At 70.2% G+C, this 57,671-nt stretch carries 52 protein-coding genes, 3 tRNA genes, 1 other RNA gene and 1 pseudogene (2 of these 57 running past the window's edge); 28 read left to right on the forward strand and 29 right to left on the reverse strand.

Annotated features, from left to right (window positions below; genetic code table 11):
• The 19 genes and pseudogenes from ABH929_RS06470 to ABH929_RS06560 form a co-directional block, all read left to right on the forward strand.
• A protein-coding gene (locus ABH929_RS06470) for a hypothetical protein (RefSeq protein ID WP_404560556.1) crosses the window boundary here: on the forward strand, positions 1-822 show its 3' portion. It extends 153 nt beyond the left edge of the window; only the last 822 of its 975 coding nucleotides appear in the window; the start codon falls outside the window, past its left edge; its stop codon occupies positions 820-822.
• 13 nt (positions 823-835) lie between these two features.
• A complete protein-coding gene (locus ABH929_RS06475) occupies positions 836-1,405 on the forward strand; it encodes a hypothetical protein (protein ID WP_404560557.1) in 570 nt (189 codons plus the stop codon).
• Complete coding sequence (locus ABH929_RS06480) at positions 1,405-1,743, forward strand: hypothetical protein (RefSeq protein WP_404560558.1); 339 nt, start codon at positions 1,405-1,407, stop codon at positions 1,741-1,743. Before ABH929_RS06475 ends, ABH929_RS06480 begins: the two co-directional genes overlap by 1 nt.
• On the forward strand, positions 1,736-1,993 hold the full coding sequence (locus ABH929_RS06485) for a hypothetical protein (RefSeq protein WP_284761591.1): 258 nt from the start codon (positions 1,736-1,738) through the stop codon (positions 1,991-1,993). The genes ABH929_RS06480 and ABH929_RS06485 overlap by 8 nt, the downstream gene beginning before the upstream one ends.
• A gap of 8 nt (positions 1,994-2,001) precedes the next feature.
• A complete protein-coding gene (locus ABH929_RS06490; RefSeq protein WP_404560559.1) occupies positions 2,002-2,412 on the forward strand; it encodes a hypothetical protein in 411 nt (136 codons plus the stop codon).
• 109 nt (positions 2,413-2,521) lie between these two features.
• The gene (locus ABH929_RS06495; RefSeq protein ID WP_404560560.1) at positions 2,522-3,082 is read left to right on the forward strand and encodes a hypothetical protein; all 561 of its coding nucleotides are present in this window, start codon (positions 2,522-2,524) and stop codon (positions 3,080-3,082) included.
• A gap of 3 nt (positions 3,083-3,085) precedes the next feature.
• Entirely contained in the window at positions 3,086-3,310 is a 225-nt protein-coding gene (locus ABH929_RS06500) for a hypothetical protein (protein ID WP_404560562.1), read from the forward strand.
• Positions 3,311-3,390: 80 nt separating this feature from the next.
• Positions 3,391-3,723, forward strand: a complete 333-nt coding sequence (locus tag ABH929_RS06505) for a hypothetical protein (protein WP_134195254.1) — start codon at positions 3,391-3,393, stop codon at positions 3,721-3,723.
• 119 nt (positions 3,724-3,842) lie between these two features.
• Positions 3,843-4,127, forward strand: coding sequence for a hypothetical protein (locus ABH929_RS06510; RefSeq protein WP_404560563.1), 285 nt, complete (start codon positions 3,843-3,845; stop codon positions 4,125-4,127).
• Positions 4,117-6,894, forward strand: a pseudogene (locus tag ABH929_RS06515) (tape measure protein); the annotation flags it as partial. The gene ABH929_RS06510 and the pseudogene ABH929_RS06515, both read left to right, overlap by 11 nt.
• Positions 6,895-7,778: 884 nt before the next feature.
• Positions 7,779-8,642: a hypothetical protein gene (locus tag ABH929_RS06520; RefSeq protein WP_404560564.1), complete on the forward strand. Its 864-nt coding sequence runs from the start codon at positions 7,779-7,781 to the stop codon at positions 8,640-8,642.
• 13 nt (positions 8,643-8,655) lie between these two features.
• Positions 8,656-9,627, forward strand: coding sequence for a hypothetical protein (locus ABH929_RS06525; RefSeq protein ID WP_404560565.1), 972 nt, complete (start codon positions 8,656-8,658; stop codon positions 9,625-9,627).
• Positions 9,628-9,645: 18 nt separating this feature from the next.
• A complete protein-coding gene (locus tag ABH929_RS06530; RefSeq protein WP_404560566.1) occupies positions 9,646-11,202 on the forward strand; it encodes a hypothetical protein in 1,557 nt (518 codons plus the stop codon).
• The gene (locus ABH929_RS06535; RefSeq protein ID WP_404560567.1) at positions 11,199-13,547 is read left to right on the forward strand and encodes a hypothetical protein; all 2,349 of its coding nucleotides are present in this window, start codon (positions 11,199-11,201) and stop codon (positions 13,545-13,547) included. The genes ABH929_RS06530 and ABH929_RS06535 overlap by 4 nt, the downstream gene beginning before the upstream one ends.
• Positions 13,548-13,554: 7 nt before the next feature.
• Positions 13,555-13,800: a hypothetical protein gene (locus ABH929_RS06540; protein ID WP_404560569.1), complete on the forward strand. Its 246-nt coding sequence runs from the start codon at positions 13,555-13,557 to the stop codon at positions 13,798-13,800.
• Positions 13,801-13,865: 65 nt separating this feature from the next.
• On the forward strand, positions 13,866-14,633 hold the full coding sequence (locus tag ABH929_RS06545) for a hypothetical protein (RefSeq protein ID WP_404560570.1): 768 nt from the start codon (positions 13,866-13,868) through the stop codon (positions 14,631-14,633).
• A 10-nt stretch (positions 14,634-14,643) separates the two neighbouring features.
• Entirely contained in the window at positions 14,644-15,081 is a 438-nt protein-coding gene (locus ABH929_RS06550; RefSeq protein ID WP_404560571.1) for a hypothetical protein, read from the forward strand.
• A 14-nt stretch (positions 15,082-15,095) separates the two neighbouring features.
• Positions 15,096-15,566, forward strand: a complete 471-nt coding sequence (locus ABH929_RS06555; RefSeq protein ID WP_404560572.1) for a hypothetical protein — start codon at positions 15,096-15,098, stop codon at positions 15,564-15,566.
• Positions 15,557-16,042, forward strand: coding sequence for a hypothetical protein (locus ABH929_RS06560; protein WP_404560573.1), 486 nt, complete (start codon positions 15,557-15,559; stop codon positions 16,040-16,042). The genes ABH929_RS06555 and ABH929_RS06560 overlap by 10 nt, the downstream gene beginning before the upstream one ends.
• Positions 16,043-16,122: 80 nt before the next feature.
• Here the strand turns inward: ABH929_RS06560 and ABH929_RS06565 are convergent, their stop codons facing one another.
• From ABH929_RS06565 to ABH929_RS06620, 12 genes are all read right to left on the reverse strand, one after another.
• Positions 16,123-16,635, reverse strand: coding sequence for a PASTA domain-containing protein (locus ABH929_RS06565; RefSeq protein ID WP_404560574.1), 513 nt, complete (start codon positions 16,633-16,635; stop codon positions 16,123-16,125).
• Positions 16,636-17,214: 579 nt separating this feature from the next.
• Positions 17,215-17,598: a helix-turn-helix domain-containing protein gene (locus ABH929_RS06570; RefSeq protein ID WP_404560575.1), complete on the reverse strand. Its 384-nt coding sequence runs from the start codon at positions 17,596-17,598 to the stop codon at positions 17,215-17,217.
• A gap of 1,167 nt (positions 17,599-18,765) precedes the next feature.
• A tRNA-Thr gene (locus ABH929_RS06575) sits at positions 18,766-18,838 on the reverse strand.
• A 46-nt stretch (positions 18,839-18,884) separates the two neighbouring features.
• On the reverse strand, positions 18,885-19,520 hold the full coding sequence (locus ABH929_RS06580; RefSeq protein ID WP_263089863.1) for a TetR/AcrR family transcriptional regulator: 636 nt from the start codon (positions 19,518-19,520) through the stop codon (positions 18,885-18,887).
• Positions 19,521-19,584: 64 nt separating this feature from the next.
• Positions 19,585-20,727 (reverse strand): DNA polymerase III subunit delta', encoded by a 1,143-nt coding sequence (locus ABH929_RS06585; protein ID WP_404560576.1) that lies wholly within the window; start codon positions 20,725-20,727, stop codon positions 19,585-19,587.
• Positions 20,728-20,788: 61 nt separating this feature from the next.
• Positions 20,789-21,424: a dTMP kinase gene (gene tmk, locus ABH929_RS06590; protein ID WP_404560577.1), complete on the reverse strand. Its 636-nt coding sequence runs from the start codon at positions 21,422-21,424 to the stop codon at positions 20,789-20,791.
• A complete protein-coding gene (topA, locus tag ABH929_RS06595; protein WP_263089859.1) occupies positions 21,421-24,228 on the reverse strand; it encodes a type I DNA topoisomerase in 2,808 nt (935 codons plus the stop codon). The genes tmk and topA overlap by 4 nt, the downstream gene beginning before the upstream one ends.
• Positions 24,204-24,662: a hypothetical protein gene (locus ABH929_RS06600; RefSeq protein ID WP_404560578.1), complete on the reverse strand. Its 459-nt coding sequence runs from the start codon at positions 24,660-24,662 to the stop codon at positions 24,204-24,206. Before ABH929_RS06600 ends, topA begins: the two co-directional genes overlap by 25 nt.
• A gap of 16 nt (positions 24,663-24,678) precedes the next feature.
• Positions 24,679-25,092, reverse strand: coding sequence for a TadE family type IV pilus minor pilin (locus ABH929_RS06605; RefSeq protein WP_404560579.1), 414 nt, complete (start codon positions 25,090-25,092; stop codon positions 24,679-24,681).
• Positions 25,013-25,225 (reverse strand): DUF4244 domain-containing protein, encoded by a 213-nt coding sequence (locus ABH929_RS06610; RefSeq protein ID WP_404560580.1) that lies wholly within the window; start codon positions 25,223-25,225, stop codon positions 25,013-25,015. Before ABH929_RS06610 ends, ABH929_RS06605 begins: the two co-directional genes overlap by 80 nt.
• Positions 25,226-25,309: 84 nt before the next feature.
• Entirely contained in the window at positions 25,310-26,188 is an 879-nt protein-coding gene (locus ABH929_RS06615) for a type II secretion system F family protein (protein WP_404560581.1), read from the reverse strand.
• Positions 26,185-27,204 carry a CpaF family protein gene (locus tag ABH929_RS06620; protein WP_404560582.1) on the reverse strand — a complete coding sequence of 340 codons (1,020 nt, stop codon included), beginning with the start codon at positions 27,202-27,204 and terminating at the stop codon, positions 26,185-26,187. The genes ABH929_RS06615 and ABH929_RS06620 overlap by 4 nt, the downstream gene beginning before the upstream one ends.
• 713 nt (positions 27,205-27,917) lie before the next feature.
• On the opposite strand from ABH929_RS06620, the gene acs reads away from it, so the two are divergent.
• Positions 27,918-29,879, forward strand: coding sequence for an acetate--CoA ligase (gene acs / locus ABH929_RS06625; protein WP_404560583.1), 1,962 nt, complete (start codon positions 27,918-27,920; stop codon positions 29,877-29,879).
• Between the two features lie 69 nt (positions 29,880-29,948).
• Here the strand turns inward: acs and ABH929_RS06630 are convergent, their stop codons facing one another.
• Both ABH929_RS06630 and ABH929_RS06635 read right to left on the reverse strand, forming a co-directional pair.
• A complete protein-coding gene (locus ABH929_RS06630) occupies positions 29,949-30,410 on the reverse strand; it encodes a RidA family protein (RefSeq protein ID WP_404560584.1) in 462 nt (153 codons plus the stop codon).
• Positions 30,407-30,565 carry a DUF4177 domain-containing protein gene (locus ABH929_RS06635; RefSeq protein ID WP_017888699.1) on the reverse strand — a complete coding sequence of 53 codons (159 nt, stop codon included), beginning with the start codon at positions 30,563-30,565 and terminating at the stop codon, positions 30,407-30,409. The genes ABH929_RS06630 and ABH929_RS06635 overlap by 4 nt, the downstream gene beginning before the upstream one ends.
• 50 nt (positions 30,566-30,615) lie before the next feature.
• Between ABH929_RS06635 and ABH929_RS06640 the strand changes: the two genes are divergently transcribed.
• The 5 genes from ABH929_RS06640 (at position 30,616) to ABH929_RS06660 (ending at position 36,111) form a co-directional block, all read left to right on the forward strand.
• Positions 30,616-33,180, forward strand: a complete 2,565-nt coding sequence (locus ABH929_RS06640) for a transglycosylase domain-containing protein (RefSeq protein WP_404560585.1) — start codon at positions 30,616-30,618, stop codon at positions 33,178-33,180.
• Positions 33,177-34,133 (forward strand): metallophosphoesterase, encoded by a 957-nt coding sequence (locus ABH929_RS06645; RefSeq protein WP_404560586.1) that lies wholly within the window; start codon positions 33,177-33,179, stop codon positions 34,131-34,133. Before ABH929_RS06640 ends, ABH929_RS06645 begins: the two co-directional genes overlap by 4 nt.
• 90 nt (positions 34,134-34,223) lie before the next feature.
• Positions 34,224-34,297, forward strand: a tRNA-Pro gene (locus ABH929_RS06650).
• Between the two features lie 150 nt (positions 34,298-34,447).
• Positions 34,448-35,497, forward strand: a complete 1,050-nt coding sequence (locus ABH929_RS06655; RefSeq protein WP_404560587.1) for a sensor histidine kinase — start codon at positions 34,448-34,450, stop codon at positions 35,495-35,497.
• Positions 35,494-36,111 (forward strand): response regulator, encoded by a 618-nt coding sequence (locus ABH929_RS06660; protein WP_404560588.1) that lies wholly within the window; start codon positions 35,494-35,496, stop codon positions 36,109-36,111. The genes ABH929_RS06655 and ABH929_RS06660 overlap by 4 nt, the downstream gene beginning before the upstream one ends.
• Before the next feature lie 75 nt (positions 36,112-36,186).
• On the opposite strand, the gene ABH929_RS06665 is transcribed toward ABH929_RS06660, so the two are convergent.
• From ABH929_RS06665 to ffs, 12 genes are all read right to left on the reverse strand, one after another.
• Complete coding sequence (locus ABH929_RS06665) at positions 36,187-37,248, reverse strand: LLM class flavin-dependent oxidoreductase (RefSeq protein WP_404560589.1); 1,062 nt, start codon at positions 37,246-37,248, stop codon at positions 36,187-36,189.
• A gap of 379 nt (positions 37,249-37,627) precedes the next feature.
• Entirely contained in the window at positions 37,628-38,254 is a 627-nt protein-coding gene (locus ABH929_RS06670; RefSeq protein ID WP_404560590.1) for a thymidine kinase, read from the reverse strand.
• Positions 38,254-38,955, reverse strand: coding sequence for a response regulator transcription factor (locus ABH929_RS06675; RefSeq protein WP_235035937.1), 702 nt, complete (start codon positions 38,953-38,955; stop codon positions 38,254-38,256). The genes ABH929_RS06670 and ABH929_RS06675 overlap by 1 nt, the downstream gene beginning before the upstream one ends.
• On the reverse strand, positions 38,942-40,171 hold the full coding sequence (locus ABH929_RS06680; RefSeq protein WP_404560591.1) for a hypothetical protein: 1,230 nt from the start codon (positions 40,169-40,171) through the stop codon (positions 38,942-38,944). Before ABH929_RS06680 ends, ABH929_RS06675 begins: the two co-directional genes overlap by 14 nt.
• On the reverse strand, positions 40,168-41,421 hold the full coding sequence (locus ABH929_RS06685; RefSeq protein WP_404560592.1) for a sensor histidine kinase: 1,254 nt from the start codon (positions 41,419-41,421) through the stop codon (positions 40,168-40,170). Before ABH929_RS06685 ends, ABH929_RS06680 begins: the two co-directional genes overlap by 4 nt.
• A gap of 153 nt (positions 41,422-41,574) precedes the next feature.
• Positions 41,575-42,681 carry an Rv2578c family radical SAM protein gene (locus tag ABH929_RS06690; protein WP_333925628.1) on the reverse strand — a complete coding sequence of 369 codons (1,107 nt, stop codon included), beginning with the start codon at positions 42,679-42,681 and terminating at the stop codon, positions 41,575-41,577.
• Between the two features lie 46 nt (positions 42,682-42,727).
• Positions 42,728-44,215, reverse strand: coding sequence for a malate:quinone oxidoreductase (locus ABH929_RS06695; RefSeq protein WP_404560593.1), 1,488 nt, complete (start codon positions 44,213-44,215; stop codon positions 42,728-42,730).
• Between the two features lie 77 nt (positions 44,216-44,292).
• Positions 44,293-45,345: an aspartate-semialdehyde dehydrogenase gene (locus ABH929_RS06700; RefSeq protein ID WP_404560594.1), complete on the reverse strand. Its 1,053-nt coding sequence runs from the start codon at positions 45,343-45,345 to the stop codon at positions 44,293-44,295.
• A 35-nt stretch (positions 45,346-45,380) separates the two neighbouring features.
• The gene (locus ABH929_RS06705) at positions 45,381-46,646 is read right to left on the reverse strand and encodes an aspartate kinase (RefSeq protein ID WP_111084230.1); all 1,266 of its coding nucleotides are present in this window, start codon (positions 46,644-46,646) and stop codon (positions 45,381-45,383) included.
• Positions 46,647-46,762: 116 nt separating this feature from the next.
• On the reverse strand, positions 46,763-47,362 hold the full coding sequence (gene recR, locus ABH929_RS06710) for a recombination mediator RecR (RefSeq protein WP_111084231.1): 600 nt from the start codon (positions 47,360-47,362) through the stop codon (positions 46,763-46,765).
• Positions 47,362-50,211, reverse strand: coding sequence for a DNA polymerase III subunit gamma and tau (locus ABH929_RS06715; RefSeq protein ID WP_404560596.1), 2,850 nt, complete (start codon positions 50,209-50,211; stop codon positions 47,362-47,364). The genes recR and ABH929_RS06715 overlap by 1 nt, the downstream gene beginning before the upstream one ends.
• A gap of 348 nt (positions 50,212-50,559) precedes the next feature.
• Positions 50,560-50,656, reverse strand: an RNA gene (gene ffs / locus ABH929_RS06720) — signal recognition particle sRNA small type.
• Between the two features lie 37 nt (positions 50,657-50,693).
• Between ffs and ABH929_RS06725 the strand changes: the two genes are divergently transcribed.
• The gene (locus ABH929_RS06725; protein ID WP_123292136.1) at positions 50,694-51,368 is read left to right on the forward strand and encodes an SDR family oxidoreductase; all 675 of its coding nucleotides are present in this window, start codon (positions 50,694-50,696) and stop codon (positions 51,366-51,368) included.
• Between the two features lie 328 nt (positions 51,369-51,696).
• Here the strand turns inward: ABH929_RS06725 and ABH929_RS06730 are convergent, their stop codons facing one another.
• Positions 51,697-52,893, reverse strand: a complete 1,197-nt coding sequence (locus ABH929_RS06730) for an acetate/propionate family kinase (RefSeq protein ID WP_123292135.1) — start codon at positions 52,891-52,893, stop codon at positions 51,697-51,699.
• Between the two features lie 66 nt (positions 52,894-52,959).
• The gene (gene pta / locus ABH929_RS06735; protein ID WP_404560597.1) at positions 52,960-55,068 is read right to left on the reverse strand and encodes a phosphate acetyltransferase; all 2,109 of its coding nucleotides are present in this window, start codon (positions 55,066-55,068) and stop codon (positions 52,960-52,962) included.
• Positions 55,069-55,190: 122 nt separating this feature from the next.
• On the opposite strand from pta, the gene ABH929_RS06740 reads away from it, so the two are divergent.
• Positions 55,191-55,278 (forward strand) — tRNA-Ser (locus ABH929_RS06740).
• A gap of 281 nt (positions 55,279-55,559) precedes the next feature.
• Positions 55,560-56,204, forward strand: coding sequence for a hypothetical protein (locus tag ABH929_RS06745; RefSeq protein ID WP_404560598.1), 645 nt, complete (start codon positions 55,560-55,562; stop codon positions 56,202-56,204).
• Between the two features lie 19 nt (positions 56,205-56,223).
• Here the strand turns inward: ABH929_RS06745 and ABH929_RS06750 are convergent, their stop codons facing one another.
• Positions 56,224-57,671 carry the 3' portion of a helicase HerA-like domain-containing protein gene (locus tag ABH929_RS06750; RefSeq protein ID WP_404560599.1) on the reverse strand. It continues 646 nt past the right edge of the window, so the window shows 1,448 of its 2,094 coding nt (coding positions 647-2,094); its start codon lies off the right edge, out of view; its stop codon occupies positions 56,224-56,226.

Genomic DNA, 57,671 nt, shown 5'->3' on the forward strand with positions numbered 1-57,671 from the left:
GCGGTCCTCGTCGCGCGCGAGAAGACCTGGCGCGGCGACGACGCGATCGTCATCGACCGCCTCGTCAACACCAAGATGCAGGTCGCGCTCAACAAGCACGTCTACTCCGGCGTGCACCTCTCCCCGGAGGAGGAGACGCTCGACGAGGTCGACTACACCCGCGACATCCAGCTGCCGCAGGTCACCGCGGTCGCCGAGTACATCGAGGGCATCGTCGTCGGCGCGCTCACCAGCGCGGCGTACGTCAACACCGTCAAGTTCGACCTGAACAGCGCGGACCCCGTCGAGAAGGACCCCCGCAAGGTGGCGATCCGGGCGCGGAAGCTGTTCCAGACCGCGCACGTGCCGGTCACCGGCCGGTACTGGCTCGTCGGCGCGGACGTCTCCGAGGCGATCGCGGGCAACGACAAGCTGCTCGAGGTCGACACCTCCGGGCTCCCCGAGGCGCTCCGTGAGGGTGTCGTCGGCCGTCTGGCCGGCTTCACCATCATCGAGCTCGACGCTCTCGACCCGACCGCCTCGTTCTTCGTGCACGAGTCCGCGGTCGCGATCGCGAACGTCGCCCCGGTGGTGCCGAACGGTGTCGCCAAGGGCGGTGCCGTCGCGGCCGGCAACGGCCTCGCCGTCACGCAGCTGTGGGACTACGACAGCGACCACCTCAAGGACCGCTCGATCGTCCACTCGTTCGCCGGTGCCGCACCGGTGCTCGATCCGAAGACCAAGGCGGACGGGTCCCTCGACCTGAACGCAGACGACACGCCCAAGCTGCAGTTCGTCCGCGCCGCCAAGGTCACCTTCACGGCCCTCAAGCCGGCGTCCTGAGAGGAGTGAGGTCATGGCCGAAGCGCTGGCAACGAAGGACGACGTCGTCGCGGCGCTCGGCCGTGACCTCACCGCCTCCGAGGCGAAGCAGGTCACTGTGCACCTGCTGAAGGTCTCCGAGCTCTTCCGCACGGAAGCGCGCCAGCAGTTCACCCCGGGCCGGTCCACCAACCGGCTCCGGGTGACTGCCGGCGCGCTCACCCTCCCGCAGCGCCCCGTGCGCGCGGTCCACACGGTCGACGGCAAGCCCGCCGACCGGTTCACCCTGATCGGCCAGCGCCTCGAGGTGCCGGTGCCCACCGGCACGGCCGTCGTGGTCGACTACGAGCACGGCTCCGCCGAGGTCCCCGACCTGGTCAAGCTAACCGTTGCCGGCATCGTTGCGCAGCTGTTCGAGGCGGACCCGCGGGCTCGCGCCGGCGTCTCGCAGCGCGGAGAGACCCGCGGCCCGTTCAGCTCGCAGGAGACCTACGCAGCGTGGGCGCAGGGTGCCGCGCCGCGGCTCTCGCCCGACGACGTGAAGACGGCGCAGTCCTACCGTGTGAAGACGTACGGCGCGATCGTTCAGGGGTACGGCTGCTGATGGGTGGCGAGAGCGTCACCTGGCACCACCGCACCGACACTGGCCAGCGCGACCGGTACAACAAACCGATCCTCACCGACGCCGACACCCCGCTCGACGAGGTTCTCATCGCGCCGAACCTCGGCGACGAGGTCACCGGCACCGCCGAGAACACCTCGAGCACCCGGATCACCCTCTACCTCCCGGCCGTCGCCGGCATCAGCTCCGACGACGAAATCACCGTCCGCGGCACCCGCTACAAGGTCCTCGCCGACGAAGCCGACTGGTCGACCGGCATGAGCGACTGGAAGCCCGGCTCCGTCGTGCAGCTCGAGCGGAAGGACTACGTCAGTGCCTAAGTCACGCGTTGTCCTCAACCGCCGCGGCTTCGGAGCCGTCCTCGCGTCCAAGGGCATCGAGGACCAGCTGCGACCCTACGCCGACGACATCGCCGCGCAGATCCCCGGCGGCGCGACCGTCACCGCGATCCGCACCGGCGTCGGCACCTCCAACTCCCGCGTCCGCCTCCGCGTCGAGGCCGTGGTGTGGGAGCGCGCGCGGCTCATCTCGGCGATGCGCCAGGTCCTCAGCAACGCCCAGTCCCGCTAGGAGGACCCGTGCACGGCATCGTCTACGACGACTTCCTCGCCCACCTCATCCGGCGCACCGACGCCCTCCTCGCGGCCCGCAGCGAGCCGCACGCTGCCGGCGTCGAGGTCTCCGACCAGAAGTCGCCGGACAGTCGTCGAGCGGTCGTCCTGACGACGAGTCCCGGCGGCGGCACCAGCAACACCGTGCGGACCTCGTACGTCACGGTCGACGTCATCACCGACGACCAGGGCACCACGACCGACCTGATCAACCTCGTCCTCGCGCTGGCGACCTCGCGCGGTGCCGGTGGCATGGTCGACGGCTCGCCGATCACGTTCGCCGAGGTCAACGGCGGCCCGAACGCGGATCCCGCGGCGGACGGCTACTTCAATCAGACCGCGCAGCTCGAGCTGCGACATCGCGGTCGCAGCCTCTGACTCACCATCTCGAAGCCCTGCCACTGGCGGGGCTTCTCTCGTTCCTCCCACCGAGCAGGGACCCCAGGGGCACACGCCCACCACACCACAACTGGAAGGAAGGGCCCTCGTGTCCCTCAAGGCAGAGAACGTCCGCGTAGCGGTCACGGGCGCGGTGTCCAGCGCCCCGAAGACCGCGACGCGGCCCACCAGCGCCACCAGCGCGTTGACCGGCTACACCGACCACGGTTACATCGGCGACGGCGGTGTGACCGAGACCCGTGACCGGTCGACGAACCAGATCCGTGCCTGGCAGAACGGCGCGCTCGTCCGCGAACCCGTCACCGAGTCCTCGATCAAGTACCAGTTCATCCTCCTCGAGACGAAGAAGGAGAACATCGAGCTCTACTACGGCGCGAAGGTCGCCGCCGACGGCTCGATCAAGATCAACCCGTCGAAGACCGGCGGTCGCCGCATGTTCGCGGTCGACGTGATCGACGAGGACGACTACATCCGCGTGGACGTTCCGGACGGGGAGATCACCGAGGTCGGCGACCAGGTCTACGTCAACGGCGAGGCGATCGGCTACGAGGTCACCGTCACCGGCTACTCGATCACCGACGAGACGACGGGCGAGACCTACTCCGCCGTCAAGTGGTACGGGTCCCTCGACACCACCGAGGAGGGCTGAGCCGTGGCCGACAAGCAGAAGCTGCTCGTCCGCAACATGCAGACGGACGAGGTCCGCGAGGTCGCGCCGGAGCGGCGCGAGATCCAAGACAAGGGCATCTGGGTCCTGGTCACCGGCGAGGACGTCAAGCCGACGCCCCCGCCCGCCACCAGCGAGTCGAGCGACGAGCCCGACGCCGGTGCGCCGGCCCCCAAGACCACCTCGAAGGCGTCCGCGCCCAAGGAGTGACCGACCGGTGTGCCGGGGCGCTCGGGCCCCGGCACACCTCCTACCCCTTCCGAGCACTCCCACCGAGCTAGGAGAACCACATGGGCGACACCGCCACCAAGGCCCTGCAGATCAAGGCCAAGTCCCGTCCGCCGCTCGTCGTCGAGTACGACGGCACCGAGTACACGCTGCCCGGCCGCATCCCGGCCGAGATCATGACGATCCGGGCGCAGTACAAGAAGCCACGGAACCCGGAGAAGAAGGTCCAAGAGGAGTGGCAGCGCGAACTCGGCGTCGCCACGATGGACAAGTTCCTCGAGCTCGTCCTGCCCGAGGACTTCCGCGCCGTCGTCGACCTCGAGGACATCGAGACGGTCTTCGAGCACTGGGCGGGGCACGTCGGCCTGGGGGAATCGAAGGACTCCGACAGCTAGCGGAGTCCTACCCCGACGAGCTCGTCTGGGAGCTCTACCAGCTGGGCCTCGACGTCGACGACATCGGCGACGACGAAAAGTCCACCGAAGAGCAGATCGCGAAGGCGGTCGACCACGTCATGGTCGACCGCCTTCTGCGTGTCGCGACTCGCGACACCGCCTCGGTGCTCTTCGCCGCGCAGCACGGGTGGGACTTCCCCGTCAGCCGCGAGTGGATCCAGAACGCGGACTCGATGGACCAGTTCGCTGCCGCCCAGTGGACCAAGGGCAGCCCCCGCCCCAGGCCGTACCCGCGCCCCTGGCCGGATGCCAACACCAACCGCCTCGGCAAGACCAACCTCACCCCTGCAGAAGCGCGGGAGGTGCTGCGAAGAAACAGGGAGGGCCTGACCTATGTCGACTGAGTCCGCCATCGCGTACGTCTCCGTCGTCCCGCAGGCCAAGGGTGCCGGCCGGGCGATCGAGCGGGAGATCAACCCGCAGGCCCTCGGCACGTCCATCGGCAGCAAGATGACACCCGGCTTCCTCAAGTCGGTCGGGTCGATGGCCGTGAAGTCCACCGCGATCGTCGGTGCGGGCGTCACGGCCATCGGCGCGAGCATCGCTGCCGTCGCCGCGAAGAAGGGCATCGCCCGGCTCCTCGACATCGACGACGCCAAGGGCAAGCTCGCCGGCCTCAAGACCTCCACCGCCGGCATCGCCAAGATCATGGACAGCGCCCTCGCGTCCGTGAAGGGCACCGCGTTCGGGCTCGGCGACGCCGCTGGTGTCGCCTCGAACGCCGTCGCCGCCGGCATCAAGCCCGGCCAGGCGCTCACGAAGTACCTCAAGCTCACCGCTGACGCAGCCACCATCGCGGGCACCTCGCTCGGCGAGATGGGCTCGATCATCAACAAGACCACCACCAGCGGCAAGGTCTACACCGACAACCTCAACCAGCTCGCCGACCGCGGCATCCCGATCTTCCAGTGGCTGCAGGACGAGTACAAGGTCTCCGCCGACGACCTCTCCGACATGGTCCGCAAGGGCGAAGTCGACTCGGCCACCTTCCGCAAGGTCATCGAGCAGAACATCGGCGGCGCAGCGCTCGCCTCCGGGAAGACCGTCCGCGGCGCGTGGGCGAACGTCGGCGCGTCCCTCGGCCGTCTCGGCGCGATGTTCCTTTCCGGAGCTGTCGCTGGCGCTCCTGCGCTCTTCACCTCCATCACGGGGGCAGTCGACCGTGGCACGGCAGCGCTGCAGCCCTACGCGGACGTCCTCAACGAGAAGGTCTTGGCCGGGATGGCTGCCCTCGCCGGGTGGATTGACCGCGTCGACTTCGGCAAGGTCATCGCCGGGGCTGAGGCGTTCGTCGGCAAGGTCCGCGACGTCTTCACCTCGCTGAGCAGCGGCGACACCGACACCGTCCTCGGCAGCGTCGGCTCGTCGCTGTCCAAGCTCACCCCGGCCTTCACCGCGTTCCGCGAGCAGCTGCCAGAGCTCGGTGACTCCGCCGGCAAGCTCGCCGCGGCCGGGATCACCGTCCTCGCCGGCGTCCTCGGGTTCCTCGCCGACCACGTCGACACGATCGTCCAGTACATGCCGCTGATCGTTGCCGGCTTCATCGCCTGGCAGCTCGCCTCCCGGGCGACGGCAGCGGCGTCTGTCGTGCTCCGCACCGCCGAGCTCATGGCACTGCCGGTGCAGATCAAGCGGAACATCCTTCGCCTCGAGGCCGCGCGTCTCGAGTACGCGACCGCCCGCGCGACGACCGTCGCGTCCGGCGCGACCGGCGTCAACACCGGCGTCACGAACCAGAACGCGTCCGCCCTCGGTCGACAGACCCTTGCCCAGCGCATCTCGACCACTGCCACGAAGATCGGCACCGTCGCCACCCTCATCGGTGCCGGCGCACTCCGCATCTTCGGCGCTGCGGTCAAGATCGCGATGGGCCCGATCGGCATCGCGATCGCCGTCATTGGCGCGCTCGTCGCCGGTCTCGTCTGGTTCTTCACGCAGACGAAGCTCGGCCAGGCCATCGTGCAGACCGCCTTCGCCGCGATCAAGGTCGCGGTCGCAGCGGTCGGCGACGCCTTCATGTGGCTCTGGGAGAACGCGATCAAGCCCGCCTGGGACGGCATCGCCGCCGGGGCGACCTGGCTGTGGCAGACCATCCTGCAGCCCGCTTTCGCTGGCATCGGCCTCGCGGTGCAGACCGTCGGCGGGTTCTTCGTCACTCTGTGGACGAACTACATCCAGCCGCCGCTCACCGCGATCGGAAACGCCGTCGGCTACCTCTGGTCGTCGTGGATCTCCCCGATCTTCGAGCTGATCGGCGCAATCTTCGTCTGGGTCGGCGGCCTCATCGCCTCGACCGTGTCCGTCATCACCGGCGTTCTCGTCAACGTCCTGGGCGCAGCGTTCACTGCGCTGTGGACCGGAATCATTCAACCGGTCTTCACCTGGATCGGCGGAGCGTTCTCAACCTGGTGGACCACGACCTCAACGATCTTCGGCTTCGTCGTCAGCCTCATCCGGAACACACTCGGAGCGGCCTTCACCTGGCTGTGGACCAGCGTCATCTCGCCGGTGTTCAGCTGGATCGGGTCGGCAGTCTCCGCCTGGTGGACCGGCGTCGTGCAGCCCGTGTTCGGTGCCGTCGTCGGCTTCCTGCGCACCACCCTCGGCCCGGTGTTCACCTGGCTCCGCGACTCGATCTTCCGCCCCGTCTTCTCTGGGATCGGCACGATCGTCCGCGGGGTCTGGAACTCCTGGATCAAGCCCGTCTTCGACAAGATCATCGACATCGCCAAGGTCACCATCCCGGCGGCGTTCACGGTCATGAAGGACGGCATCGCCAAGGCGTGGGGCTTCGTGAAGTCCGCGGTCAAGGCTCCGATCAAGTTCGTCGTCGAGACGGTGATCCAGAAGGGGATCATCGACAACTTCAACAAGGCCGCCGACTTCTTCAAGACGAAGAAGCTGCCGAACGTCTCCCTCCCGAAGGGGTTCGCCGGCGGTGGCTACACCGGTGACGGCGGCAAGTTCGACCCCGCCGGCATCGTTCACCGCGGCGAGTTCGTCTTCACGAAGGAGCAGACCGAGCGCCTGGGCGTCGGGAAGCTCATGGCGATCGCGAACAACGGGTACGCCAATGGCGGTCTCGTCGGTGCGGCTTCGTCGAGCTGGGACTGGATCAAGGGCAAGGCCGGCAAGGCGTGGGACTGGACGAAGAACGCCGCGGAGACGGCGCAGTCGGTCGTCTCTGACCCGATGGGGACCCTCGGCAAGCTCGCGAAGGGCCTCATCGGGAAGATCCCCGGGGCCGGCGGCATGCTCGACGTCGCCAAGGGTGTCGGGCAGAAAATCCTGTCCGGCGCAATCGACAAGCTCAAGGGTATCGGCGACCTGAAGCCCTTCGGTGGGAACGGGAAGAACGGCAACTTCGCGTCGTCGTCTCTCGCCAAGGCGCTCGGGTTCGCGCCCGGGTCCGGAGTCGGGGCGACTGGTGGTCTGCTCCAAAAGGCTGCTGCAGCTGCATGGAACCGCGCTTACCGGGCATCCGGCGGCGCGCTCCGGCTCACGGAGGGCTACCGCGACCTCAAGGCGCAGCAGTACCGGTGGTCGCTGTTCAAGAACGGCGGCAACCTCGCAGCCGTGCCTGGCACGTCGGTGCACGGCCTCGGCCGCGCTGCCGACGTCGCAGGTGGGCAGTCGTGGCTCCGTGCGAACGGCGCGAAGTACGGCTGGGCGAACACGGGCCTCGGGTTCTCACAGCGGGAGCCGTGGCACTTCGAGTTCAAGGGCATGTCGCAGAACGTCCCACAGCTCGCTGCCGGCGCGCTCGTCGGCCGCCGCCAGGGCGGCACGCTCGTCAACGTAGGCGAAGGCCGCTACGACGAGGCCGTGGTGCCGCTCACCCCGCGGATCACGGAGAACCTGTCCGGTGCGAACCGGCAGGTGAGCGAGGGCCCGAAGATCGGGCATCTCACGCTCGTCTCGGCCAAGAGCGACGTGAAGGACGACCTCGACCAGATCGACCACAAGCTCGAATCGATGCGCCGAGGAGGCCGCCTGTGAACGGTGACTGGACGCTCGACTGCGGGCCGGACGGGACCATCTCGTTCGGCTCGCAGCAGTCGAAGTACCCGCTCGCGATCGCGCCGGAGATCGGGGACGCGGACCGGGACAACCAGGACAGCAAGCTCACCGGTGTCGACGGCGCATCGTTCGGTGCCGACACCGTCTCCGGGCAGACCGACGCGTTCGGCCTCACAGCAGTCGGTGACACCGACGAGGAAGCACGGGCGCTGTACGACGAGTTCCGTCGACTGTGGCGAGCGGACACCATCCGCTCGACGCCGGGCGCGGTCGCGACGCTCACCGCCCCATCCGGGCGGTCAACGTTCGGCCGCCCCCGCCGGATCACACCGGCGTTCTACCCGCCCGGCTCCGCGGCGATCGGCATCACTGCCGACTTCGCCACCGCCGATGACCTCTGGTACGGCGACGTGGACCACCTCGAGGTGCAGATCGCGTCCTCGCAGAGCGGCGGATTCGTCTTCCCGATGCGGTTCCCGATGGTCGCGCGCGGTTACACCGGAGCTTCGAACGGATTCGTCGTCGCCGGCAGCCGGCCGACGTGGCCCGTCATCACGATCCGCGGGCAGATCCTCAACCCCGTCGTCGCCGTACCTGGCGCGTTCACCTTCGCCGCGCCGACGTCGCTCGCCTACGACGAGTGGCTGACGATCGACACCCGCCCGGGGCGTCGCTTCGTCACCAAGAACGGCGTGCAGAGCGCCAAGCTCACCCGCGCCTCGACGCTCCTGCCATCCGCTTCCCTGCGGCCCGGCGCTCACACGATGACCCTCACCGGCTCCACCACCGGCTCGCCCCGCGCGCGCATCGAGTGGCGGCCGGCCTTCACCACGCCCTAGGAGGGTGCCCCCGATGGCTCTTGACCCCGTTCCCTTCGTCATCGGCGGCGACGCCGAGCACGGCCCCGATGTGTTCCGGCAGGCGCTGTATCTCGCGACCGGCGGTAAGCAGGGCGTCGGCGCGCCCGGTGACCTCAAGGTCACCCCGCTCGACGTCCCCGGGCCCGGAGTGAAGATCGCGGCCGGCGGTGGCACGATCCTCAACCGGACCGCGTCACAGCAGTCCTACGGTGTACGCAACCCGACCGCTGACACCGAGTCGATCCTGGTCCCCGCTTCCGGGTCCGCCGGCAAGCGATCCCACCTGGTCATCTGCCGCGTCGACAATCCCTACGTCGACGGCAACGCGCAGGCACCGGACGACCCGGTGCACGGCCCGTACAACCGGTTCGACATCCTCCCCGACGTGCCGGCCGGGACCCGGCTGATCCGGGACCTGCCGCAGTACAAGGGGCTCTCCGCGATCGAGCTCGCCCGGATCGACATGCCGGCATCGACCGGTACCGCAACCGCAGCGACCATCACCGACCTCCGCCAGCTCACCAAGCCGAACGAGAGCAACGAGACGCTCTCCGACCTCGGGGTCAACATCGGCCGACTCTCCGCGACGACAGGGACAGTCTTCCCGCCCTTCCGTCCCTCGATCGTGGTTCCGGACTGGGCGACGCACGTCCGCGTCGAACTGTCGATCACGGGGATGTCAGCGCTCGGCAACTCCACCGGCAAGTACAACGTGCAGCTGCAAGACAGCGCCGGCAACAACGTCGTCGAGGGCAACTCCGTGGCGTTCAACGCCGACGCGGTCGTCAGCTCGACACGCATCAGTCAGCAGGCGGTCGCCGAGGGCGAGATCACCGGATCCCGCGGCAAGACGCTGCGACCGACGACGTACATGCGCAAGACCGACAACAACCAGGCGGACCTCAAGTACGACGACGCCTCGCAGATGCTCTACCGGGTCGCGTTCTACGAGCGCCTCGCGTAGCAGGAAGGGAGCACCGCGATGGCGGAACGACTCATCATCCAGCGTGCCATCACCGGCGACGTGCTCACCTACGACCTTCAGGGAGCCGAGCGCGGGGCGATCACCCGTCAGCTCTCCGCAGCCGGGACGCTCCCGCTGACGATCGGTCCGTCCGTCGCGACGCAGCCCGCGTCCGACGGCCGGCCGATGTTCGGCGAGTGGGAGACCCTCGTCACCCTCGACGACGACGGACAGATCCGCTTCCGCGGCATCGTCACCGCGATGACCTGGGACGGTGAGGAGGCCACCTGGTCCATCACCGTCTCGAGCATCCCGACGTACCTCTTCGGAACGCCCTACAAGGGTGCCGCCTGGTACGGGGCAGAAGTCGATCCGGCGGCGATCGTTCGGCTCCTCGTGGCGCACGTGCAGTCGTTCCCCGACTCCGACATCGGTCTCACGGTCGCAGGCTCGACCTCGGTCAAGGTGGGCTCCTACTCCACCGAGCGTCGCATCGCTGCCGAGGCGGCCTACGACGCCGCCGAGAAGACGTACCAGGCTGAGAACAAGGAGCTGCAGCGGCTCCGCGCGATCGTCGCGGCATCCCGGAAGACGTCGTCGTCTCGGACCACTTCCCGGGCAGCCGCGTCGAAGGAGGTAACCACGGCCAAGAAGGCCGTCACCGCGGCGAAGACCGCTCTCACGGCGGCGAAGAAGACGAAGAACCAGGCGAAGATCGACGCCGCCCGGGCCGCCCTCAACCAGGCGAACGCGACCCTGACCACGAAGACGAACGCGCTCAACGCGGCGACCGGTAGCTCGAACAACGCGAAGGCCACCGTGAAGTCGCAGAACGCCGACGTCACCGCTCAGGCGAAGGTCGTCGCGGCAGCGAAGGCCTCCAAAGACAAGGCGTCCGACGTGAAGAGCAAGGCGCAGCAGGCCGAGAGCGACGACGGCGGGGCGTACGCGCTCGAGCCGTGGGAAGCCCCCGACTGCGGGCAGCTCATCAACGATCTCGCGAAGGACGCACCGTTCGACTGGGCCGAGGAGCACTACTGGTCCGCCGACATCCCGAAGACCCGCATCCGGATCGCGTACCCGCGGATCGGTCGGCGTCTCAGTGGCGACTCGGACCCGTCGTTCGTGCAGGGTGTCAACATCTCCGTCGCGCTCAAGCCCGCCACGAGCGGCAGCGACATGGCGACCGAGGTCTTCGGCATCGGAGCCGGCGACGGTGCGGCCGCGCTCCGCCGGTCGATCAGCGTCCGCAACGGGAAGCTCCGACGCGTCGCGACGCTGCAGGCGAAGGACGTCAAGACGAAGCAGGCGCTCGACGCCAAGCTGCGCGCCGAGCTCACCGCCCGACAGAACACCCTCGTGGTCGACAGCATCACGGTCCTCAACCACCCGAACAGCAAGCGCGGCACGTACGGCGTCGGCGACGACATCTTCGTCCAAGGCGATGTCCCGCACTTCGGACGGTTCGAGCTGTGGCACCGCATCGTGTCGATGAGCGAATCGCCCGACGACACCACCGTCCTCTCCCTCGAGCGCACGGACTCGTTCCTCTACGGACAGGGAATCGAAGCATGAAGACGAGCGCGAAGATCGCGGCGACACTCATCGAGCAGGAGCGACAGATCGCCCGGCTCGGCTCGTCCTCGCAGCTCGGCAACTCCTCCGTCGGCGGTGCGAACGCAGTCCCGCTCGCCGAGACGGTCTCGCAGGCCGCGTACACGAACGACGCACTCCCGGTCGTTCAGGACGACGCCGCCGACGTCAGCGAGGGCGTCACCGACCTGCAGGACACCCTCACAGCATCGGACGACGACCTCGATGCTCGGCTCGAGGACGCGTACGCCTCGCTCGACGACAAGGCCGCCGAGATCGCCGACTCCATGCAGGACGTCTCCGATGCGTTCGATGTCCGCGTCGACGGGATCTCCAACGATGTCGAGACCGCCATCGTCGCTGCTGGGTCCGCCAAGACCGAAGCGGAGGCCGCCACCGACGCGGCGCGCGACGCCGCCGGGCTCGCCACGTCCAAGGGCGAGACGATCTACCAGGTGTCGACTCCCACCGGGTCGCGGGCATCCACGGCGAACCTGTGGATCGACATCACCCCGGACGCGAACGGTGTCCCGAAGAACACCCCGAACCGGTACGTCGAGTACAGCAAGATCATCGACCCTGCCGGTGTCGCGCAGATCGCCACCCGCGACACCATCAGCCAGGAACGCATCATCGACGGGATGACGTTCACCGGCCTCACCGCCGGGCTCCGCCTCGCCGTGAACGTCGGCCTGTACGTGTCGATGAACCTCAACGGGCTGCAGAAGCAGACCATCGCCCGCATCCGCGACGGCGGTGTCGACGGGCGGATCATCGCGTCGTACACGTTCACCGACAAGGGTGACAGCACCGACGGCAACGCCGAGCACTGGGACTTCGGCGGGTACGTCACACCCACCACCTCGCAGCTCGTCGTCACGATCCAGATCGACACCAGCGCCACGGTCAACAACCCGGACGTGTACGCCGCCCGCCGGCTCATCGCCGCCAGCGGCTCCGGATGGGTACCCGTCACCGATCAGAAGGCGATCGACGCCGCCGCGGCCGCGTCGACGGCAACTGCGGCCGCACAGGCCGCGAAGGACGTCGCCACCCAGGCCAACACGGCCGCCGGCGTCGCACAGCAGACCGCCGCCGACGCGAACACCGCCGCCCTCGCAGCCGCAAACCTCGCAGGCGGCAAGGGCAAGGTCATCTACCAGGCGTCCAAGCCGACCGGCGCGAACGCTGCGGTCGGGAACCTCTGGATCCGCTCGAGCGACAACACCCCATGGGCGTACGACACGTCGTCGTCGGACTGGGTGCAGGTCACCGACAAGGCCGCCACCGATGCGGCCGCTGCGGCGGCTGCGGCGAACCAGGCGGCGGTCGCAGCGTCGAACGCCGCGAAGGCGGCGCAGGCGACCGCGGACAGCAAGCCGCTGATCCTGTACTCGTCGACGGCGGGGCCGTCCGGGACCGCACCCAACGGCACGATCTGGTTCCTCTGGGACAGTGCGAAGAACGTCGCCGGGCAGTGGCTGCAGTCGGGGACGCTCGCGGCCCCGGTCTGGACGCCGCAGCAGATCCGGTCCGAGGTCATCGCGAACCTCGACGTCGCGAAGCTCACCGCCGGGTCCGCTGCCATCGCGGATCTGGTGGCGCAGAAGATCGCGGCGGCCACGGGCAACTTCCAGACCGTCAACGTGTCGAACCTGTTCGTCACGTCCGGCGCGACGATGTCGCAGGCGGTCATCGACTACCTCTTCGCCAACGTCGTGCAGGCGAAGAAGATCACCGCCGGCATGATCGACGTCGACTCCCTCAACGGCATCACCCTCACCGGCGCGATCGTGCAGACCGCGGCCTCCGGCAAGCGCGTGGTCCTGTCGAACAACCGGCTGAACTTCTACGGCGTCAGCGGCACGACCGCCGTGAACGCTGGCGTGATCGAGGGTCTGCCGAACGGGGCGTCCGGCGGCCTGATCAGCATCGGTCCGGGCACCGGCACGTCGCACCTGCTGATCGGCACCCAGAGTCTGCCGGTCGCAGGGTCCGCGGTGGTCTACTCGCCGGCCGTGTGGTTCGACGTCGTCAACGCCGGGGCACTGCTCGACCCGAACACCGGGCAGTCCTCTCTCCCGCTGACCGGTTCAGCAACCTACTCCGGAACGCTCGCCGCGAACAGCTCGGACACGCTAACGGTCTCGTTCCCCTCGGGACGGTTCACGAAGGCACCCCTGGTCAACGCGAACGGTTCCAACTCGCGCCTCACGATCGGCATCAACTCGGTCACGAAGGACGCCGTCACGTTCGCCCTGGGCAACTGGACGTCGGGTGCGGCCGGCGCTCCCGTCGTCTACTACACCGCCACCCCGAGACCGTAGGAGAACCATGACCGATCCGACGCCCGCCGTGGCCTCGTTGCAGAGCCAGTACCTCACCACTCGCGCAGAGGCCGCCGAGTGCCGGTCGACCGCCGATCGGTTCGTTGCGCGCGCAGCGGCAGCCGACCAGACGGCCGACAGTCTCGCCGCGGCGATCACATCACTCGGCGGCGAGATCCCCACCTACCCGGCCGTGCCGGCGCAGGAACCAGCGGAGGACCCGCCCGGTGACGCATCCGCCGAGACGGACTGACCCCGTCACCACACCATCACGAGCCGCCCTCCACGGGCGGCTTCGTCATTTCAGGAGGAGGGCGCATGGTCGCCAAGTTCAGCGTCGGCCCGTCATCGTACGGGGACCTCCGACGCGTCCGCCAGTTCGTCGCGTCCGCACGGATGGCGCTGCAAGTGCTGTCCGTCATCGTCGACTTCAACAACTGGCAGAAGGCGCGCGGTGCCACCGGGAAGCTGTCCGTCAACGAGGGCATGCGCTCCCGGACCCGGCAGACGTACCTGTGGATCAACCGGTTCATCCTCGGCGTCGTCGTCGCGATGCCGTTCACGTCCCGCCACGACGAGGTCCTCCGCGGGAACGCCGTCGACTTCGGCATCACCATGCCCGACGGATCCAACCGGGCACTCACCACCGCCGAGTTCGCGAAGCTCCACCAGCTCGTCGAAGCACGTGGCGGCACGTGGACCGGCGGCAACTTCGGTGAGCCCTGGCACCACGAAATGGCCACCCGCACGGAGCTCCTGGCCCCGTACCCGGACGCCGCCGCGCTTTACCACGGCATCACCCCGAAGCCCATCAAGAAGCCGACGGCTCCGGCCGTCATCACGTCCCCGGGAGGGATGCTCATGCTGTTCAAGGCGAAGTACTACTACCTGGTCGGCGAGTTCACCGTCCAGAAGTTCACCGACAAGGCCGACGCCGTGCCGTACTCGCAGGCCACGAAGCGGGCCACGAAGGTCACGTCGGCGCGGATGAACCTGATCATCCGGCAGACCGCCGATCGACGGAAGGCAGCGTTCGGCGCGATCGACGCCGACCTCCAGAAGCTCATCGACGACCGCAACCTCTGAGGAGACCACCGTGAACACACTGCTCACCCGCTACTCGTCCGCGCTCCTGCCGCTGCTCGTCGCCATCCTCGGCGTCCTCGAAGCGGCCCGAGCGGCCGGCACCTCGACACTGGTCGACTGGCAGACCCTCACCCAGATCGGGCTGCTCCTCGCCGGCACCGGCGTCATCTACTGGCTGCCCCTCGTACACAGCCGCTGGCAGGGTGCCGCGAAGACCGGCGCGGCGATCCTGTTCGCCGTCCTCTCGGCAGTCGTCGCTGTCGCCCCGGACGGGCACTTCACGAAGGCGAACGCGATCCTCGTGCTCACCGCCGTCGTGAAGGCAGTCGCCACCCAGCTCGGCGTCACCATCCGCGTCGACGCCGCGAAGACCGACGCCGCGCAGCAGCTACAGCCCGCCGTGTACGAGGCGTCGACCGTCGACTACCGCACCGAGCAGGGCGACTGAGCGGAGGTGGAGTGGTGCGACCGCTCCAACTGATCAAGCGCCTCACGGCGCACTCCATCTGGGGTGACGGAGCGGTGTCGCCGAAGGACGCCCGTATCGAGCACATGCTCCGCGCGAACCTACCCCGGTTCGACATCGCGGTGCTGCTGTTCGGTGTCCTCGGCTACTTCGGCGGCATCCCCGCCATCCGCGACACGTTCTCCGAGCCCTACGCGCAAGCGTGGTCCGCAGCGCTCGTCGTCACCACGCTGATGTGCCTGGTCGGCCTGGCCTACCCGGCACAGCTGTGGCGGCTCGAGTTCTACGGCAAGGCGTTCCTCGTCGGCCTCATCCTGCTGTACGCGGCCGCGGTCGCCACCGCAGGCGTCGTCGGCGGGGACCTCGGACGCGGTGCCGTCGCCGCAGCGATCTACTCCATGACCGAGCTACCCCGGTGGCGGCTCCGTGACATCGCACGCGACCGGGAGGTGAACGGGTGGCCGTAGAGCAGGCGGGCCTCGACCCGACGATCATCGTCGCCGGCCTCGGCGTCATCGGCGTCGTGTCGACCGCGCTGATCACGTCGTGGACCGCCCGCCGCGGTGCGAAGGCTGAGGCGAAGCGGCAGCGCGAGACGGCCGGCTTCTCCCAGGCGTTCGACCTCGCGAAGTACATCCGTGAGGAAGCCGCGAAGGAAGTCGCCACCGCCACGAAGTCACTCCGCGAGGAGTCCGACCGGCAGCGCGCCGACATCGACGCGATGAAGAAGGTCGTCGGGTCGCTGTACGGACGGATCAACCGGATCCGCGACGCCGTCCGCGAGCACATCCACGACTGGCGAGCGGCATGGGGCAAGCAGGACGCGCCGCCGCCGCTGTCGCAGCACATCCGCGAGCTCCTGGACGACGAGCAGGACGTCGACTACGACACCCTCACCGCCGCCCAGATCAAGCAGATCATCGCCCCAGACCCGCAGGAGTGACCTCCGGCGAGCGCCACGTGTACGAACGAGAGCCCCGCAGACCGTGATGGTTTGCGGGGCTCTTTCGTCGTTCCCGGGGGTCAGTAGACGTCGAACTCGGTGACTTCTGGGGTGTCGTTCGAGCCTGCGACGGTGCAGTCGACGGTGGCGGAGGCCTCAGCGTCGTAAGCGTTCGTGACGTCGGCCTCGAACTTGAAGAAGTAGTGGTCCCCCCGAGCCTCGGACGCGATGACACCGAGGAAGATGTGCCCCTTCCACCCGTACGGGTACTTCGCGTCACCGTAGCGGTCGCAGGCTGTCGCTGCATGCGCGCCATCCAGGCCGGCGCTGGTCGTGTCCGAGTCCGCCTTCGCCGTCTTGGTCGCGACCGGCGACGTGGTCTTCGACGCGTACTTCTTCTTGAGCTTCACGGTTAGCTTGATCTTGTCGCCTGGCTCAATCACCGTGCCCGCCTTCGGGCTTTGCTTCGTGATCTTCCAGTGCGACGGCATGACGACAGGCCCGTGTGATTTGGGCTTGAGCTTCACCACGAACCCCTCGTCGCGCAGCAGATTGCGCACTGTCTTCGCCGTCATCCCGACCGTGTTTGGCATCTTCACTCCGTCCGCAGCGTGAGCCGCGGTTGCAGGACCGAAGACGAGTGACGCGCCAAGGAGGAGAGCCAACAGCACTCGCATCAGTGCCGGGGCACGACTCGGAAGCTGTGTGTTCGTCGATGTCCCCATGGCCGCATCATGCCTCGCTGACCGCGGGCACCGCACACCCCCGTTCGGGCCGCGACTCAGAACAGCCGGAACGAGAACCCTCTGCGCAGTATCCGGTCGGCATCCGCGGCCCTCCCCCCATTGGTGGGAGCGCGCAGTGGACAGCGGCATGGCCTCGGCGGACAGCGCCCACGGCGCGGACGATACTGGTGCTGGAGGCGACAGAAGGAGGAGTCATGGCCGCTTCGAACTACGAGGGCATGTCCGGCGTGGATCCGACGCGCGTTCAGACTTTGCGGGGGCTTCGTCGCCGGGCGAAGCGCGGAGAGTATGTGCACCAGGACTCGTCGATGTTCCGTGACTTCTTCACCGACCTGACGCCGCCGACCGATCGTGCTGCCGTTGCGCCGATGGCATCATCATCGGTCGATCGCGTGGCTAGCGCTGAGCGAGCAGCGGCCGTGGACCCTACGTCGTAACTCGCTGGCTGCGTGCGCGAGTCTCGGATGGCAGCTCGCCGTACTCAGCGCTGTAGTAAGCGGAGAAGCGGCCCAAGTGTGCAATCGAGACTGATCTGGCGGTAGTAGCGACGCTGTCCCAGCAGTACGGATTTGCCAGGCGGTCGTGGGCGTACTGGAGACGGAGCCGGCGCAAAAGCACGAAGGGGGTAGTGCCGAGTTGAAGGCTGAACGCTTGTTGCATACTCCGCGGGGACCAGTCGCCCGAGCGTGCGACGTCGTGCACGGTGAGTGGCTGACGGTAGTGCCCTTCGAGGAACTCGAGGGTACGTCCGATACGCGCTTGGTACAGGTCTCGATCGATGCCGAGGCGCTCAAGGTCTCCACTAGGCATACCGCAGCATAGGACTCCGCCGTCGATCCGCGCCCACACAACCCGGTCCGGTTCGACTGCGGGGACATGCCTCCGTGACGAAGGCACGTCCCCGTAGGACGAGCGTTGTCCTCCCCGGATCAGGTAGGGAGGCACTCTCACCGGCGTGGCCGGGTAACTCTATTCTGCCAGAGTTCAGTGCCCCTCGAACAGGGGGTGTTTGAATGCGCTGGGCCGTCACCGTTCTTTGGCAGAGGGTGACGGCTCAACTGGACGCGTTCGACGAAAACGCATCCGACCCGTCGGGGTACCGGACAGGAAACCCCGACGGCACGAGCCTACGTGCGGGGGTGGCGACTGTTACGGAGGGACGAGATGCAGAAGTAGAGTCCGTTTCGGCCCGGTACGGAGCTTCTCGACGAGTTGTGAGAGTGGTGCCGCCACCCTGATCGTTCACTGTCGGCACCACTCCCCCGGACCCGCGAGGACCGCGGACCCTCACCCAGGAGCATGCTCAAACCGGGCTTGCCCCGACGATAGACCCCGTCTCGTCGAGGTGGAAGAGCAGGCACCAGCCGTATCCCGCATCTGCAGTCACGGCCAACAGTCCGCGCGCCACGTCAGCTGACTCCGGATTAGAACAACACGTGTCGTACGGTGCACAGTAGGACGTGGCGGGTCTGTTCGGGTCAGGTCCGCCAGGGGTGCCGGCGGCCAGGGAAAGCGTCGGCACCCCACCTTCGGGGCGAAACCTGACAGCAGGTCAAGTCAGGGCGGTACATTCGTCAGGTGCGCTCCGCGGCGACCCTGGCTGCGTGACACTCGCCCCCGTTGAGTGGCGAATTCGACTGCATGCCTGCTCGCTACGGCTCCGTCGGATCGTGCGCACTCGGGGTGCCCCAGACGGAGACCCGAACCTGTCAAGGGCACCCCGAACCCACAACTTCCACTCCGGGAGCAATCTGAGTCGGCGTGGACTTCGAATGCCTGCTGTAACGGGGATCAGGGCGGCCCGGCCTGTTGCTCTTCGGGTGAGCACGGGTCGGGCCGCTTCCCGCATGCTTGCGTTCGGTGCCACCGTTCTCAACCCACACCCATCGTGATGTGTGCACTCCTGTGTGCACTGAGCTCGCTAAAAAGCCCCGTCCGGCAAGTCGCAAGACCATGCTGAACGGGGCTTTCCTACTGAGCCGCCTGTCGGAATCGAACCGACGACCTATTCATTACGAGTGAATCGCTCTACCGACTGAGCTAAGGCGGCGCGCTCGCTCCGAACCCGGAGCGGCACGATCAATGACTATACAGGCTCAGACGAGTGAACGCGAAACGAGCACGCCGAGCTCGGCGAAGGACCTGCGGAGCTCGTCGACCAGGTGCGAGCCGGTCTCGGACCCGGACCACTCCCACCACGCGTGCCGGAGCGCACCGAGCGCCACGATCGACGCCAGGCGCGCCCGACGACGGAGTGCATCGGGGTCCGCGGCGAGCTCGGGGTCCTCGCGTTCGAGCCGCCGGGCGACCGCGGCCTGGATCTCGGCCTGGAACTCCTTCATCGACTCCATGCGACGACTGAAGAGCTCGGGGTTCGCCCGGAGCACCTGCTGCCGTTCCTCGATGAGTCCACGTTCCTCGATGAGCTCCTGCGTCGAGTGCACGAGCAGTGCGCCGAGGTCCGACAGCAGGTCACCGTCGGGTCCCCCGTCGACGAACTCCTGCAGCGCAGCGTCGTCGGGCAGCTCGGGGTCGTCCCCGAGGATCGCCTGTTCCTTGCTCGGGAAGTAGTTGAAGAACGTGCGGGGGGAGACGTCGGCTCGACGCGAGATCTCGTCCACGGTGACCGCGCCGAGGCCGTCCTCGATCGCGATGCGGAGCGCGGCCGCCTGGATGGCGCGGCGGGTGGCGCGGCGTTTCCGTTCGCGCAGGCCGGGTTCAGCGTCGGGCATGCCGTGATTGTCCCATGCCCCACTCGTCGCGGGGACTGTGCGTCGCGGGGAGTGTGCGTCGCGGTCAGTGCCGGACGCGGGCGATCGTGACGAGCAGTGCCTCGAGCGCGAGCAACGCCGCCACGTTCGCGGCGATCCGCTGCCGGGCGAGGGCGATCGCGTCGAGCACTTCGAGCGCCGCGGCCGGCGTGACCGACTGCAGGGCCTGGTCGAGGTGGTCGCGCATCGCCAGGTTGACGGGTTCCGCCGGGGCGCCGAGACCGAGCAGGAGCAGGTCGCGGTACAGCGAGGACACGTCGACCAGGATGCGGTCGAGACCGTCGCGCAGGCTGCGGGTCGCACGGCGCTTCTGGTCGTCTTCGAGCAGACGGAGTTGCGAGCGGAGGGCCGTCGGGATCGTGCCGCCGGGTTCGACGCCGAGCGATCGCAGTGCGGCGTCGCGTTCCTCGGAGTCGCGCTGCTGCGTGATGGCCTTCGCGTCTTCGTCGGCGACGGCGAGCAGGTCGGCGGCGGCCATCACGGCATCACCGACACTGCGGACGCCGAGCACGGTCGTCAGGGTGCGACGCCGACGATCGCGGGCGTCCTCGCTCGTGGCCAGGCGCTGCGCCATCCCGATGTGGCTCTGCGCCTGCCGTGCTGCGTCCATCGCGAGGGCGCGGTCGATGCCAGTGCGCGCGACGAGCAGGTCGGCGACGGACTCGATGCCGGGGACCCGGAGGCGTACGGAGCGGACGCGCGACCGGATGGTGGGCAGCAGGTCGGCTTCACTCGGGGCGCAGAGGATCCAGACCGTGCGCTCCGGGGGCTCCTCGAGCGCCTTGAGCAGCAGGTTCGAAGTGCGTTCCGTCATGCGGTCGGCGTCCTCGATGATGACGATGCGGTACCGCCCGACCGACGGCGAGTAGTACGACGAGGTCACGAGCTGCCGGATCTCGTCGATCGTGATGATCACGCGCTGCGTCGTGAGCACCGACACGTCGGGGTGGGTCTTCGCGGTGATCTGCTGCAGGGTGTGGTCGTCGTCGGGACCGTTGCCCACGAGGGCCGCGGCGAACGCCGTCGCCACGTTCGACCGACCGGACCCGGGTGGCCCCGTGATCAACCACGAGTGCGTCATGCCGCCGGTGCCGTCGGTCGACTCCGCGGCGTTCCGGAGGGAGGCGACTGCTTCTTCCTGACCGGTCAGGCCGTCCCACACGCTCACGGAGCCATCCTGTCAGTGACCACCGTCATACCGTCGACGACCACCTTGCGGGCGCCCACGGTCATGCCGCGTCGATCGCGATGAGCGGGGCGACCGCGGCACGGATGGCACGCTGCACGTCCTCGGTGGATCCGCCGGCGTCGACCACCAGGAAGCGGTCGGGCTCAGCCGCCGCCATGTCCAGGAAGGCCCGCCGCACCGACTCGTGGAACGCCTCGGCCTCGGACTCCAGGCGGTCGAACGTGTCGCCACGGGCCGCGGCGACCCGCGCGCGTCCGACCGTCACGTCGAGGTCGAGCAGGATCGTCAGGTCCGGCGCCAGGCCGTCCGCCGCCCACTCCGACACCGAGCGGATGTGTTCGGCGCCGAGGCCGCGCGCGACGCCCTGGTAGGCGACCGACGAGTCGATGTACCGGTCCTGCAGCACGACCTCGTCGCGGGCCATCGCGGGACGCACGACCGTCTCGACGTGGTGCGCGCGGTCTGCCGCGTACAACAGCGCCTCGGCCCGGGGCGACACGTGCCCGCGCTCGTGCAGCACGATCTCGCGGATCCGGAGGCCCAGGTCGGTGCCTCCGGGCTCACGGGTGCGCAGGACGGTGCGGCCGTGCTCGACGAGCCACGCCGAGAGCAGCTCGGCCTGCGTCGTCTTGCCCGCGCCGTCGCCGCCCTCGAGCGTGATGAACCGTCCGGTCACTTCTTCTTCGCCGGCGCCCGTCGGGCCGGCGTCTTCTTCTTGACCGGGCCCTTGGCGCGCTTGTCCGCGATGAGCTGGACCGCACGGGCGTGGTCGACGGCCTCGACGTCCTCGCCCTTCGGGATCGTCGCGTTCGTCTCGCCGTCGGTGACGTAGGGGCCGAAGCGCCCGTCCTTCATCTTGATCGGCTTGCCGGAAACGGGGTCCGCCTCGAACTCCTTCAGCGCGGAGCTCGCGGCACGGTTGCCGCCGTACTTCGGCTGCGAGAAGATCTCGAGCGCACCGGGGAGGTCGATGTCGAAGATCGCGTCTTCGCCCGGGAGCGTCCGGGTGTCCGTCCCCTTCTTCAGGTACGGGCCGTAGCGACCGTTCTGCGCGGTGATGTCGTTGCCGGTCTCCGGGTCCTGTCCGACGACGCGGGGCAGGTCGAGGAGCTTCAGCGCGGTCTCGAGGTCGACGGTCGCCGGGTCCATCGACTTGAAGAGCGAGGCGGTCCGTTCCTTGGGCGCCGCGGCCTTCTTCGTCGTCTTCTTCGCCGGGGCCTTCTTCGCCGGCGCCTTCTTGCCGGTCGTGGTCTCGGCGGGGGCCTCGGCCGCTGCGGGCTCCGGGGCGGCGGCTGCGGCGTCGACGACCTCGCCGGTCTTCGGGTCGACGGTGGGCTCGGGCTCCGGGGTGCGCTCCGTGACGTAGGGGCCGAAACGGCCGTCCTTCGCCAGGACCTCCTTGCCCGTTTCCGGGTTGATGCCCACGACGCGGTCGCCGATGACGGGGGCGTCGACGAGTTCCTTGGCCTTCTCGACGGTCAGCTCGTCGGGTGCCAGGTCCTCGGGGACGTTGACGCGACGCGGCTTCTCCGGGTCATCGCTCGGCACCTCGATGTAGGGGCCGTAGCGACCGATCCGCAGGGTGAGGCCCGGTGCGAGCTCGACCGAGTTGATCTCACGTGCGTCGATCTCGCCGAGGTTGTCGATGACGGTCCGCAGGCCGCGCTGGTCGTCGTCGCCACCACCGAAGTAGAAGCCCTTGAGCCAGTCGACCCGGTCGGCGTCGCCGCGGGCGATCCGGTCGAGGTCCTCTTCCATCTCGGCGGTGAAGTCGTACTCCACCAGTTCGCCGAAGTACTCCTCGAGCAGCCGGACCACGCTGAACGCGATCCAGTTCGGCACGAGCTGGGTGCCGCGCAGGGACACGTAGCCGCGGTCGATGATCGTCGGGCTGATCGTCGGGTAGGTCGACGGACGCCCGATCCCGAGCTCTTCCAGCGTCTTGATGAGGCTGGCCTCGGTGAAGCGCGGCGGCGGCGTGGTGTCGTGCCCCTTCGCCAGCACGTCGTGCACCTCGAGGTGCTCGCCCTGCTTGACGTCGGGCAGTGCGACGTCCTGACCGGCACGTTCGCTCGACTCGTGGCGGTCCTCGTCGCGGCCTTCCTCGTAGGCGCTGAGGAACCCGCGGAAGGTGATGACGGTGCCGGACGCGGTGAACTCGGCGTCCGTGCCGTTCGCGGTCGACGAGATGCCCTCGACCGACTCGGTCGACGCGATGCCGAGCACGATCGATGCGGTCGAACCCTTGGCGTCCGCCATCTGGGACGCGACGGTGCGCTTCCAGATGAGGTCGTAGAGCCGCCACTCGACACCGGTGAGCGTGCCCTGGAGTTCCTGCGGGGTGCGGAAGGTGTCGCCCGAGGGACGGATCGCCTCGTGCGCCTCTTGCGCGTTCTTGCTCTTGCTCGCGTACAGACGGGGCTTGTCCGGCACGGTCGCGGCGCCGTACAGGTCGCCCGCCTGCTTGCGGGCCGCGTCGATCGCCTGCTTCGAGAGCGAGACCGAGTCGGTACGGATGTAGGTGATGTACCCGTTCTCGTACAGCGTCTGCGCCGCACGCGCCGTCTGCCGCGGCGACAGGCGCAGCTTGCGAGCTGCCTCCTGCTGCAGGGTCGACGTGGTGAACGGTGCCGCCGGCCGGCGGGTGTACGGCTTCGAGTCGACGCTGCGGACGGTGGCGTCGCCGGCGCGCTCGAGCACGGTGGTCAGCGAGGCGGCTGCGGCCTCGTCCAGACGCACGACGTCACCGCTGAGCGCACCGCGGTCGTCGAAGTCGCGCCCGGAGGCGACGCGGGTGCCCTGGATCCGGGCGAGTCGCGCCGAGAAGGAGGACTCCCCCGTCTTCTCGAACCGAGCGGAGAGGTCCCAGTAGTTGGCCGAGACGAACGCGAGACGCTCGCGCTCGCGGTCGACCACGAGCCGGGTCGCGGCGGACTGCACACGACCGGCCGAGAGGCCGGGAGCGACCTTGCGCCACAGGACCGGCGAGACCTCGTACCCGTAGAGACGGTCGAGGATGCGGCGGGTCTCCTGCGCGTCGACGAGGGCGGTGTCGAGCTCACGGGTGGCCTCCTGCGCACGCTGGATCGCCTCCTTCGTGATCTCGTGGAAGACCATCCGCTTGACGGGGACCTTCGGCTTGAGGACCTGGAGCAGGTGCCAGGCGATCGCTTCACCCTCGCGGTCTTCATCTGTCGCGAGGTAGAGCTCGTCGGCGTCCTTGAGCGCACGCTTGAGCTCGGCGACCGTCTTCTTCTTGGCGTCGGACACGACGTAGTACGGCTCGAAGCCGTTGTCGACGTCCACCGAGAACTTGCCGAGGGAGCCCTTCTTGAGCTCGGCCGGCAGGTTCTTGGGCTCGACGAGGTCGCGGATGTGTCCGACCGAGGCCTGGACTTCGTATCCGTCACCGAGGTATTGCGCGATCGTCTTCGCCTTCGCAGGGCTCTCGACGATCACGAGCTTCTTCGTGCCTGGCACGTGTCTCCTTGATCCGTGGTGCTGGTCGGCCCTGGACACGAACGTGTCCGGGTCGCCCGGGACATCGGTGACCGGTGGCCGACAGGCACACCATACACACCGTGGTCGGGGTGGTCGGGGTGGTCGTCCGCCGGACCGGCGACCGCGGATGCGCCGACGGCGAACGGTCCGGAGCCGACGACCACCCGCACCTGGGCCGTCGCGGCGGCGAGGTCGCAGGCCACGAGGGCCGAGCCGTTCGCCCGTGCGACCCGCTCGGCGACGTCGCACGGCGACCCCGTCAGGAGTCCGATGGACGCCGCAGCGGCCGAGGTCGCGGCGGCGTCGGCGGCGTCCCCGGCCCGGACTGCCTGCGTGCGGTGTCCGGCGGCGGCGAGCGCCGACGACGCGACGAGCACCCCGACGCCGAGGACGGCGGCGACGAGCACGGTCACCGAACCGCGCTCGGGGTCAGCGTCCCCCGGTCGCAGCACACGCCGTCGCCCGGAGCGGCAGCGCCGAGAACGGACCGGTGCCACCGCGCGTCGCGTCGACGCACACCAGGTCGTCGGTGCGCCGGACGGTGACGGAGGATCCGGGTGCGATCCGCTCGGCGGCGGCGAGTCCGACGGCGTCGTCGCCGCGCCCGACGCCCCGCGCGGCCGCCGCAGCGGCCGACTGCAGGCGTCCCTGTCCGTCGACGACCAGCACGGCCGCGACGAGCAGGGTGAGGACGAGGGCGACGGCAGGCAGCACGACCGCGAACTCGACCGTGACCGAGCCCCGGTCGGAGCGCCGCCCGTGGTCACAGCGAGAGGGCACCGCGGACGAGTTCGGTGAGGATGGTCTGCACCTCGCCCGAGCGCATGACGGCGACGAGCACACCGGCGAACGCCACGGCGGCGAGGATGACGACCGCGTACTCGGCGGTCGCGGACCCCTGGTCGTCCTGGGCGACGGCGCGGAGCCGGTCGAGGACGCGGCTGGTGCGACGGATTCGGTTCGGGGTGGTGCTCATGGGTTCGTCCCTTCTGTTGCGGTGATCCCAGCGTCGCGCGTGGCCACTGCACGATCGGGGCCTCGAGCGCCATCTGTGGAGAGGTCATCGCGCACCGACGACGGTGGAGGAGAGGACGCCCACCACGACGGGGACCACCCCGACGAGCACGAACGCGGGCAGGACGCAGACGCCGAGCGGCAGCACCAGTCGGACGGCCAGGCGCTCGGCCGCGGCGAGCCCGGCGGCGGCAGCGTCGTCACGGACGTCCTCCGCGGCGCGGCGCAGCAGTCCTGCCGCGGGCACGCCCGCCCGCCTGGCCAGGTCGAGGACCTCGCGCAGACGGACCACGTCGGCCGCCGGCGGGACGATCCCGTCGGCGGCACGACGGACCGCCTCGCCGGCGTCGATCCACGAACCGCCGCCCGAGACGGCGACCGCCCAGGCGTCGAGGACGACCCCGGGCACGCGTCCGTCCGGCGTCGCCGACCGGACGAGCCGTGCGGTCCAGGCGCGCCCGGACAGGACGAGCACGGCGGCGAGCGCTGAGCAGACCCAGCCGAGCGGCGAGCCCGTGAGGACCTGCACGGCGCCTGACCCCCACGCGGCCCCGAGTCCGAGGCCGAACAACGGCAGCGCCAGGACGACGCGGGCACTGGTGCGCGGGCCGGCGAGGGCGACCCGGACCGCCCGGTCCGACGCGGCCGATCGACGGAGCGCTCCGGCGAGGGCACCGAGGGTGTCCGCAACGGGGGCACCGGTCTGCTCCGCGACCCGCAGGACGACGGCGATGTCCGCGGACGCGGGAGCGATCCCCGCGCGAGCGGCCCCCGCAGGGAGCCGGCCGACCAGTTCCCAGGCCCGCGGCGGCGGGACCCCGGCGGCGACGAGCGTCGCGACCCGGTCCAGGGTGCCGGCCACGCGCGCCGGGTCGAACGGCACGGGACGCCGGGCCCGACGCCCCGGGAGCGACCCCTTGCTCACGGTGTTCCGTCCACCGGGCGCACCCCGAGCCTCCCGTCCGACCCGACGTGGAACGCGCCCACCGCGGCGAGCCGTCGTCCACCAGCCCGACGCTCGACGTGGAGCACCAGGTCGAACGCACTGACCGCTTGTCGGGCCAGCGCCTCGACGCCGAGCCCGGCGAGGGCGCCGAGCGCCTCGAGCCGAGCGGCGACGTCCGCGACACCGTTGGCGTGCACGGTGCCGGCGCCCCCGTCGTGGCCCGTGTTCAGCGCGGACATGAGCTCGCGGACCTCGGCGCCCCGGCACTCCCCCACGACGATTCGGTCCGGGCGCATCCGCAGGGCCTCGCGCACGAGCCGGTCGAGGCCGAGCGCGCCGACGCCCTCGGCGTTCGCCTGCCGTGCTTCGAGTGCGACCACGTGCGGGTGGGCGATGCGCAACTCGGCGACGTCCTCGACCGTGACGATCCGCTCGTGGACCGGGACGGCGCCGAGCATCGCGGCGAGCAGGGTGGTCTTGCCGCTGCCGGTGGCACCGGTGACCAGGACGTTGCGGCGCTGGTGCACCGCGTCCTCGACGACGGAACGCGGCACGTGCTCGAAGGTGCCGGCGCGGTCGAGGGCGGCGAGGGTCGGACGGTCTGGGTGTGGGAGCCGGATCGAGAGGGCCGTGCCACCGACCGAGACCGGGGCCAGCACGACGTGCACTCGGATCCCGTCGCCGTGCCGGACGTCCGCACACGGCGTGGTCTCGTCGACGTGGCGGCCGCCGAGCGCCACCAGCCGCGTGGCGAGCTCGCGGGTGCGTGCCTCGGTCAGGCGTGGCGCGACGGCTTCGAGTCCGACGCCACGGTCGGTCCAGGTACCGACGCCGCCGACGACCAGGACGTCGGTGACCCCGGCGTCCGTCACGAGTCCGGCGAGTTCCTCGAACTCGACGGCACCGTGCGTTCGGCGTCGGAGGGCAGCGGCAGCAGCCCCGGGAAGGAACGGCCCGGCCTCGGGCAGGAACGGCGTGGCACGGTGACGGTGCATGACGCCAGAGCGTAGGAGGAGAGCCGTTTTCGGCATCCGGTGCCACAACCAGCCTGTGGAGGGGTAAGTGCCGACGGCACCAACGGACCGATTTGTCCCCCGAAACGGAAAGCCGTACCCCACTCGGCGACGAGCGCCCGACACGGCGTGACGGCGGACGACGCGAGCAGGTCCCGTCGATCACGGGCGCCGGGGCGGAGTAGCAACTGCTACGAGACCGCCGGCCACTCCATGCGTGAGCATGTACCGGTCTGTCCACTCGACCGGCGTCCCCGTGCGGATCGCCGCCGATCGTCGGCGGCCGGCGAACGCTGATCGCTCGAGCCGGACCCCGGACAAAAGAAGAGGCGGCACCGGTTGGGGGGAACTGGTGCCGCCTGGACACCGAAGGATTGGGGGGAATCCGATTCGATGCCGCTGGAAACGAGTCCAGCAGGATCTACTGTACCCCACGATCCGCCCCTCGGGGCAACCCCCGACACGACCGCCGGGCGTGCCGCCGCGACCAGGACACACCGGCGTCCGCCGTCGCGGCCCCGCTGCCCCGCACCCGGGCCCGCCACCGCGGCCCCGCTCCCCCGCACCCGGGGCGCGACTCGTCACGGAACCGCGCAGCGCACGGGCCGCCGCTCGTCACGGAACCACGCAGCGCACCGGCCGAGGGGTAGTCTCCGTGGCGCACCCTGAGGACGCAACGACGCGAAAGGACATCGATGTCCACTCCGACCCAGACCGACCACCGCGAGGACGACGGCGCCACCTTCCCGCCGACGCCCGAGTTCGTCGCCGACGCCGTCGCGCACGAAGACCTGCACGAGGCCGCCGCCGCCGACCGCGAGGCCTTCTGGGCCGAGCAGTCCCGCAGCCTGCTCGACTGGCGCACCCCGTTCACGCAGACCCTCGACTGGTCCGGCGCCCCGTTCGCGAAGTGGTTCGCCGACGGCACGCTCAACGTCGCCGAGAACTGCCTCGACCGGCACGTCCGCGCGGGGAACGGCGACCGCGTGGCGATCCACTTCGAGGGCGCACCCGGCGACACCCGCCGGATCACCTACGCCGAACTCACCGCCGACGTGCAGCGCGCCGCGAACATGCTCACCGACCTCGGTGTCGGGCAGGGTGACCGAGTGGTCGTCTACCTCCCGCTCATCCCCGAGGCGGTGGTGACGATGCTCGCCGTCGCCCGCATCGGTGCCGTGCACTCCGTGGTCTTCGGCGGGTTCAGCGCCGAGAGCCTCCGCGCCCGCATCGAGGACGCCGGCGCGAAGCTCGTCGTCACGGCGGACGGCGGCTGGCGCCGTGGCGCGGTGTCCGCGCTCAAGCCCGCGGTCGACGAGGCACTCGAGGGCGAGGGCACCGACAGCGTCGAGCACGTCCTGGTCGTCAAGCGCGGTGGCAACGAGATCGCCTGGAACGACCGCGACGTGTGGTGGCACGACGAGTTCGCGAAAGCGGACGCCACACACGAAGCGCAGGCCTTCCCCGCCGAGAACCCCCTCTTCATCCTCTACACCTCGGGCACGACCGGGAAGCCGAAGGGCATCGTGCACACCTCCGGCGGGTACCTGACCCAGGCCGCGTACACGCACAAGAACGTGTTCGACATGCACCCGGAGAAGGACGTCTACTGGTGCACCGCCGACATCGGCTGGATCACCGGGCACTCGTACGTCGTCTACGGCCCCCTGGCGAACGGCGTGACGCAGGTGCTCTACGAGGGCACGCCCGACGAGCCGAAGCCCGGCCGCTGGTGGGACATCGTCGACTCCTACGGCGTCACCGTCCTGTACACCGCCCCCACCGCCGTCCGTGCGGCGATGAAGGCCGGTCGCGAGATCCCGGAGGCCCGCAGTCTCGAGACCCTGCGACTGCTCGGCAGCGTCGGCGAACCGATCAACCCCGAGGCCTGGAACTGGTACCGGCAGGTCATCGGCCACGACCGCACACCCATCGTCGACACGTGGTGGCAGACCGAGACCGGCGCGATCATGATCTCCGCCCTGCCCGGCGTCACGAAGCTCAAGCCCGGTGCCGCGCAGACGCCGCTGCCCGGCATCGTCGCCGAGATCGTCGACGACGACGGCAACCGCGCCGACCCCGGCGAGAGCGGCTACCTCACCATCACCGAGCCGTGGCCGTCGATGGCGCGCGGCATCTGGGGCGACCCGGACCGCTTCGTCGAGACGTACTGGTCGCGGTTCCCCGGCCGCTACTTCGCCGGCGACGGCGCACGGCTCGACGGTCAGGGCGACATCTGGATCCAGGGCCGCGTCGACGACGTCATGAACGTCTCCGGCCACCGCCTGTCGACGGCCGAGATCGAGTCCGCCCTGGTCGGACACGAAGGCGTCGCCGAGGCCGCCGTCGTCGGAGCCGCCGACGAGACGACCGGGCAGGCGGTCGTCGCGTACGTCATCCTGACCGCCGAGGCCGCTGCGGACGTCGACCGCGAATCGGCGTCGACCGAACTCCGCAACTGGGTGGGCAAGCGCATCGGCGCGATCGCGAAGCCCCGTCAGGTGGTCATCGTCCCCGAACTGCCGAAGACGCGCTCCGGCAAGATCATGCGGCGTCTGCTCCGCGACGCGGCCGAGGGCCGCCGCATCGGCGACACGACGACGCTCGCCGACCCGACGATCATGGCGACCATCGCGGAACTCACGGAGTCCCGGTGACGGAAGCAGGGCCTCCCGTCCATCTCGGACTGGAGGCCCTGCTCACGTTCGTTCCGTCGGTCGCTGCCGTCAGGCGGTGAGCTCCACCACCAGCTCGACCTCGACAGGAGCGTCCAGCGGCAGCACCGCGACGCCCACCGCGCTGCGCGCGTGGACCCCGGCATCGCCGAAGACCTCGCCGACCAGCGTGGAGGCGCCGTTCGCGACCCCGGGCTGGCCCGTGAAGGACGGCTCCGACGCGACGAAGACGGTGACCTTGACGACCCGGGCGACGCGGTCGAGCGAGCCAGCGAGCGACTCGACGGCGGCGAGTGCGTTGAGCGCTGCCACGCGGGCCTGCGCGGTGGCGGTCTCGGCGTCGACCGACGCCCCGACCTTGCCGGTGACGGGCAGCGCGCCGTCGACGAACGGCAGCTGCCCGGCCGTGTAGACGTACTGGCCGGTGACGACCGCAGGGACGTACGCGGCGACGGGTGCGGCGACCGGCGGGAGCGTCAGCCCCAGCTCGGCGAGGCGGTCCGCGACGCTCATGCGTCGGCCTTCGGGCGCTTGAGGTACGCGACGAGTCCACCCTCGGGGCCGGTGACGATCTGGACCAGCTCCCAGCCCTCGTCCCCGTAGTTGTTGAGGATGGCGGTGGTGTTGTGGATCATCAGGGGCGTGGTGAAGTACTCCCAGCGAGTCATGCGGTTCCTTGCCAGCCTTTCAGTCGTGGGTGTCGTTTAGGCTGCATCCTATGTCTGCCCAGAAGACGTCTGCCTCGCGGACCAAGCCCGTCTCAGCAGTCGGCGCCTTCATCGGATTCGTCGGGTTCAGCGCCCTCGCCGGCCTGCTGGTCACGATCGGGGTCACCCCGGCCATCGCGGTCGCCGGTGTCACGACGACGTCGACGATCGGTGTGTTCGAGTCCCTGCCGGAGTACATCGAGATCGGTGACCTGCCGCAGCGCAACGAGCTGTACGCGTACTCGGGCGGCAAGTCGGTGCACTTCGCGACCGTCTACGACCAGAACCGGCAGGAACTGAAGTTCGACCAGATCAGCGAGCAGCTGAAGAACGCCGCCATCGACGGCGAGGACAAGCGCTTCTACAGCCACGGTGGCGTCGACATGACCTCGCTCATCCGCGCGGGCGTCGGCAGTGTCGCGGGCGGGCTCGGCGAGTCGGGCGGTGGGTCGACGTTGACCATGCAGCTCGTGCGCAACATCAAGATGAACGAAGCCCTGAACCTGCCCACCAAGAAGGAACAGCAGAAGGCCTACAACGAGGCCGTCGAGCAGACCATCCCCCGCAAGCTCGAGGAGATGAAGCTCGCGATCGGGCTGGCGAAGAAGTACTCCAAGAAGGAGATCCTCACCGCCTACCTGAACATCGCCTACTTCGGCGACCAGACCTACGGTGTGCAGGCCGCCGCGCAGCACTACTACAACAAGAGCGCGACGAAGCTGACCCCGGCCGAGGCCGCCTCGCTCATGGCCATCGTGCAGTACCCCGAGGCACGCAACCTGTCGAGCCCGAAGAAGTACGAGGCGAACGTCGCCCGGCGCAACGTCATCCTCAAGTCGATGTACGCGCAGGAGAACCTGACGAAGGCCGAGTACGACCAGGCCATCGCGGCGAGCCCGAAGGACTACGTCCACCTGACCGAGCCGTCGCAGGGCTGCCGGGCATCGGTCGGCGACGGTTCGCAGTTCTTCTGCGACTACGCCGTCAAGGTCGTGAAGGAGATGTCCCAGCTCGGCTCGTCGCAGAAGGCGCGCGACACCGCGTGGCGGAACGGCGGCTACAAGGTCCAGACGTCGCTGAACATCGACCTCAACGCCGAGCAGAAGCAGCTCGTCAACACCTACGACAACAAGGCCGAGACCAACCTCGCGCTCGGTGCGACGCTCAACTCGATCGAGGCCGGCTCCGGCCGCATCGTGACGATGGCGCAGAACAAGGACTACGACCAGTCCCTGAAGTCCGCCCCGACGTCGACGTCCATCAACTACAGCGTGGACTACAAGTACGGCAACTCCGGCGGGTTCCAGACCGGCTCGACGTACAAGCTCTTCACCCTGCTCGCATGGCTCAAGGCCGGCCACGGTCTAAACGAGGTCGTGAGCGGCGCTCCACGCAACATGTCGACGGGGTGGACCGCTTGTGGCGCACCCATCACGGCCGGCAACTACAACCCGAAGAACGACAGCCCCGGCGAGAGCGGCAACTACACCGTCGCCGCTGCGACCGCCGGATCGATCAACCTCGCGTTCCTGAACATGGCGCAGAAGCTCGACCTCTGCGACATCCGCGACACCGCGGAGTCCCTCGGCGTGCACCGTGCCGACGGCGGCGAGCTGCAGTACAACCCGTCCGCGGTCCTCGGGACCAACGACATCGCCCCGATGACGATGGCCGCGGCCTACGCTGCCGTCGCCAACAACGGGATCTACTGCAAGCCGATCGCCATCGACCAGATCACCGCGCCGTCCGGCAAGCAGCTCGGCGGCCAGACGAAGGACTGCAAGCAGGCGATCGACCCCGAGGTCGCACACGCAGCCGTCTACGCCATGAAGGGCACGATCACCAGCGGAACGGCACGCGGGGCGCAGACGCCGGACGGCACGCAGCTGTTCGCGAAGACCGGCACCACCGACACCGCGAACCAGATCTGGCTCGTCGGGTCGAGCTCGCGCGTCGCCACGGCGTACTGGCAGGGCAACACCGACGGCAAGCTCAACAACCTCCGTCACTACAGCAACGGCGTGAACGGCACCTACGCCGGCGTCCGTGCGGACGTGTGGAGGCAGGCGATGACCCCGATCAACGCGGTCTACCCCGCGGGACCGTTCACGGACCCGAACACGTCCGCACTCCGTGGCAACGCCAAGGCGCTCCCGGACGTCCGCGGCAAGAGCGCCGACGAGGCCCGTGCCGCCATCTCCGGCGCCGGTTTCTCGTACGTCGACGGCGGGCAGCAGACCGGCGGCGGCGCGGCGGGCTCCGTGACGACGACCTCGCCGGCAGCAGGCTCGCTCCTGTCGTCGGGTTCCGCCGTCACCGTGTACACGTCGGACGGCTCGCAGGGGACCGTTCCCGAGATCGGTGGGGACTCGCTCGGTGATGCCCGCTCCGCCCTCAACGACGCCGGTTTCGGCAACGTCGCCGTGACGGACGACTACGCCAAGGGCGGTGGCAACAAGACCTGCAAGGTCGCAGCCGTCGACCCGGCGATCGGAGCCGCAGCCGACAAGAACACCGATGTGCGGATCAAGCTCTACGGCGACAAGGACGGCAAGGCGCCGAAGGAGTGCAAGTGACGCGCGGTCGCGCCGCCCTCGGGGTCCTCGCAGCCGGAGCGGCCGCCGGCGCCGCCTCGTTCGCCTGGGGTTCCCTGGTCGAACGCCGACGCTTCGGGATCCGGTGGGAGACCGTCCCGGTCCTCCCGCCGGGGGCACGTGACGTGACCGTCCTGCACCTGTCCGACATCCACATGGCCCCGTGGCAGGCCGACAAGCAGCAGTGGCTGCGCGACCTGTCCCTGGTCGAGCCGGACTTCATCGTCAACACCGGCGACAACCTCGGGCACCCCACGGCGAACGCGGCCGTGGAGTACGCGCTGGAACCGTTCCGCGGCGTCCCCGGCGTGTTCGCGTACGGGTCGAACGACTTCTTCGGGCCGTCGCCGCGCAACCCGCTGAAGTACTTCTCCGGTCCGAGCCGGATGCACAGCGGGGCGAAGCCCGTCGAACTCGACATCGACCGGCAGACCGCGTTCTTCGAGTCCCTCGGTTGGCTCGACCTGAACGACCACGCCCACGCCGTCGAGCTCCGCGGCTCGCGCTTCGAGCTGTTCGGCACCTCGGACGCCCACCGCGACTGGGACCGCCTCGACCTGCTCCCCACGAACGTCGACGAGATGCGCGGCGAGGTGCCCTGGTCGGAGGACGAGGACGGCCCCACTCCCGTCGCGATCGGTGTCACGCACGCGCCCTACCGCCGCGTGCTCGACGCCTTCGTCACCCAGGGCGCAGACGTCATCTTCGCCGGGCACACGCACGGCGGCCAGGTCCAGGTCCCCGGGGTCGGTGCCCTCGTCACGAACAGCGACCTGCCCCGCCGGTACGTCAGCGGACTGCACAAGTGGGAGCACCGGAACCACTGGTCGTGGCTCGAGGTCTCGGCCGGTCTCGGCACCTCGATCTACGCGCCCGTGCGCTTCGCTTGCCGCCCCGAGGCGGTCGTCGTCACCCTCACCGCCCGCACCTCCTGACGACGCGCCCGGGAGTTCGCCGGATGGTCGTGAGCACCCCGATCATCGGATAGTATTGTCGGGTTGCTCCGGTACGGAGTGATCACACCGCGGGGTGTGGCGCAGCTTGGTAGCGCGCCTCGTTCGGGACGAGGAGGTCGCAGGTTCAAATCCTGTCACCCCGACACTGTGTTGAGACAGTACGAAGAAGGCCCTGGTTCTCCGGAACCGGGGCCTTCTGCTTGTTCACGGTGGGGCGCTCGGTCCTACACCTTCCGACACACGACGTGACCGCTGCTCCTCCGGCTGCGACGACGCGGCTAGCCTCGACAGCGATGTCACGCGCCGACCACCTCCGCCCGGTCCTCGAACGGATCGCCGCACAGTTCCCCGAGCTCGCCGACGACCCGGTCCTGACGCGGAACCTCGTCGACAACGTGACGTCGATGGTCGCCGAGGCACACGAGCGCTACGTCGCCGGTGCCGAGGACAGCGTGGTGAGCGGCGCGTACCTCGATCCGGACCACCTGGCCACCGGCTCTCTGCACGCCGAGCAGTCCCAGCACCCGGCCGGCGCGATGCTCGCCGCGGAGATGCTCTTCGACGCCTACCTGCCGGTCTTCGTGGACGAGGTCCGCGCGGAGTCCACCGCCGAGGTCCTGCGCGCCACCAGGGCCCTGCATGCGGGCATCTGGAGCCGCTTCCCCGCCGGGGCCGTGGCCTACACGGAAGCGCTGCGCCAGCGCGTCACGACGGCGCACCTGGACTCCCGCACGCAGATCGCCCGTGACCTGCACGACCGCGTGGCGCACGGCATCCTCGCCGGGCTGCAGCGGCTCGACCTGGTGCTGCTGACCGATCCCCCGGCCGGCGAACGGGCCGACCAGCTCGACGACGCGGCGCGACTGCTGCGCGGAGCGCTCGGCGACGTGCAGGACCTCGCGGTGAGCCTGCACGCCCGCGTGGGCGACGCCCTGCTCGACGACGCGGTCGCCCGGCACGCCAGGGACCTGTTCGCCGACGACGACCGTCTGTCGTTCAGCACCACGGGTGCGCCCGAGCACCTGCCGAACTGGCAGGCCGAGGAAGCACTGACGATCCTGCTCGAGGCGCTCACGAACCGGCGGAAGCACGCGCCGAGCTCCTCCGCCGAGGTGCACTTCGCGTGGACCCAGGCCGCCCTCGTCGTGACGGTGTCCGACGACGGTCCGGGCTTCGACCCCGCCGCCGACACCGATGGGCGCCTCGGGCAGCAGACCATGCGCGAGCGAGCCGCCGTCATCGGGGCGCGACTCGACGTCGAGAGCACCCCGAGTACCGGCACCGACACCGGCACTGGTTCCGGCACCACCGTCCGCCTGACGATCCCGAGGGGCATGCTGTGACCATCACGCACGTCGCCATCGTCGACGACCACCGGCTGTTCCGCGAAGGACTGGCCACGATCCTCGCGGCCGTCCCCACGATCCGCGTGGTCGCACACGGCGAGCGTCCGTCCGACGTCCTCGACTCCCCCGAGGCTGCCGCCATCGACGTCCTGCTCCTCGACGTCGAGCTCGACGGTCCGCCGGCGCGCACCACGATCGCCACGGTGCGCCGAACCCGTCCGGACATCCGCGTGGTGGTGCTCACGATGCACCGGGATGCCGTCCTGCGCCGGACGCTGCTCGACGCCGGCGCGGTCGACTTCGTGACGAAGGACACCCCGAGCCGCGAGCTCGTCGACCGCATCGCACGGGCCGCGCACGCCGACGCCGCGCCGGTGACGTTCCCGGTCGACCTGGTCAGCGAGGCCCGCGCGGGCTCACCGCTCAGTGACCGCGAACTCGAGGTCCTGCGGCTCCTGGCGGCCGCACGCACCAACGCCGAGATCGCGGCGGACCTGCAACTCGCGATCGGCACGGTCAAGCGGCACGTCTACAACGTGTTCCGCAAGCTCGATGTCGGTTCGCGGGTCGGCGCCGTGGCTGCAGCGACGCGCCTGGGGCTGCTCACCTGAGGCTCCGCTCCACTTGGTGAGCAGAAACGGTCGGGTGCCCGACGGCGACCCGACCGTTTCTGCTCACCAAGCGAGCTAGACCGACGCGGACGCCCCCGCGGACGCCGACGCACCCGCGGGCACGAGCCGCCCTGCGGCGTGCAACCCCGCGACGACGTCGAGCGCCTGGTGCCGGTACCGCGCCTGCGCAGCCCCCGGCGCGACGATCACGCCGTTCGCCCCGGTGGACTCCACGAGCGCGTTGATCTTGTCCGCCACCTGGTCGGCGGTGCCGTACGCCTGGCGCTCGGTCCGCGCGGCGATGAACCGACGCTCGAGGTCGTTGAACTCGTACGCACGGGCCTCGTCCATCGAGACCGGCTCGGGCTTCGCCCCCTGCCGCATCCGGATGAACGAGATCATCCCGGGAGCGCTCTGCTCGTCGACGACGGCCGGGTCCTCGTCGGTGACGACCTGCACGCCGATGAGTGCGTTCGGCGTCTGGCGGAACCGCGAGGGCCGGAACGAATCGCGGTACAGCGCGAGCGCCGCCTCGGTGTTGTCCGACGCGAAGTGGTGGGCGAAGGCGAACGAGACGCCGAGCGCCCCGGCCACCTGCGCGCTGTACCCGGAGGACCCGAGCAGCCAGAACTCCGGCACGTCGCCGTACCCGGGGACGGCACGGATGCGGGACAGCGGGTTCGACTCGTCCATGCCGGTGAAGAACCCGATCAGGTCGGCGAGGCGGTCCGGGAAGTCGTCGACGTCGAGCCGGTCGGTGCGGCGCAGCGCCATCGCGGTCGCCCCGTCGGTGCCCGGCGCACGGCCGAGCCCCAGGTCGACGCGGTCGCCGTACAGCGCACGGAGCGTGCCGAACTGCTCGGCGATGACGAGGGGTGCGTGGTTCGGCAGCATGACACCGCCGGAACCGATGCGGATGGTCGAGGTGGCCGCGCCGACGGCGCTCAGCAGGACCGCGGGGGCCGACGAGGTGATGCCGGGCATGCCGTGGTGCTCGGCGACCCAGAACCGCTCGTAGCCGAGCTTCTCGGCGTGGACCGCCATGTCGATCGAGCCCTGCAGGGCTTCGGTGTTGGACTGGCCGTACTCGCGCGTCGCCAGGTCCAGGACGGACAGGTGCAGGGTGTCGTCGCTCATGTGGTCACCAACGCGCGCCGCGGCGCACGCATTCCACGACGAGACCGCCTCCTCCACCGGTCAGGACACGCCGTCGTCCGCCAGCCGACCGGTCACCAGGCGTCGCCCGAACGTCGCACAAGCGACGGGTCGCGACCGAACGGCGGACGCATGCGGCGCGCCTTGGACGTCAGGCGCGACGGCCGGGAGGCCCGTGGCGGGGCTGCACCGCGCCTCCAGGCCGTCTGCGGTCGCGTCTCGGACGCCGAGCGGTCACGACGTGCTGCGCGCACCGCGCGGACCGGTCACGTCCGGTCGCCCGACGAGCGCACCGTCGACGCGACGCGACCGCTCGACGAACCCGAGCGGGGTGTCGTGACCGGCCGGCGGGCGCGACCGCTCAGGCGCCGTCGAGCCGGCCGCCGGACTCCGTCAGGTAGCAGTTGGCGCAGAGCGACTCGTAGGCGACGTCGACGCCGTCGATGGCGACCTGCGAGCCGTCGAAGACGAACCGGCCGTCGACGGTGCGAGCGTTGAAGACCGCCTTGCGACCGCACCGGCAGATCGTCTTGAGTTCTTCGAGCGAGTGCGCGACCTCGAGCAGGCGGGCGCTGCCCGGGAACGCCTCGGTGCGGAAGTCGGTGCGGATGCCGTACGTGATCACCGGGATCTCGTCGAGGACCGCGATGCGCAGCAGGTCGTCGACCTGTCGCGGGGTGAGGAACTGCGCCTCGTCGACCAGCACGCAGCTGACGGAGCGGACCATGCCGTCGAGGCGGTCGGACTGGGGGTCGACGGCGCCGGCCGCGGCGACGGCGGACCGGACGTCGGCATCGGGGGCGAAGACCAGGTCGACGGTGCGGGTGACACCGAGGCGGGAAACGATCTCACGGTCGCCCTTGGTGTCCACCGCGGGCTTCGCGAGCAAGACCCGGTGACCGCGCTCTTCGTAGTTGTAAGCAGCCTGCAGGAGCCCCGTGCTCTTGCCGCTGTTCATCGCGCCGTAGCGGAAGTAGAGCTTCGCCACTACGCGAGGAACCCGTCCTCGGCGGCCCGTCGGATCAGGTCGGACTTCTTCGAGGCGGGACGGCCGACCTTGCTGTACTTCTCGCGGACCCGACGCAGGTAGGTCTTCGCGGTCTCGTACTGCACGTTCATCTGCGCGGCGACCTCGTTCGTCGAGTAGCCGGACACGTACAGCCGCAGCGCTTCTTCCTCGCCGTGGCTGAGCTTCGGACGCTGGTGTGCGGCCGCGCCGGTGGGCAGCGGACGCCACTCGCGCGGCTGCGGGGTCTCGCGTGCGACGCCCATGATCTCGCGGGCGACGTCCATGACCTCGCGCATCGGCAGGGACTTCGACAGGAACGCCGCGGCGCCTGCTGCCAGGGCACGGTCGCGGGACTCGCGGCTGTCGACGCTGGAGAGCACGATCACCTTCGCGCCGGCGGCACGGCAGGTGCGGACACGGGCCTCGATCGAGACGGGTTCCTTGAGCTGGAAGTCGAGGAACACCAGGTCGGTCGGGAAGCTGTCGCTGTGGACCATCTCGAGCCAGGTGTGCGCGGTCAGGGCCAGGTCGAAGTCGAACGCGTTCACCGCGATCCAGCTCGACAGGCTGTCCAGCAGCACCTCGTGGTCGTCGAGGATGGCCAACCGCACACGTCGTGCCCCCGGGTTCGGGAGGGACGGGGACCCCTCCGAGAGCCTGTTCGGGTCAGTGCTGGTCATAGGAGAACCTTAGTGCGAGGGCGGACGGACGAACCGCGACGTCGAGGTCGGGGAACGTCACACGGAGGACGGCGAAGTAGGGGTCGAAGGTGCGGTGGATCCCGACGTCGGAGTCGGCCACGGCGAGGTCGAGTGCGAGCAGCACGCGGGCGCCGCGGGCAGGGTCGGTGCGGGCCGGGTCGGTGCGGGCCGGGTCGGCGCGGGCCGGGTCGGCGCGGGTGGCCGCGTCGTCCTGCCCGTCCGCGCGCCGGACCGTTGCCCGGAACCCGGCCGGGTCGACGGTCGAGGCACGGAAGGCAGCCCGCAGGAACGTCCGCACCACGGAGCGCTGGTCGGCGTCGAGCATCGCGGTGAGCCCGTCCGGGTCGTCGACCACTGGGGCGTCCCCACCCTCGACCCGCACGGCCTGCTCGAACCAGGTGCGGTCCGCGTCGGCGACCATCGCCCGGCGGATGCCGTCGGCGATCAGTCGTGCCCGTTCGCGGTCGGCGTCGGTGATGACCTCGCGCGTGCGCAGCTCGGCGAAGAACGGTGCGACGTCGCGGGCGAGGATCGTCGACCGGTCCTGCTGCACGCTCGCCGCGATGCCGTCCCGCTCCGCACGCTCGACGGAGTAGGAACCGGCCCGGATCTGCACCCGCTCGGCCAGGCCCGCGAACGTCCACGCGAAGACGGCCGACGCAGCGGTCAGCACCAGCGTCGGTGCCGCCGCCAGGAAGGCCGCGACGTCGACGGGGATCTCGTGCGGGAACGTCGCTGCGCCGACACCCCAGGTCACGGCGTTGACGACGGCGAGCAGGGCGCCGCCGATGGTCAGGTCCGTCCAGGGCCGGTACGGCGCGACCATGACGATGCCGGTCGCGGTGATGAGCGACATGAAGTCGTTCAGGGCGCTGCGGTCGGGTCCCCACTGCGCGGCGACGCTCGTCACCGACGCCAGCCCGAGCAACCCGACGTGCGCGACGAACGCCCACCGCGGGAACGGTGCGCGGAACGGACTCGAGGCGGTGAACACGACCGCTGCCGACGCCGCGACCAGGATGACGGTGAGCGCGCTGAGGGTGGGGCTGCCCACGACGTCACGGTCGAACACGGAGACCAGGAGTGCCCAGACGATGCTGGCGGCGCCGAGCCCGATCGCGAGCGGACGCGACCCCATGGCGCCGAGCGGGTCGTACTGCTGCGCGGTCCGACGGGCCTCGTTCGTGGCGCTCACCGGTCGGCTCCCTGCACGCCGCCGACCTCGTCGGGGACCGCGGTGCCGACGTGGTCGGTGGCCACGGCGTCGGTCGTGGCGGTGACCGGTCCGAACGGCACCGTCATCATCACGCTCGTCCCCGAACCGGGCGACGACCAGATCTGGACGTCGCCGCCCACCCGATGGATGCGGTCGCGGACGGAGCCACGCAGGCCCATCCGGTCGGAGCCCGTGGAGTCCTCGTCGAAACCGCGACCGTCGTCGACCACCATCACGGTGCACGACGCACCGTCGTCGAAGACGCTGACCTCGGCCGCGTCGACACCGGCGTGCTTGTGGACGTTGGCCAGACACTGCCCCACGGCGCGGACGAGTGCGGTGACGGCGCGCTGGTCGAGCCGGTCGAGTGCGGACGGGTCGCCGGACACCGTGACGTCCAGACCGGCGGCACGGTGCTCGTCGACCATGACGGCGAACGCGTCGAGCGCTGCGCCCGGCCGCTGCCGGGCGGCCGGTGCGAGCCACCCCTTGCCGGTCAGGACGGCGACGTCGGCCTCGATGGTCCGCGCCAGGTGCGGGTCCATCGGCCCGTCGGGCGCCAGGGCGATCGCGTTGAGGTGGTTGAGGACGGTGTCGTGCAGGATCGCGGCCGCCTCGGCCTCGACCCCGGCACGGTACGCGGAGACGTGCTCCTCACGCGCCGACCGCAGCAGCTCCGGCTGCACCCGCTCCGACCGACCGGTGCTCCGGCTCGTGAACAGCACCAGGACGACCACGAAGCCGAGCGTCACCCAGGCGAGCACGAGCGGACGCGGCGGGCCGTCGGCCTGGACGACCGCGATCCACGTCGCCACCCGACCGGTCAGGAACCCGAGGAAGGACCACAGCACGACGCGGCTCGGCACCGCGCCGGCGCCGCCGACCAGGATGAGCGGGATGACCGCCAACGACAGCAGGTACGAGGTGACCCAGCCCAACGGGACCTGCTGCTGCACGACCATCGCGAACCACCAGGCGCAGACGCCGCCGACGACCAGGAACGCGACCGCGGAGCGCCAGGTGCCGAACTGCACGTGCACGCCGATCATGCCGAGCATCGGGACGAGCGCCAGGACCGCACTGATCACGTGCACGTCGGGCTCGGACAGCCGGTACAGCAGCAGCGCGATCGCCGCCGCCACCAGCGATCCGATCGCACCGGCGTGGAAGGCCCGCACCGTCGACCACGCGTTCACTCGCGGAGCGAGGTGCGTGGGGATGCCGAGCACGAGATGGGTCCTTCCGGGTGGCAGGAATGCCGCCCACGATCAAACACCTCGGTGCTGACCGTGTACCCCGAAACAGCGTCCGTTCGGCGACCCGGTCGATGATACCGGCCCCCACGATGCTCCGATGTCCCCCGAACGCGCAACCTTCGTTGCTCAGAACAACGTCTGCGTCGCGACCGGTCGGAGCAGACGGCGGTCGAAGCCCGGATCCGCGCGCTTGAGCGGCGACGTCGTCGGGATCGACTGCTCCTGCGGCACCGTCGAGGGGTCCGAGAAGCCCATCGACCCCGTCGCCGGGTCGACGCGTCCGAGGCCGACGCCGTGCGCCGCCAGGATCGGTCGGATGCGCTCCGACAGCCAGCGGCGGTAGTCCTTCGGCGCGAAGGTGTTGTCGAGGTACATCGCCCGGTAGCGCGCCACCAGGTCGGGCCGTTCGCGTCCGAGCCACTCGAACCACCACGGCTTCACGCCCGGCCGCAGGTGCAGCGCGGAGTACATGACGCTCGTGGCACCGGCCGCCGCAGCCCGACCGACGGCATCGTCGAGGTGTGCACGGGTGTCGGTGATGTACGGCAGCACGGGCATGAGGAACACCGCGCAGTCGAGCCCGGCGTCGCGGATCGCCCGCACGGTGGCGAGCCGCGCAGCCGTCGTGGGCGTGCCGGGCTCCACCGACTGCTGCAGGTCGTCGTCGTACACGGCGATCGACATCGCGAGGTCGACCGGCACTACCTTCGCCGCCTCGGCCAGGAGCGGCAGGTCACGCCGGAGCAGCGTGCCCTTCGTCAGGATGCTGAACGGTGTGCGGCTGTCCGCCAACGCCTGGATCACCCCGGGCATCAGTCGGTACCGACCCTCGGCACGCTGGTACGGGTCGGTGTTCGTGCCGAGCGCGATCGGGTGGCGGTCCCACGTGGGCTTGCCGAGCTCACGCCGCAGGACGTCGGCCACGTTCGTCTTCACGACGATCTGCTGGTCGAAGTCGGCCCCGCCGTCGAACTCGAGGTAGGTGTGCGTCGGCCGTGCGAAGCAGTACACGCACGCGTGACTGCAGCCCCGGTACGGGTTGATGGTCCACCCGTAGGTGCCGGAACCGTCGGCGCTCGGCACCCGGTTCAGCGCGCTCTTTGCCAGGACCTCGTGGAACGTGACGCCCGCGAACTCGGGCGTCGTCACACTCCGCACGAACCCGCTGTTCGACTCCATGCCCGGCAGTGCATCGCTCTGCTCGGCATCGATCGCCTGTCCACTCCACCGCATGCCGTCATTCGAACACATGTTCGAACAGGCCGCAAGCCGGGGCTGTTCAGTGGTGCAGGCCGAGCACCTTCGCCGTGCGCTCGAGGGTGGCGTCGGCCAGGGCGGCGTCGTCGCCGAGGTCCTGCCCGTAGGTCGGGACCATCTCGTGGACCGCGTCCTGCCAGCCGTCCCAACGGTCGGGGAAGCACTTCCGGAGCAGGCCGAGCATGATCGGCACCGCGGTCGACGCCCCCGGCGAGGCCCCGAGGAGCCCGGCGATCGAACCGTCGGCGGCCGTGATGACCTCGGTGCCGAACTGCAGCACCCCGCCCTTGTCCTTGTCCGGCTTGATGACCTGCACCCGCTGGCCCGCGATGATCTTGTGCCAGTTCTCGGGCTCGGCGCTCGGCATGAAGTCGCGCAGCGCGTCGAACTTGGTCTGCTTCGAGGCGAGCAGCTGGCCGATCAGGTAGCGCACCAGGTCGAAGTTCGAGAACGCGACGCTCAGCATCGGGCGCAGGTTGTGCGGTCGGATCGACTTGAACAGGTCGAGCATCGACCCCTGCTTCAGGAACTTCGGGCTGAAGCCGGCGTACGGCCCGAACATCAGCGACGCGTTGCCGTCGACGATGCGGGTGTCCAGGTGCGGCACCGACATCGGCGGCGCACCCACGCTGGCCTTGCCGTAGACCTTGGCTGCGTGCTTCTGCACGACCTCGGGATCGTCGGTGCGCAGGAACTCGCCGGAGACCGGGAAGCCGCCGTACCCGCGGATCTCCGGGATGCCGGACTTCTGCAGCAGCTGCAGGGCCCCACCACCGGCACCGACGAAGACGAACTTGGCGGCGATCTTCTGCGTCGACCGACCGACCTCGTTCAGGACGTCGAGCGCCCAGCCGTCGAAGTCCTTGCCCCGCGAAATGTTCTTGACCTGGTGGTTCGGTTCGAACTCGAGACCGTCGAGTTCGAGCTGGTCGAAGAGCTGCCGGGTGAGCGACCCGAAGTCGACGTCGGAGCCCGCCGCCGAGTAGGTCGCCGCGATCGGCTGGTCCTTCTTGCGACCGGGGATGAGCGCGGGCGCCCACTTGCGGATCTGGGCGGGGTCGTCCGAGAACTCGATCCCGGCGAACAGCGGATGCCCCCGCATGGCCTCGTACCGCTTGCGCATGTACTCGACGTTGTCCGCACCCCAGACGAAGGAGATGTGCGGGGTCGGGTTGATGAAGTTCGACGGGTCGGGCAGCGTACCGGTCTCGACCAGGTGCGACCAGAACTGCCGCGAGACCTGGAACTGCTCGTTGACCGTGACGGCCTTCGCGATCTCGACGCGACCGTCAGCGAGCTCGGGCGTGTAGTTCAACTCGCAGAGCGCGGAGTGCCCGGTGCCGGCGTTGTTCCACGGGTTCGAGGACTCCTGCGCGACGGCGCCGAGACGCTCGTACACGCGGATCTTCCACGAGGGCTCGAGCCGGTGGATGATCGCGCCGAGGGTGGCGCTCATGATGCCTCCCCCGACGAGGACGACATCGATCGGGTCCACCTGCTTCACTGCCACCCGTCGATCCTACCGGCGTCGACCGACAGGCCGGTCAGCCGCGCGCGGCGACCGTGCCGCTGCGCGCGGCCGTGCCGCTACGCAGCGACGGTGCGGCGCGCGACGATCGCCTCGGCGATCTGCACCGCGTTGAGCGCTGCACCCTTCCGCAGGTTGTCGTTGCTGACGAACAGCGCGAGCCCACGCCCCTCGGGCGCGGACTGGTCGGCACGGATGCGCCCGACGAACGCGGGGTCCTGGCCAGCGGCCTGCAGCGGCGTCGGCACGTCCGACAGCTCCACGCCGGGTGCGCTCGACAGGATCTCGGTCGCACGCTCGGGCGACAGCGGACGCTCGAACTCGGCGTGCACCGAGATGGAGTGGCCGGTGAAGACCGGCACACGCACGCACGTGCCGGCGACGAGCAGGTCGGGGAGCTCGAGGATCTTGCGGCTCTCGTTGCGGAGCTTCTTCTCCTCATCGGTCTCGCCCAGGCCGTCCTCGACGATGCTGCCGGCGAGCGGCACGACGTCGAAGGCGATCGGGCGGACGTACTTCACCGGCTCGGGGAACGTCACGGCGGAACCGTCGTGGGTGAGCGCTGCGGTGTCCTGCTCGAGGGCAGCACGCGCCTGGCCGAGCAGTTCCTCGACGCCGGCGAGCCCGGAGCCGGAGACGGCCTGGTAGGTCGTGGCGACCAGACGGCGGAGCCCGGCCTCGGTGTCCAGCACCTTGAGCACCGGCATGATCGCCATGGTGGTGCAGTTGGGGTTCGCGATGATCCCCTTCGACGCCTGGTCGATCGCGTGCGGGTTGACCTCGCTCACGACGAGCGGGACCTCGGGGTCCATGCGCCAGGCGCTCGAGTTGTCGACGACGAGCGCCCCGGCCGCGGCGAACTTCGGCGCGAGGGCCCGCGAGGCGGTGGCGCCGGCCGAGAACAGGGCGATGTCGATCCCCGACGGATCGGCCAGCTCGGAGTCCTCGACCACGATCTGCTCGCCGCGGAACGGCAGGGGCGTGCCGGCGGACCGGGCGCTCGCGAAGAACCGGACCTGGTCGGCCGGGAACGCGCGCTCTTCGAGCAGACGACGCATCACGGCGCCGACCTGTCCGGTGGCGCCGACGACGGCGACGGTGAGGGTGCTCATGCGGTGCTCCTGGGGGGTCAGCGGTTCAGCGTGGGTCAGCGGCCGGTGCCGGCGTAGACGACGGCTTCGGCATCGGCGTCGAGGTCGAACGCGCTGTGCACGACCCGCATCGCCTCGTTGAGGGTGTCGGCGCGGGTGACGACCGAGATGCGGATCTCCGAGGTGGAGATCATCTCGATGTTGATCGACGCGTCGTGCAGCGCGCGGAAGAGCTTCGCCGAGACGCCGGCGTTGGTGCGCATGCCGGCACCGACCAGGGCGAGCTTGCCGATCTGGTCGTCGTACTGGATGCTCTCGTACCCGATGTCGGACTTCGCGACCTCGAGCGCCGTGAGCACGGTCTGGCCCTGGTCCTTCGGCAGGGTGAACGAGATGTCCGTCCGCCCGGTCGACGCCGCCGACACGTTCTGGACGATCATGTCGATGTTCGCCCCGGCGCGTGCGACGTTGGTGAAGATCTCGGCGGCCTTGCCCGGCTGGTCCGGGACGCCCACGACGGTGATCTTCCCCTCGGAGAGGTCTCCGGCGATCCCGGTGATGATCGGTTCTTCCACGGTTTCCCCCTCGGCAGGGTTGTAGACGATGGTGCCCTCGGTGTTGTTGAACGAGGACCGGACGTGCAGGGTGACGCCGTGCCGGCGGGCGTACTCGACGGCACGGATGTAGAGGACCTTGGCGCCGGACGCCGCGAGTTCGAGCATCTCCTCGCTCGTGATGCGGTCGACCTTGCGGGCCTTCGGCACGACACGAGGGTCGGCGGTGAAGATGCCGTCGACGTCGGTGTAGATCTCGCAGACGTCGGCGTCGAGCGCGGCGGCGAGCGCGACCGCGGTCGTGTCCGAGCCACCCCGGCCGAGCGTGGTGATCTCGCCCGTCGTGCGGTTGAACCCCTGGAACCCCGCGACGATGGCGACGTGGCCGGAGTCGAGCGCCTCGCGCACGCGCTTCGGGGTGACGTCGACGATGCGCGCCTTGCCGTGCTGCGCGTCGGTGAGCATGCCCGCCTGGCTGCCGGTGTACGACGAGGCTTCGACGCCGAGGCTCTTGATCGCCATCGCGAGCAGCGCCATCGAGATGCGCTCCCCCGCGGTCAGGAGCATGTCGAGCTCACGGCCGGCGGGGATCGGGGTGACCGAGTGCGCCAGGTCGACGAGTTCGTCGGTGGTGTCGCCCATCGCCGACACCGCCACGACGACGTCGTTGCCGGCCTTCTTCGTCTCGACGATCCGCTTCGCCACGCGCTTGATGCTCTCGGCGTCCGCGACGGAGGATCCACCGAACTTCTGCACGATCAAGGCCACTGGCTGGTACTCCCGGAGACGGCGACACCGCGAGGTCACGCGGTCTCACAATGGTAGTCGGTGTTTCGAGGATGTTGCGTGCGAGCCGCCCCAGACGCAACGATCCTGCGTGGGGCTCAGCCGCCGACGACGCGCCGGCCCTCGAACGCACGGCCGAGCGTGACCTCGTCGGCGTACTCGAGGTCACCGCCGACCGGCAGACCCGAGGCCAGCCGGGTCGTCCGGATGCCCATCGGGACGAGCAGCCGGCTCAGGTAGGTCGCCGTCGCCTCGCCCTCGAGGTTGGGGTCGGTCGCGATGATGACCTCCTCGACCGTGCCGTCGGCCAGGCGGGTCATGAGCTGCTGGATCCGCAGGTCGTCCGGGCCGATGCCGTCGATCGGGCTGATCGCGCCACCGAGCACGTGGTAGAGCCCGCGGAACTCACGGGTGCGCTCGATCGCCGCGACGTCCTTCGCCTCTTCCACCACGCAGATCGTGGCCGGCGACCGGCGCGGGTCGCGGCAGATGCTGCACTGGACGTTCTCCGTGACGTTGCCGCAGATCTCGCAGAAGCGCACGCGCTCCTTGACGTCCGCCAGCAGCTCGGACAGCCGCGACGGGTCGAACGACTCGGTCTGCAGGATGTGGAACGCGATGCGTTGCGCCGACTTCGGGCCGATGCCCGGCAGGCGACCGAACTCGTCGATGAGGTCCTGGACGATCCCGTCGTACATCAGGCACCGTCCTGGTGGAGAGCGGTCTCCTCGATGAACTGGGCATTGAGGATCTCACGCACGACGGCCTCGCCGTAGCGACCGGCGACCGGCGCACGACGTGCCGGTGGTGCGGTCCGTGGCGCGGCCGGCGGAGCGGTCTGCGCGCGCGGGGCGGCCGACGCCTGCGCGGGCGCTGCGGCGGATCGACCGTGACCGGGGTCCGGGAACGGCGCGCCGTCGTCGTACGGTTCGTCGTCCAGCGGGTAGTCGTCGACGGGCACGCCCGGTACGACGGGTCCTCCGGGAGGCGCGGCGACCGTCGACGACGCCGCCTGCACACCGCCGTCGGTCGGCTGCACCCCCTGCGGTGCGGTGGCACCGGCGGGTTGCGCGGGCGCCTCGGACCGGGGCTGCTGCGGATCGACGGACTCGACCGGGGCGACGGGCGCGGCAGCCGGAGCGGTGCCGAAGGGTGCCGCCCAGCCGGGCTCGACGGACTCGGGCACGGCGTCGGCGGTGGGGTCGCTCGCGGGGATCGTGGCGACCGCCCAGTCGGTCACGGGTGCGCCGGACGGTGCGGGCGCCTGCGCAGGAGCGGGTGCCGGCGCCGGAGCGGGTGCCGGCTCAGCAGCGGGTGCCTGCGCCTGCTCGGCAGCCAGCGCCTGCGTGGGAGTGGGTGCCGGTTCCGGAGCGGGTGTCTGCGCCGGACGTGGCTCCGGCTCGGCGGCGGGAACGGACTCCGGCGCCGCGGCTTCGGGTGCCGCCGTCGTGGCGGGCGCTGCGGAGGCAATGGCCTCGGCGGGGGCGGTCGGGCCGTCACCGGTGGCTGCAGCAGCGTCGGAGGCCGGAGCCGACGACGGAGCGGGCGCGGCGGACTGCGGTGCCGACGATGCCTGCGGCTGCGCTTGTGGCTGCGCAGCGGGCTGGCTCGCCGGCGCCGGACGGCCGGCCGGGGCGGACGGCTGCTGTGCGGGAGCCGGGGTGCGCTGTTGACCAGGGCCCCCGGGACCGCGGGCGACGAACTTCACGCGGAGCCCGATGACGTCCATGATCGCGGCGCGGAGCAGTTCGCTGACGCTGGCCGAGGGGTCGGACATCTCCTTGAACGAGGCGACGTCCTGCTGGCTCGGGAAGGTCAGGGTCAGCACGTCGTCGCGCAGCGCGGTCACCTGTGCGGTGACGACCACCGACCACGCCGACCGCTTGGCGCGCTGCACGTGCTCGACGATCTGCGGCCAGGCGTCGCGCATCTGCTGGAAGCCCACGGCGCCGACGGTCCGGACCGCCGGCTCGTCACCGATCGTCGTGCCCTGACCCGTGGACGAAGCACTGACGGGTGACGAGGTGCTGGCGGGTGACGAGGCGCTGACGGGTTCGGTGGCCCGGGCGGTCGGGGCAGCGGGCTCGGGAGCGCTCGGGACGGCGGCAGCCCAGGAGGCTGCGGCATCACGTGCCGCACTGCCGGCGTCGGACTGCGCCGGAGCCGCGTTCGCCGACGTCGCGGCGGGAGCCTGCTGCGCCGCCGGAGCCTGCTGCGCCGCCGGGGCCTGCTGGGCGGCGGGGACCTGCTGCGCGGCGGGCTCCTGCCGACGCGGCGCCGCAGCCGACGACGGGGCCGGTTCGGGCGCCGGGCTGGTGGCGGCCGGCTGTGTCGACCCCTGCGCTGCGACCGCGCCGGACGGTGCCTGGTGTCCGCCGGCGTCCCCGACACCGACGCGGCGCTCGAGCCGCTCGACCCGGGCGAGGGCCCCACGCTGGGTGTCGTCGGCCTCGGGCACGAGCATGCGCGCCGTCATGAGCTCGAGGTGCAGCCGGGGCGAGGTCGCTCCGGTCATGTCGGTCAGCGCCTTGTTCGCGATGTCCGCGCCACGGGACAGCCCGGTGGCACCGAAGACGCCGGCCTGCCGGGTCATGGTGTCGAGCTCGTCCGGCGAGACACCGCGCAGGACCGCTGCGGCGCTCTCGTTCGTCGCCGCGACGACGATCAGGTCGCGCAGCCGCTCGAGCAGGTCCTCGACGAAGCGACGCGGGTCCTGACCGGTCTGCACGACCCGGTCGATCGCGGCGAAGGCGGAGGCCGGGTCGGCCACGGCGAGGGCGTCCACGACGTCGTCGAGCAGCGCGGCGTCGGTGTAGCCGAGCAGGGCGACCGCGCGCTCGTAGGCGATCGCGCCGTCTTCGCTGCCGGCGATGAGCTGGTCGAGCAGGGACAGGGTGTCGCGGACGGAACCGCCGCCGGCGCGCACGACCAGGGGAAGGACGCCGGGTGCGACCGTCACCGACTCCTGCGTGCAGAGCTGCTCGATGTACTCGAGCATGACGGCGGGCGGCACGAGCCGGAACGGGTAGTGGTGGGTGCGCGACCGGATGGTGCCGATGACCTTCTCCGGCTCGGTCGTCGCGAAGATGAACTTGACGTGCTCCGGGGGTTCTTCGACCAGCTTGAGCAGGGCGTTGAACCCCTGCGGGGTGACCATGTGCGCTTCGTCGAGGATGAAGATCTTGTAGCGGTCACGCGCGGGGGCGAACACGGCGCGGTCACGGAGGTCGCGCGCGTCGTCGACGCCGTTGTGGCTCGCGGCGTCGATCTCGATGACGTCGAGCGAACCGCTGCCGTCGCGGGCGAGCTCGACACAGCTCGGGCAGACGCCGCACGGGGTGTCGGTCGGCCCCTCTGCGCAGTTGAGACACCGCGCCAGGATCCGGGCCGAGGTCGTCTTGCCGCAGCCACGCGGGCCGCTGAACAGGTAAGCGTGGTTGACGCGGTTGGTGCGGAGCGCCGTGCGGAGCGGGTCGGTGACCTGCGACTGCCCGATCAGCTCGGCGAAGTTCTCGGGCCGGTAACGGCGATACAGGGCGGTGACCACGCGACCAGGGTAGCCGGGACGACCGACACCCGCGTGCCCCTCCACAGGTCCACGGGCACTGGACCGGACCGCCTGCGCAGGGTGGGCCGAGCGCACGGACGGCACCGCGCCTCCCGGCCGACACGGGGTCGGACAGGAGGCGCGGTGCGGGACGCTGCTCGGGCTCAGCCGCGGCTGCGGCGGCGGGCGCCCCTGGCCAGGCGGGAGAGCCCCAGCAGACCGAGGAAGACTCCTCACGCACCCACGCAGGAGACGGACACAGCCCCGGCTCCCCCTACGAAGACAGAAAAGACTCCTCACGCACCCACGCAGGAGACAGACACAGCCCCGGCTCCCCCCTACGGAGACAGAAAAGACTCCTCACGCACCCGCCAGAGCCCGGCTACCCTTGCTGCGTTTCCGCCCTGGGGGAGTTCACCTGGATGGCGTCACGTGAGGAGCCGCCGACAACTCTACCGGATGCGACCGGGCAGGATTGACACATGAAGATCGCCATCGCCGGAGGACACGGCCAGATCGCACTGCTCCTCGCCCGCCAGATCACCGACGCCGGACACGACGCCGTCGCGATCGTCCGCAACCCCGCGCACGTCGCCGACGTGGAGCAGCAGGGCGCCACGGCGATCGTCGCGGACCTCGAACAGCTCGGCGACGACGACCTGGCACTGCGCCTCCGCGGGGTCGACGCCGTGGTGTTCGCCGCCGGCGCCGGGCCGAACAGCGGTGCGGAGCGCAAGCTCACCGTCGACCGGGACGGCGCGATCCTGCTCGCGGATGCCGCGGAGCGCGCCGGCATCGACCGGTACGTGATGGTCTCGGCGATGGCGGCGGACACCTACGATGCCGAGGCCGCGGTGGTGCCCGCGAAGGACGACGCCGCCGTGTTCCAGGTCTACCTCCGGGCGAAGGCCGAAGCCGACGCGAACCTGCGCGCCCGACGGCTGCGGTGGACGATCGTGCGTCCGGGCGGCCTGCTCGACACCCCGCCGCAGGGGACGGTCGACGTCGGGCGCACCGTACCGCGTGGCTCGATCCCCCGGGCCGACGTCGCCACGGTCGTACTGCACGCGCTGCTCGACGACTCGGCCGTCGGTGTCCAGTTCGAGGTCACGAGCGGGAACACGCCGATCCCCGCGGCCCTCGACGCCCTGTCCTGAGCCGCGCGCCTCGTCCGCACCGTGCGCACCTCCTCACCCCGTGCGAGCTTGCACGCTCCGTGCCGCGCCACAAGCGCGCACCCACCCACCAACCCCGCACCAGCCCACCCAGGCCGCACCATGCGGTGACCGCGACCCAGCGCCGGACGGGAGGCACGGCGCCAGCCCGCCCCGCGCCTCCCGTCCGCACCGTGCGCACCTCCTCACCCCGTGCGAGCTTGCACGCTCCGTGCCGCGCCACAAGCGCGCACCCAGCCACCAACCCCGCACCAGCCCACCCTGGCCGCACCGTGCTGGCACCAGGCGGCGCAGCGCCCCACGCCCCGCGTCAGAGCGCGACCGCAGCCGACTGCCGGGCGATCTCCAGTTCCTCGTTCGTCGGGATCACGAGCACCGCGACACGTGACGTGTCCGTGGAGATGACCCGGGCCTCACGGGATCCCAGCTCGTTGCGGTCCGCGTCGATCTCGATGCCCAGGTGCTCGAGCCCGGCGAGCACGCGCCGGCGCAGCAGCGCGTTGTTCTCGCCGACGCCGGCGGTGAAGACCACCGCGTCGAGCCCGCCGAGCTGCGCGGTGTACGCGCCGACGTAGCGACGGATGCGGTGGCGGTACACGGCGAGCGCCGCCTCGGCGACCTCGTCGCCGTTGAGGGCGGCGTCCTGGACGTCGCGCATGTCGCCGTTGCCGGTGAGGCCGAGCAGCCCGGACTGCTTGTTGAGCATGGTGTCGAGCTCGTCGAAGGACAGCCCGGCCTCGCGGTGCAGGTGCAGCAGGACGGCGGGGTCGAGGTCGCCGGAACGGGTGCCCATGACGAGGCCCTCGAGCGGCGTGAGGCCCATCGACGTCTCGATCGACTTCCCGCCGTCGATCGCTGCGGCCGAGGCACCGTTGCCCAGGTGCAGCACGATGGTCTTCAGCTCGGACAGCGGGCGGTCGAGGAAGACGGCGGCCTGCTCGGAGACGTACTTGTGGCTCGTGCCGTGCATGCCGTAGCGGCGGATGGAGTACTTCGCCGCCAGGTCGGCCGGGATCGCGTACGTGTACGCATGCGGCGGCATGGTCTGGTGGAACGCGGTGTCGAACACGGCGACGTGCGGGACGTCGGAGAACACCTGCTTCGCGGCCCGGATCCCCTCGAGGTTCGCCGGGTTGTGCAGCGGCGCGAGGCTGTTCAGTGCCTCGATCTGTCGTTCGACGTCGTCCGTCACCACCGTCGCGCGGTCGAAGGTGGTGCCGCCGTGCACGACGCGGTGGCCGACGACGGCCGGCGGGTGCTCGTCGAACGACGGGCCGACCTTGGCGAACGCGTCGATCATCGCCTGGAACCCGGCGGCGTGGTCCGGAACGGACGCGGCGTCGTTCGACGACGACTCCCCCGTCAGCGCGTTGGTGTGCTTCCACGCGCCGGCCGACTCGCCGATGCGCTCCACGAGCCCGGAGGCGAGCGTGCGCTCCCCCTCGAGTTCGATGAGCTGGTACTTGAACGAACTCGATCCGGAGTTCACGACGAGGGCTGCGGTCACGGGTGGTGTCGCTTTCTGCTCATGGCCTGGTCGGCCGGACGGGAGGCGCGGTGTGCGTCGCGCGGGTCAGGCCGCGTCGGACGCGGTGCCGGCCTGGATCGCGGTGATCGCGACGGTGTTCACGATGTCGCTGACGAGCGCGCCGCGGGACAGGTCGTTGATCGGCTTGCGCAGTCCCTGCAGGACCGGCCCGATGGCGACGGCGCCGGCGGAGCGCTGCACGGCCTTGTAGGTGTTGTTGCCCGTGTTGAGGTCCGGGAAGATGAAGACGGTCGCCTTGCCGGCCACCGGGGAGTCCGGCATCTTCGTGCTCGCGACCGTCGGGTCGGCAGCGGCGTCGTACTGGATCGGGCCCTCGACGAGCAGGTCCGGGCGGCGTTCGCGCACGAAGGCGGTGCCGGCGCGGACCTTGTCGACGTCGGCGCCGGAACCGCTGTCGCCGGTCGAGTAGCTGAGCATCGCGACGCGGGGGTCGATGCCGAACTGGGTCGCCGTCTCGGCCGACGAGATCGCGATGTCGGCGAGCTGCTCGCTCGTCGGGTCCGGGATCACCGCGCAGTCGCCGTAGACCAGGACGCGGTCGGCGAGCGCCATCAGGAACACGCTCGACACGATCGAGGTGTCCGGACGGGTCTTGATGATCTCGAAGGACGGCCGGATGGTGTGCGCCGTGGTGTGCTTCGCGCCGGAGACCATGCCGTCGGCGAGCCCGAGCTGCACCATCATCGTGCCGAAGTACGAGACGTCGGTCACGGTGTCGCGCGCGAGCTCGATCGACATGCCCTTGTGGGCGCGGAGCCGGGTGTACTCCTCGGCGAAGCGTTCGCGGAGCTCGGGGTCGAACGGCGACACGAGCTGAGCGGCGTCGAGGTCGAGGCCGAGTTCGGTCGCGCGGGTGCGGATCGCGGCGGGGTCCCCGAGGATCGTCAGTTCGCAGACCTGGCGGGCGAGCAGCGTCGACGCCGCGCGGAGGATGCGGTCGTCCTCGCCCTCGGGCAGCACGATGCGCTTGCCGTACCCCCGTGCCCGGTCGAGCAGACCGTGCTCGAACATGAGCGGCGTGACGACGCCGGACGGCGTGAGCTGCAGGCGGTCGCGCAGGGACTCGGCGTCGACGTGCTGCTCGAACAGGGCGAGCGCGAGGTCGGCCTTGCGGGGCGAGTCCGCCGCCAGGCGCCCGCGGGTCTGCGTGATGCGGAGGGCGGTGTCGTACGTGCCCAGGTCGTTCTGCGCGATCGGCAGCGAGCTCGACAGGCCCTCGAGCAGCCGGGAGATCTGCGGTGCGGTCTCGAACCCGCCGTTCAGGATGACGCCGGCCAGGCTCGGGAACGTGTCCGACTGGTTCGCCAGCAGGGTCGCGATGAGCACGTCGCTGCGGTCACCGGGGACCACGACGATGCCGCCCTCGATCAGGCGGGGCAGGACGTTCTCCATGCTCATGCCGGCGACGACGGTGCCGAGTGCCTCGCGGTCGAGCAGGGCGTCGTCCCCGCGCACCAGGGTCGCGTCGGTCGCCTGCAGCAGCGCTCGGACGGTCGGGGCGACGAGGACGCGGTCCTCCGGGATCGCCCACACGGGCACGTCCGGGTGGTCGTCGTGCACGGCCCGCTCGACACTCGCCACGATGGCGGCGAGGGCCTCCGGGTCGGCGCGGTTCACGACGACGCCGAACAGCTGCGCGTGTGCCGCCCGCAGCTCGCTCGTCGTGACGTCCGCGACCTGCGCCATCCCCTCCGGCGTGCGGGCACCGCGCTCGGCCGCGTCACGACCACCGAGGACGAGGAGGACCGGGGCACCGAGGTTCGCGGCGACCTTCGCGTTGAACGACAGCTCGGTGGGGCTGCCGACGTCGGTGTAGTCGGACCCGAGCACGACCACCGCGTCGCACTGCCGCTCCACCTGGGCGAAGCGGTTCACGATGGTGCCGAGCGCTACGTCCGGATCCGCGTGGACGTCGTCGTAGGTGACCCCCACGGCGTCGTCGTACGAGATCCCGACCGCGGTGTGCTGCAGCAGCAGTTCGAGCACGTAGTCGGGTTCGGCGACCGAACGGGCGACGGGGCGGAACACGCCGACGCGGCCGACGGAGCGTGCGAGGGTCTCGAGGACACCGAGGGCGACGGTGCTCTTGCCCGTGTGCCCTTCTGCTGACGTGATGTAGATGCGGGTCGACACGCGCCCCAGGGTAGTCGCCGGACATGTCACGACAACTGGGAGCACCGCCCTCGACGACACGCGGTCGTGAGCACCCCCGCAGAACCTGTACCATTGGGTGTCGCCGTCGCGAGACAGCGCAAGGAGAATTCGCCTAGTGGCCTATGGCGCACGCTTGGAAAGCGTGTTGGGTGCAAGCCCTCGGGGGTTCGAATCCCCCATTCTCCGCCAGCAAGGCCCCGCACCTCGGTGCGGGGCCTTCGTCGTTCACGGCGTTCCTCGCGCCTGGTCCCCCACGCAGCGGACCCACCTGTCCCCTGTTCGCCAAGGACTGGCCGTCAAACGCCGATCCGGGGTGGAACGGGCTGTCCCCGGTCCCCGTCGTTCACCTATGCTTGCCGGAGCGGACGACTCCGGGACGAGTCGACCGCGGTGCATCGAGCGGCAGGGGCGTCGCTCGCAGGGCGGCCGATTCGGCGTGCCCGGGAGACCCGAGGGTTCAGGAGACGCGCATGGGGGACATGACGGTGCCAGCGACGCCACACCTGCGCGCCACCGTGTACGACGTCGTCCTCCGCCCCCGCCGGTCCCTGGTCCGCTCGACCGCGCTGAGCATCGTGTTCTCGGCCGTGCCGCTCGCCGTCGCCCTGATCTGGGTGTCGTTCCCGTTCCGGACGTGGGCGATTGTCGCGACCGTGGTCGTCGCGCTGGCGGTCCTCGTCGGCGTCGTCTTCGTCCGACTGAGCACGGCGTACATCGGCATCGACCCCGACGGCCTGACGATCCGGGGCGTGGTCACCGCGCACCGCCGGATCCCCCGTGACCGCGTGCACAGCCTGGCGCTCGCCACCACCTACGGCAGCTCGGTCGACCGCACCATGCGCGAGCTCGTGGCGTTCGACGCGACGGGCGCGCACCTGTTCCGCATCCGTGCCGACGTGTGGGGCGACGACGGGGTCGCCCAGGTCGTCGACGCCCTGGGCGTCCAGGTGACGGAGGAAGCACGTCCGGTCTCGGCCCGGGTCTTCGCGAAGCGCTACCCGTCGAGCCGCGCCTGGTACGAACAGCGGCCGGCCTACCTGTTCGTCGGCGGCGTGGCGGCACTCGTCGTCATGGGTCTGCTCGTCGTCGAGTTCACCGGCCTGCTCGGTCGCTGACGCTCGGAGCTGCTGGACGTCACCGACGGCGGCGCAGCGTCGAGAAGATCCCCTGCACGACCTCCTTCGCGATCGTGCCACCGAGCCGTGACCCGAGCAGGTCCGACAGCGGGTCGTCCGCCTTCCGAGAGGTCGTCGTCCGCGTGCTCCGCCCCGACCGGCCCGAACGCCGCGACGCCGCAGCCCGCTCGGCCTTCTCGAACTCACGCTGCGTCCGCTCGTACTCCTTCTGCGCAGCAGCCCGCTCGCGTTCCTCCTGCTTGGCCTGCGCCGCGGCCTCCTTGGCCGCGGTCGCCGCAGCACGCGCCGCTTCCTTCTCGGCCTCGGCCGCCGCGAGGGCTGCGTCCTTCTGCGCGTCGGCCGCAGCGGCCTCGGCAGCTGCTGCCTCCATCCGGCGCGCGAGCATCTCGTGCGCCGAATCCGGATCCACCCGGGTGCCGTACGTCGCGAGCAACGGCGATGCCTGCACCCGCGACTGCATCTCGGCTGCGGGCATCGGGTCCATCGAGCCCTGCGGCGCGCGCAACCGGGTCCACGCGACCGGCGTCGGCGCACCCTTCTCGTTCATGACGGTGACGATCGCCTCGCCGGTCGCCAGCGAGGTCAGCACCTCGCCCAGGTCGTAGTCGCTCGACGGGTAGGTCGACACCGTCGCCCGGAGCGCCTTCGCGTCGTCGGGGGTGTGCGCCCGCAGCTGGTGCTGGATGCGCGACCCGAGCTGCGCCAGGACGTCGTTCGGCACGTCCTTCGGGGTCTGGGTCACGAAGAAGATCCCGACGCCCTTCGACCGGATCAACCGAACGGTCCGCACGATCTGGTCCGTGAAGTCCTTCGATGCCCCGCTGAACAGCAGGTGCGCCTCGTCGAAGAAGAACACCAGCTTCGGCTTGTCCTGGTCGCCCACCTCTGGCAGTTCGTTGAACAGGTCGGCCAGCAACCACATCAGGAACGTCGAGAAGACCTCGGGCTGGTCCTGCACGCCCGGGACCTCGAGCAGGCTGACGATCCCCCGGCCGTCCGCCGCCGTGCGCAGGAACACCTGCGTGTCGATCTCGGGCTCGCCGAAGAACTGGTCGGCACCCTTGTCGGCGAACGTGATGAGCTCGCGCAGGATCACCCCGGCGGTCTGCTTCGACAGACCGCCGAGCTCGGCGAGCTCGCCCTTGCCCTGGTCGCCCACCAGGAACGTCAGCACGCTCCGCAGGTCGGCCAGGTCGACGAGCGGCAACCCGGCCTGCTCGGCGTAGTGGAACACCAGTCCGAGCGAGGACTCCTGGGTGTCGTTCAGGCCGAGCACCTTCGACAGCAGCAACGGCCCGAACCCGGACACCGTCGCGCGGATCGGCACGCCTGTGCCCTGACCACCGAGCGAGAAGAGCTCCGCCTGGCTCGCGAGACCCTGCCACTGCTGGCCGATGCCCGCGGTGCGCGCGAGCAGCTTCTCGTTCCCCTGCCCGACCACCGCGA

This window comes from Curtobacterium sp. AB7 (genome assembly GCF_044909335.1).
Taxonomy (GTDB): domain Bacteria; phylum Actinomycetota; class Actinomycetes; order Actinomycetales; family Microbacteriaceae; genus Curtobacterium.

What these genes read in the sequence shown, in the direction of transcription:
- ABH929_RS06475 (WP_404560557.1), top strand. Translation starts at nt 836, where the DNA reads ATGGCCGAAGCGCTGGCAACGAAGGACGACGTCGTCGCGGCGCTCGGC.
- ABH929_RS06480 (WP_404560558.1), top strand. Translation starts at nt 1,405, where the DNA reads ATGGGTGGCGAGAGCGTCACCTGGCACCACCGCACCGACACTGGCCAG.
- ABH929_RS06505 (WP_134195254.1), top strand. Translation starts at nt 3,391, where the DNA reads ATGGGCGACACCGCCACCAAGGCCCTGCAGATCAAGGCCAAGTCCCGT.
- ABH929_RS06510 (WP_404560563.1), top strand. Translation starts at nt 3,843, where the DNA reads ATGGTCGACCGCCTTCTGCGTGTCGCGACTCGCGACACCGCCTCGGTG.
- ABH929_RS06525 (WP_404560565.1), top strand. Translation starts at nt 8,656, where the DNA reads ATGGCTCTTGACCCCGTTCCCTTCGTCATCGGCGGCGACGCCGAGCAC.
- ABH929_RS06530 (WP_404560566.1), top strand. Translation starts at nt 9,646, where the DNA reads ATGGCGGAACGACTCATCATCCAGCGTGCCATCACCGGCGACGTGCTC.
- ABH929_RS06535 (WP_404560567.1), top strand. Translation starts at nt 11,199, where the DNA reads ATGAAGACGAGCGCGAAGATCGCGGCGACACTCATCGAGCAGGAGCGA.
- ABH929_RS06540 (WP_404560569.1), top strand. Translation starts at nt 13,555, where the DNA reads ATGACCGATCCGACGCCCGCCGTGGCCTCGTTGCAGAGCCAGTACCTC.
- ABH929_RS06545 (WP_404560570.1), top strand. Translation starts at nt 13,866, where the DNA reads ATGGTCGCCAAGTTCAGCGTCGGCCCGTCATCGTACGGGGACCTCCGA.
- ABH929_RS06565 (WP_404560574.1), bottom strand. Translation starts at nt 16,635, where the DNA reads ATGCCAAACACGGTCGGGATGACGGCGAAGACAGTGCGCAATCTGCTG.
- ABH929_RS06570 (WP_404560575.1), bottom strand. Translation starts at nt 17,598, where the DNA reads ATGCCTAGTGGAGACCTTGAGCGCCTCGGCATCGATCGAGACCTGTAC.
- ABH929_RS06580 (WP_263089863.1), bottom strand. Translation starts at nt 19,520, where the DNA reads ATGCCCGACGCTGAACCCGGCCTGCGCGAACGGAAACGCCGCGCCACC.
- ABH929_RS06610 (WP_404560580.1), bottom strand. Translation starts at nt 25,225, where the DNA reads ATGAGCACCACCCCGAACCGAATCCGTCGCACCAGCCGCGTCCTCGAC.
- ABH929_RS06620 (WP_404560582.1), bottom strand. Translation starts at nt 27,204, where the DNA reads ATGCACCGTCACCGTGCCACGCCGTTCCTGCCCGAGGCCGGGCCGTTC.
- acs (WP_404560583.1), top strand. Translation starts at nt 27,918, where the DNA reads ATGTCCACTCCGACCCAGACCGACCACCGCGAGGACGACGGCGCCACC.
- ABH929_RS06630 (WP_404560584.1), bottom strand. Translation starts at nt 30,410, where the DNA reads ATGAGCGTCGCGGACCGCCTCGCCGAGCTGGGGCTGACGCTCCCGCCG.
- ABH929_RS06635 (WP_017888699.1), bottom strand. Translation starts at nt 30,565, where the DNA reads ATGACTCGCTGGGAGTACTTCACCACGCCCCTGATGATCCACAACACC.
- ABH929_RS06640 (WP_404560585.1), top strand. Translation starts at nt 30,616, where the DNA reads ATGTCTGCCCAGAAGACGTCTGCCTCGCGGACCAAGCCCGTCTCAGCA.
- ABH929_RS06655 (WP_404560587.1), top strand. Translation starts at nt 34,448, where the DNA reads ATGTCACGCGCCGACCACCTCCGCCCGGTCCTCGAACGGATCGCCGCA.
- ABH929_RS06665 (WP_404560589.1), bottom strand. Translation starts at nt 37,248, where the DNA reads ATGAGCGACGACACCCTGCACCTGTCCGTCCTGGACCTGGCGACGCGC.
- ABH929_RS06675 (WP_235035937.1), bottom strand. Translation starts at nt 38,955, where the DNA reads ATGACCAGCACTGACCCGAACAGGCTCTCGGAGGGGTCCCCGTCCCTC.
- ABH929_RS06690 (WP_333925628.1), bottom strand. Translation starts at nt 42,681, where the DNA reads ATGCGGTGGAGTGGACAGGCGATCGATGCCGAGCAGAGCGATGCACTG.
- ABH929_RS06700 (WP_404560594.1), bottom strand. Translation starts at nt 45,345, where the DNA reads ATGAGCACCCTCACCGTCGCCGTCGTCGGCGCCACCGGACAGGTCGGC.
- recR (WP_111084231.1), bottom strand. Translation starts at nt 47,362, where the DNA reads ATGTACGACGGGATCGTCCAGGACCTCATCGACGAGTTCGGTCGCCTG.
- ABH929_RS06725 (WP_123292136.1), top strand. Translation starts at nt 50,694, where the DNA reads ATGAAGATCGCCATCGCCGGAGGACACGGCCAGATCGCACTGCTCCTC.
- ABH929_RS06745 (WP_404560598.1), top strand. Translation starts at nt 55,560, where the DNA reads ATGGGGGACATGACGGTGCCAGCGACGCCACACCTGCGCGCCACCGTG.